Annotated in this window: 38 protein-coding genes (1 of these 38 running past the window's edge); 17 read left to right on the forward strand and 21 right to left on the reverse strand. The window is 66.5% G+C overall.

Annotated features, from left to right (window positions below; translation table 11 throughout):
• Nucleotides 1–137: 137 nt before the first annotated feature.
• From AC1RJ5_RS00005 to AC1RJ5_RS00015, 3 genes are read right to left on the reverse strand one after another with little or no spacing between them, the layout of a single operon-like run.
• On the reverse strand, nucleotides 138–899 hold the full coding sequence (locus tag AC1RJ5_RS00005) for a creatininase family protein (RefSeq protein WP_493110994.1): 762 nt from the start codon (nucleotides 897–899) through the stop codon (nucleotides 138–140).
• The gene (locus tag AC1RJ5_RS00010; protein WP_493110996.1) at nucleotides 896–2,458 is read right to left on the reverse strand and encodes a benzoate-CoA ligase family protein; all 1,563 of its coding nucleotides are present in this window, start codon (nucleotides 2,456–2,458) and stop codon (nucleotides 896–898) included. Before AC1RJ5_RS00010 ends, AC1RJ5_RS00005 begins: the two co-directional genes overlap by 4 nt.
• Nucleotides 2,459–2,514: 56 nt before the next feature.
• Complete coding sequence (locus AC1RJ5_RS00015) at nucleotides 2,515–4,209, reverse strand: DUF885 family protein (protein ID WP_493110998.1); 1,695 nt, start codon at nucleotides 4,207–4,209, stop codon at nucleotides 2,515–2,517.
• A gap of 476 nt (nucleotides 4,210–4,685) precedes the next feature.
• Between AC1RJ5_RS00015 and AC1RJ5_RS00020 the strand changes: the two genes are divergently transcribed.
• The 7 genes from AC1RJ5_RS00020 to AC1RJ5_RS00050 all read left to right on the forward strand — a co-directional run bounded on the left by AC1RJ5_RS00020 (nucleotide 4,686) and on the right by AC1RJ5_RS00050 (nucleotide 16,129).
• On the forward strand, nucleotides 4,686–7,532 hold the full coding sequence (locus AC1RJ5_RS00020) for a TonB-dependent receptor plug domain-containing protein (RefSeq protein ID WP_269575655.1): 2,847 nt from the start codon (nucleotides 4,686–4,688) through the stop codon (nucleotides 7,530–7,532).
• 93 nt (nucleotides 7,533–7,625) lie between these two features.
• A complete protein-coding gene (locus AC1RJ5_RS00025; protein WP_493111000.1) occupies nucleotides 7,626–9,833 on the forward strand; it encodes a S9 family peptidase in 2,208 nt (735 codons plus the stop codon).
• Between the two features lies 1 nt (nucleotide 9,834).
• Nucleotides 9,835–11,520, forward strand: a complete 1,686-nt coding sequence (locus tag AC1RJ5_RS00030) for a DUF885 family protein (RefSeq protein WP_493111002.1) — start codon at nucleotides 9,835–9,837, stop codon at nucleotides 11,518–11,520.
• A 14-nt stretch (nucleotides 11,521–11,534) separates the two neighbouring features.
• Nucleotides 11,535–12,014 (forward strand): DUF3830 family protein, encoded by a 480-nt coding sequence (locus AC1RJ5_RS00035; protein WP_269575652.1) that lies wholly within the window; start codon nucleotides 11,535–11,537, stop codon nucleotides 12,012–12,014.
• Nucleotides 12,015–12,027: 13 nt separating this feature from the next.
• The gene (locus AC1RJ5_RS00040; protein WP_269575651.1) at nucleotides 12,028–12,927 is read left to right on the forward strand and encodes a bile acid:sodium symporter family protein; all 900 of its coding nucleotides are present in this window, start codon (nucleotides 12,028–12,030) and stop codon (nucleotides 12,925–12,927) included.
• A 168-nt stretch (nucleotides 12,928–13,095) separates the two neighbouring features.
• A complete protein-coding gene (locus AC1RJ5_RS00045) occupies nucleotides 13,096–14,397 on the forward strand; it encodes an NAD(P)/FAD-dependent oxidoreductase (RefSeq protein ID WP_493111005.1) in 1,302 nt (433 codons plus the stop codon).
• Nucleotides 14,398–14,413: 16 nt separating this feature from the next.
• Nucleotides 14,414–16,129 carry a DUF885 domain-containing protein gene (locus AC1RJ5_RS00050; RefSeq protein ID WP_493111007.1) on the forward strand — a complete coding sequence of 572 codons (1,716 nt, stop codon included), beginning with the start codon at nucleotides 14,414–14,416 and terminating at the stop codon, nucleotides 16,127–16,129.
• Nucleotides 16,130–16,185: 56 nt separating this feature from the next.
• Here AC1RJ5_RS00050 and AC1RJ5_RS00055 read toward each other — a convergent pair whose 3' ends face one another.
• The 4 genes from AC1RJ5_RS00055 to AC1RJ5_RS00070 are packed head-to-tail and all read right to left on the reverse strand — an operon-like array spanning nucleotide 16,186 to nucleotide 22,384.
• The gene (locus AC1RJ5_RS00055) at nucleotides 16,186–17,616 is read right to left on the reverse strand and encodes an indolepyruvate oxidoreductase subunit beta family protein (protein ID WP_493111009.1); all 1,431 of its coding nucleotides are present in this window, start codon (nucleotides 17,614–17,616) and stop codon (nucleotides 16,186–16,188) included.
• Nucleotides 17,616–19,739, reverse strand: coding sequence for a thiamine pyrophosphate-dependent enzyme (locus AC1RJ5_RS00060; protein WP_493111011.1), 2,124 nt, complete (start codon nucleotides 19,737–19,739; stop codon nucleotides 17,616–17,618). Before AC1RJ5_RS00060 ends, AC1RJ5_RS00055 begins: the two co-directional genes overlap by 1 nt.
• 4 nt (nucleotides 19,740–19,743) lie before the next feature.
• Nucleotides 19,744–20,523, reverse strand: coding sequence for a cyclase family protein (locus AC1RJ5_RS00065; RefSeq protein WP_269575646.1), 780 nt, complete (start codon nucleotides 20,521–20,523; stop codon nucleotides 19,744–19,746).
• A gap of 31 nt (nucleotides 20,524–20,554) precedes the next feature.
• A complete protein-coding gene (locus tag AC1RJ5_RS00070; RefSeq protein ID WP_493111013.1) occupies nucleotides 20,555–22,384 on the reverse strand; it encodes a tetratricopeptide repeat protein in 1,830 nt (609 codons plus the stop codon).
• Between the two features lie 128 nt (nucleotides 22,385–22,512).
• Between AC1RJ5_RS00070 and AC1RJ5_RS00075 the strand changes: the two genes are divergently transcribed.
• Nucleotides 22,513–23,913, forward strand: a complete 1,401-nt coding sequence (locus tag AC1RJ5_RS00075; RefSeq protein WP_493111015.1) for an amidohydrolase family protein — start codon at nucleotides 22,513–22,515, stop codon at nucleotides 23,911–23,913.
• An 87-nt stretch (nucleotides 23,914–24,000) separates the two neighbouring features.
• Here AC1RJ5_RS00075 and AC1RJ5_RS00080 read toward each other — a convergent pair whose 3' ends face one another.
• Complete coding sequence (locus tag AC1RJ5_RS00080; RefSeq protein ID WP_184165226.1) at nucleotides 24,001–24,474, reverse strand: MarR family winged helix-turn-helix transcriptional regulator; 474 nt, start codon at nucleotides 24,472–24,474, stop codon at nucleotides 24,001–24,003.
• Nucleotides 24,475–24,822: 348 nt separating this feature from the next.
• On the opposite strand from AC1RJ5_RS00080, the gene AC1RJ5_RS00085 reads away from it, so the two are divergent.
• Nucleotides 24,823–26,151: a M24 family metallopeptidase gene (locus AC1RJ5_RS00085; protein ID WP_342249630.1), complete on the forward strand. Its 1,329-nt coding sequence runs from the start codon at nucleotides 24,823–24,825 to the stop codon at nucleotides 26,149–26,151.
• Nucleotides 26,152–26,394: 243 nt separating this feature from the next.
• Here the strand turns inward: AC1RJ5_RS00085 and AC1RJ5_RS00090 are convergent, their stop codons facing one another.
• The 8 genes from AC1RJ5_RS00090 to AC1RJ5_RS00125 are packed head-to-tail and all read right to left on the reverse strand — an operon-like array spanning nucleotide 26,395 to nucleotide 33,923.
• Nucleotides 26,395–27,570 carry an acyl-CoA dehydrogenase gene (locus AC1RJ5_RS00090; RefSeq protein WP_493111018.1) on the reverse strand — a complete coding sequence of 392 codons (1,176 nt, stop codon included), beginning with the start codon at nucleotides 27,568–27,570 and terminating at the stop codon, nucleotides 26,395–26,397.
• An 11-nt stretch (nucleotides 27,571–27,581) separates the two neighbouring features.
• On the reverse strand, nucleotides 27,582–27,986 hold the full coding sequence (locus AC1RJ5_RS00095) for a RidA family protein (RefSeq protein ID WP_269575641.1): 405 nt from the start codon (nucleotides 27,984–27,986) through the stop codon (nucleotides 27,582–27,584).
• Complete coding sequence (locus AC1RJ5_RS00100) at nucleotides 27,983–28,387, reverse strand: acyl-CoA thioesterase (protein ID WP_269575640.1); 405 nt, start codon at nucleotides 28,385–28,387, stop codon at nucleotides 27,983–27,985. The genes AC1RJ5_RS00095 and AC1RJ5_RS00100 overlap by 4 nt, the downstream gene beginning before the upstream one ends.
• Complete coding sequence (locus AC1RJ5_RS00105; protein ID WP_493111021.1) at nucleotides 28,387–29,553, reverse strand: acyl-CoA dehydrogenase family protein; 1,167 nt, start codon at nucleotides 29,551–29,553, stop codon at nucleotides 28,387–28,389. Before AC1RJ5_RS00105 ends, AC1RJ5_RS00100 begins: the two co-directional genes overlap by 1 nt.
• Complete coding sequence (locus tag AC1RJ5_RS00110) at nucleotides 29,553–30,368, reverse strand: enoyl-CoA hydratase family protein (protein WP_342249625.1); 816 nt, start codon at nucleotides 30,366–30,368, stop codon at nucleotides 29,553–29,555. Before AC1RJ5_RS00110 ends, AC1RJ5_RS00105 begins: the two co-directional genes overlap by 1 nt.
• Entirely contained in the window at nucleotides 30,365–30,856 is a 492-nt protein-coding gene (locus AC1RJ5_RS00115) for a MarR family winged helix-turn-helix transcriptional regulator (protein ID WP_269575637.1), read from the reverse strand. The genes AC1RJ5_RS00110 and AC1RJ5_RS00115 overlap by 4 nt, the downstream gene beginning before the upstream one ends.
• Nucleotides 30,853–31,614, reverse strand: a complete 762-nt coding sequence (locus AC1RJ5_RS00120) for an SDR family NAD(P)-dependent oxidoreductase (protein WP_269575636.1) — start codon at nucleotides 31,612–31,614, stop codon at nucleotides 30,853–30,855. Before AC1RJ5_RS00120 ends, AC1RJ5_RS00115 begins: the two co-directional genes overlap by 4 nt.
• Before the next feature lie 5 nt (nucleotides 31,615–31,619).
• Nucleotides 31,620–33,923: a bifunctional salicylyl-CoA 5-hydroxylase/oxidoreductase gene (locus AC1RJ5_RS00125; RefSeq protein ID WP_269575635.1), complete on the reverse strand. Its 2,304-nt coding sequence runs from the start codon at nucleotides 33,921–33,923 to the stop codon at nucleotides 31,620–31,622.
• A gap of 140 nt (nucleotides 33,924–34,063) precedes the next feature.
• On the opposite strand from AC1RJ5_RS00125, the gene AC1RJ5_RS00130 reads away from it, so the two are divergent.
• From AC1RJ5_RS00130 to AC1RJ5_RS00155, 6 genes are all read left to right on the forward strand, one after another.
• Entirely contained in the window at nucleotides 34,064–35,233 is a 1,170-nt protein-coding gene (locus AC1RJ5_RS00130) for a pyridoxal phosphate-dependent aminotransferase (protein WP_493111025.1), read from the forward strand.
• A gap of 118 nt (nucleotides 35,234–35,351) precedes the next feature.
• Nucleotides 35,352–37,007, forward strand: coding sequence for a DUF885 family protein (locus AC1RJ5_RS00135; RefSeq protein ID WP_342249622.1), 1,656 nt, complete (start codon nucleotides 35,352–35,354; stop codon nucleotides 37,005–37,007).
• A gap of 138 nt (nucleotides 37,008–37,145) precedes the next feature.
• Nucleotides 37,146–37,886 (forward strand): 2OG-Fe dioxygenase family protein, encoded by a 741-nt coding sequence (locus AC1RJ5_RS00140; protein WP_493111028.1) that lies wholly within the window; start codon nucleotides 37,146–37,148, stop codon nucleotides 37,884–37,886.
• A 55-nt stretch (nucleotides 37,887–37,941) separates the two neighbouring features.
• Nucleotides 37,942–38,445 carry an OsmC family protein gene (locus AC1RJ5_RS00145; RefSeq protein ID WP_269575631.1) on the forward strand — a complete coding sequence of 168 codons (504 nt, stop codon included), beginning with the start codon at nucleotides 37,942–37,944 and terminating at the stop codon, nucleotides 38,443–38,445.
• A 300-nt stretch (nucleotides 38,446–38,745) separates the two neighbouring features.
• Complete coding sequence (locus AC1RJ5_RS00150; RefSeq protein WP_342249620.1) at nucleotides 38,746–38,973, forward strand: hypothetical protein; 228 nt, start codon at nucleotides 38,746–38,748, stop codon at nucleotides 38,971–38,973.
• Nucleotides 38,937–39,326 carry an outer membrane protein gene (locus tag AC1RJ5_RS00155; protein WP_342249619.1) on the forward strand — a complete coding sequence of 130 codons (390 nt, stop codon included), beginning with the start codon at nucleotides 38,937–38,939 and terminating at the stop codon, nucleotides 39,324–39,326. The genes AC1RJ5_RS00150 and AC1RJ5_RS00155 overlap by 37 nt, the downstream gene beginning before the upstream one ends.
• Before the next feature lie 106 nt (nucleotides 39,327–39,432).
• Here AC1RJ5_RS00155 and AC1RJ5_RS00160 read toward each other — a convergent pair whose 3' ends face one another.
• On the reverse strand, nucleotides 39,433–39,882 hold the full coding sequence (locus tag AC1RJ5_RS00160) for a DUF6916 family protein (protein WP_342249618.1): 450 nt from the start codon (nucleotides 39,880–39,882) through the stop codon (nucleotides 39,433–39,435).
• A gap of 198 nt (nucleotides 39,883–40,080) precedes the next feature.
• Between AC1RJ5_RS00160 and AC1RJ5_RS00165 the strand changes: the two genes are divergently transcribed.
• Nucleotides 40,081–40,395 (forward strand): DUF6916 family protein, encoded by a 315-nt coding sequence (locus AC1RJ5_RS00165; RefSeq protein WP_269575628.1) that lies wholly within the window; start codon nucleotides 40,081–40,083, stop codon nucleotides 40,393–40,395.
• Here AC1RJ5_RS00165 and AC1RJ5_RS00170 read toward each other — a convergent pair.
• Genes AC1RJ5_RS00170 through AC1RJ5_RS00185 form a run of 4 tightly spaced genes read right to left on the reverse strand, consistent with a single transcriptional unit; the run spans nucleotide 40,392 to nucleotide 42,478 of the window.
• A complete protein-coding gene (locus AC1RJ5_RS00170) occupies nucleotides 40,392–40,907 on the reverse strand; it encodes a GNAT family N-acetyltransferase (protein WP_269575627.1) in 516 nt (171 codons plus the stop codon). The genes AC1RJ5_RS00165 and AC1RJ5_RS00170 overlap by 4 nt on opposite strands.
• Nucleotides 40,908–40,923: 16 nt before the next feature.
• Nucleotides 40,924–41,451: a phage tail protein gene (locus AC1RJ5_RS00175; protein ID WP_342249617.1), complete on the reverse strand. Its 528-nt coding sequence runs from the start codon at nucleotides 41,449–41,451 to the stop codon at nucleotides 40,924–40,926.
• 12 nt (nucleotides 41,452–41,463) lie between these two features.
• Nucleotides 41,464–41,982 carry a phage tail protein gene (locus AC1RJ5_RS00180; RefSeq protein ID WP_493111033.1) on the reverse strand — a complete coding sequence of 173 codons (519 nt, stop codon included), beginning with the start codon at nucleotides 41,980–41,982 and terminating at the stop codon, nucleotides 41,464–41,466.
• 10 nt (nucleotides 41,983–41,992) lie between these two features.
• Entirely contained in the window at nucleotides 41,993–42,478 is a 486-nt protein-coding gene (locus tag AC1RJ5_RS00185; RefSeq protein ID WP_269575624.1) for a phage tail protein, read from the reverse strand.
• Between the two features lie 272 nt (nucleotides 42,479–42,750).
• Between AC1RJ5_RS00185 and AC1RJ5_RS00190 the strand changes: the two genes are divergently transcribed.
• Nucleotides 42,751–57,671 carry the 5' portion of a beta strand repeat-containing protein gene (locus AC1RJ5_RS00190; RefSeq protein ID WP_493111035.1) on the forward strand. Its footprint extends 1,930 nt past the window's final position, so the window shows 14,921 of its 16,851 coding nt (coding positions 1–14,921); its start codon is at nucleotides 42,751–42,753; the stop codon falls past the right edge of the window.

Genomic DNA, 57,671 nt, shown 5'->3' on the forward strand with positions numbered 1-57,671 from the left:
CGGGATGGAGCAGCCCGGTAGCTCGTCAGGCTCATAACCTGAAGGTCGCAGGTTCAAATCCTGCTCCCGCAACCAACGTGCCAATAACAAAAACCCCGCAAGTCCAGCGACTTGGCGGGGTTTTGTTTTATCTGCTCTCAGCGGCTCGGATCGGATTTTCCGGCGGCGCCTATCGCGCGAACCAGGGCTTCCGCCATGATCGCGGACGTCCGTTCGCCTTCCTCCGCCGTGGCGTGCGCGGGATCGCCGAAATAGGCCTCGGGGCCACCTGCCTCGGCGAAGGTCCGCGCGCCCGCCGCGAAGGCCGTGACCAGGCTGGACGGGTTGTGGCGAAGGTTCCGGCAGGTCGCCGCATCGACCAGGTCGGGCCGGTCGGCGAGCACGAGGCTGGTTTCGAACTGGCCGGCATGGCAGGCACCGGACACGAATTCCGCCGTCAGCTCGGCCGCGAGCGCCCGCCGGGTGAAATCCGGAAAGGCGAGGGCCAGCCCGAGCGCTTCCACCGCGGGGACCAGGTTCCGTAGCATCGCGACATTGGCTGGATCGAAATGGCTGTTCGCCAGCGCGAGACAGGCAAAGCCCTGCGCCTTCAGGCTGGCGGCGATGTCGAGGATGATCGCGCGCGCGGTCGCCTCGCCGATCGAAATCGTGCCGGCGAACTCCTCGGCATAATGCGCCGGGGCATAGGCAAGCGCGGGCAGCACGAAGCCGTGCATGCCCTGTGCCTCGAGCAGCGCCGCGGCGCGCCGGGCCATGCCTTCGGAAATGATCACGTCGGTGCACAGCGGCAGATGCGGCCCATGCGCCTCGACCGCGCCGAGCGGCAGGATCGCGACGACCGGTCGGCCGCTTGCCAGCGCCGCCTGCACCTGCGTCCAGGGCAGATCGCCGAGCATCATCGATAAATCTCCCGCAGCTTCTTGCGATCGATCTTGTCGCGGTCGTTCCGCGGCAGCGGCACGTCGGACAGATAGACCTGGTGCGGCACCTTGTAGCGCGCCAGCCGGCCGCGGGCGAATTCCAGCACCTCCGCGCTCAGTGCGTCCCCGGCGGCCTCGCGCGGGACGATCACCACCACCGGCTTCTCCAGCCCGTTCGCATCGGCCCGGCCGAACACGCAGCATTCGAGCACTGCCGGATGCTCGCTCAGGCATCCCTCGACCTCCAGCGGGCTGACATAGATGCCGCCACTCTTGATCATGTCGTCGCCGCGACCCTCATAATACCAATATCCCCCGGCATCGCGGCGGAACAGGTCGCCGCTGACGATCGCGCCGCCGCCCAGGTGCCGCTTCGATTTGGCATAGTCGCCGTGATAATAGAGCGCGGCGGAATCTCCGCGAATGCGCAGCACGCCGATCTCGCCGCCGGCGATCGGCATGCCGGCATCGTCGAGCAGGTCCGCCTCATAGCCGGGCACCAGCTTGCCCAGGCTCCCTGGCCTTATGTCGCCGGGCCGGTTGCTGATATAGATGTGGAAGCTCTCCGCGCTGCCGATCCCGTCGATGATCGGCACGCCGAAGCGCGCGTTCCAGCGTTCGTGCAGCTCGCGCGGCAGCGCCTCGCCCGCGCTCCACATCATCCGGATGCTCGACAGGTCGGGCGCCTGCGCCTCGGCCTCGAGCATCTTGTTGATCAGCGTCGGCACATTGGTGAGCACGGTCGGCCGATGCCGCGCGACCAGCGCGAACAGATTCTCCGGCGTCGGCTGCTCGCGCGCCAGGATCGCGGTCGCGCCCACCGCGAAGGGGAACATCAGGTTGGTGCCGGTCGCATAGCCGAAATAGAGTCGCGGGCCGGACAGGGTGATGTCGTTCTCCGCCATGCCGATGAAGCGCCTGGCATAGACTTCGGTGTTGTAGGCGAAGTGGAAATGGCAGTGGACCGCGCCCTTGCTCTGCCCGGTGGTACCGCTGGTGAACAGCCACACGGCGGGATCGTCCTTGCGCGTCGGCCAGGGCGGTGGGGCAGCGGGCTCAGTCGCGGCGATCCAGCGGTCGAACCCCGGCAGCCCGGGCGCCTCGCCGACCAGGATGACCGATCCCGGATCCTGGCAATGCCGCGCGCCCTCCCGTGCCGCCTCGAACGCCACCAGGCTGGTCTCGTCGATGAAGGCGAACTGCGGCTTCACATAGCCGAGATAGTAGGCATAGTCGCTCGCCGGCAGCATCGGGTTGATCTGGGTGACCACCGCGCCCGCCTTGATCGCGCCGAACCAGGCATAGACGAACTCGGGGCAGTCGCGCATGCACAGCAGCACCCGCTGCTCGGGCAGCAGGCCGCCGGCGAGCAGCCGCTCGGCGACGCGGGTGACGTTGGCCGCCACCTCGTCATAGCTGATCGCCCGATCCTCGAAGAGCAGCGCGGTCTTCCCCCCGCGCCCGGCCTCCACATTCGCGAACACGAAATAGTCCGCCATGTTGAAGGCATCGGGGAAAGCGGGGAGCGGTTCCGTCATGTCCGGATGATTGGAGAGCCGGGCGCTTTCGTCAATCCGGTAACGAGTGATACGATCTACCGCGCCACCGCCGACAGCGGCACATGGCGCCAGAAATTGCGGACCTCGTCGTCATAGCCGGTCAGGTCGTAGCGCAGCAGCGACACCGGCAGCCGCCCGGTGTTCATCAGATAGTCGTGATAGTCGCGGATCGAGAATTTGTCGCCGAGCTGGCGGCGGCGATCGACCAGCAGCTTCTGCAGCTGCATCGCCCCGATCGTATAGGTCATGCCATAGCCCGGCGGGCGGCGGATATAGATGCCGGCATCGGTGCGCGCGACATTGTCGTCGAGGTACGGCGTCCATTCCTTCCAGAAGGCCATGGTCTGCGGCACGGTCATCTCGTTGCGCTGCATCTTCACGTCGCCGATCGTCCGCGCCGCGCGGAACAGGCCGAAGATGTAGATCAGCTCGCGGGTGCGCGGCCGGTCGTCGAACAGGCCGAGCTGCAGCGCGCTCTCCTCCAGGTAGAAGCCCCAGCCTTCGGTGCGCCCGCTGTCGCTCACCTTGCTGCGGATCGGATCGGTCACCCGCTTGCCGGTCATCCCGTCGAAGCGGTGGCCGGGGAAGGTGGCGTGGAGATGATCGGGGGAGGCGTCGCGGAACTGGATTTGCTCCCAGAACATCGGCCCCGTCGGCCGCACGATCCACGGCGCGTTGAAGCCCACTTCCTGATAGGTGCCCGGGATATAGTCGGGGATCGTCACGATCTCCTCGTCCTTCAGCCACTTCCGGATCTTGGCGTCGGTGCCCGCGAGCTGCGCCTCATATTCCGCGCCCGATCTGGGCAGCGCCAGTTCGGGCAGCTTGCGGTTGCGGTGCCGCTCCGTGGTGTAGTCGGCCCAGAATCGGGTGAGCTCGCGCTCGGCCAGAGTCACCACCTCGTCGGAAGTGTAGGGCATCAGCCGGACATTGGTGAGGAACCAGTCATAGGCCGGCTTGCCGACCCCGGCATGCGCGGTCATCGCCGGGCGCCCGGCCGTCAGCCAGTCGCGGAACCCCCGGATCGCGGTCTCGGCCGCCTTGATGTCGCCGAGCAGCGCGGGCTGCCGCTTCTGCGCCCGCCCGTGCAGGTCCGCGAACCAGCCGATCAGCCCCTCCGGCTCGACCGCGCGATAGGGCATGCCGTGCCCCACGCCGTCGCCGTGCGACAGGCTGTGCAGCGCGAGATCGGCATAGTCGGCGGCAACCGAGTCGAGATTGACCCTGGCCTGCGACAGATAGGCCGGGATCGCCTTCAGCCGCGCCTGGAAGCTCGCCAGCGCCTCCCCCTTGAGCGGCAGCTCGGTATAGGCCAGCCGCTGCAGCTCATCGACATACATGCCGGGATCGCGCGCCCAGGGCTTGAGGATGTTCAGGCTGAAATCCTGCAGGTCCATCTGCGCGCGCACCGCGAGATAATCGACCTGCTGATGCCGGTCCCAGCTCGCCACCGCGAAATCGGGAAGCCTGGCCTGGAAGTCGCGCAGCTCGGCGCGGCGCTTCTCCACCGCGGCGGGGCTGTAGTCGACCACGCCGTTCACCGCCCTGGGCTTGCTCCACGCATCGAAGGCAGTGAACAGCGCGACGAGATCGGCATGGCTGCCCTTGCCCCGGGGCGGGCCGTCGGGCTGCGGCGCTGCCTGCTGCGCGATCGCCGGGGCGATGCCGAGCCCCGCCGGCAGGGCGCTCCCGGCCAGGAGCAGAGCGATCCCCAATGTCCTTGCGCGCATGTCAGCCTCCCTCGCGATGGTTCGCCGCGCGGCGCCCGTTCGGCCGCGCTCCGTTCGTATAAAACGAAAAACACGTGATTTGTAATACGATGCTCGGCGAATGCGCACTGGTCAAGAGGCACCGAATCGGTGTTATCTCCGAGGCATGTGGGGCGCAGTCGACCGGTCCGAAGTGGTGCGAATCGGCAGAAAACTGCGGATTCCTCTCCGGTATCCGCTGCTTTCCGGGCGGTTCGATCGGTGCGGCCGGGCTAGGTCGAGCCGCTTGGATGCCAGGAAAAAACCGTGCGCAATCGCGGGCTTCGCGGCATCTTTGTTACCAGAAAGCGACACTTTTCACATTTTTTCGCTACCCCGAATTGACCCCAATCAATCGATATGCTCAAAATCACGCACTTGTTCACAGAAATGGACGCGGCAAACGACGTCCGGACGTAACGAGGCAGGCGGGCATATCCATTCGGGGAGACACGATCATGGGCAGTAAGCGGGTAGCGGTGATGCGGGCGGGATTGCGGGGCGGTTCCGCGCTGCTCGCCACGATGATGATGATGGGCACGGCGTTCGCGCAGACCGCCGAGCCGGAAGGTGAAACCAGCGAGGCGATCGTCGTCACCGGTTCGCGCATTCCGCGTCCGGACGTGGACTCGAACAGCCCGGTCAACGTCATCGGCAGCGAGGAAATCAAGCAGACCGCCACTGCCGAGACCGAGCAGCTGCTCAACGCGCTGCCCCAGGCGGTCGCCGGCTCGGGTGCCCAGTCGAACGCCGGCAACGGCTCGGCCACGGTCAACCTGCGCAATCTCGGCGCCGCGCGCACCCTGGTGCTGCAGAATGGCCGCCGCATCGTCGGCGCCAGCCAGGACGGCGTCGTCGACATCAACATGATCCCGCCCTCGATGATCGAGCGGATCGAAGTCGTCACCGGCGGCGCCTCGGCCGTGTACGGCTCGGACGCGATGGCCGGCGTGGTCAACTTCGTCACCAAGACGAACTTCGAGGGGCTGGAGGTCAGCGGCCAGTACGGCCTCACCGATCGCGGCGATGCCGATCGCTACAACATCGACTTCACCGTCGGCGGCAATTTCGACGATGGCCGCGGCAACATCGTGTTCAACGGCAGCTATTATGACCGCGGCATCGTCAAGGGTTCGGCCCGCGCGCATGCCTCGCTCTACCTGGTCGATGCGGTGCAGGGCGGGAAGGGCGTGCTCGTCCCCGGCGGCAACGGCGTCACGCCGCAGGGCACGATCTTCACCCCGGCGCTGGTCGGCAAGGTCGATCCGTACGGCAACACGATCGGCACCGCCGGCATCTTCTTCGCGCCGGAGGGCTGGCGCGCCTACAAGACCAGCGACGGTTTCAACGATCGCCCCTACACCAACCTCCAGATGCCGATGAAGCGCTGGTCGGGCGCGCTGACCGGTCACTATGACGTGACCGACAACATCACTGCCTTCTGGGAAGGCAATTACGTCCGCAGCGAGATCAACTCGACGCTGGGCGCGGTGCCGATGAGCAGCTCGGGCTTCCTGCCGAACTTCCAGTTCGACCTGCGCAATCCCTATCTGTCGTCCTCGCTGCGCGAGTTCCTGCGCACCAATCTCGATGCCGATGGCGACAATCTCGTCTCGCTCAACATCAATCGCCGCCTGCTCGATTTCGGCTCGCGTACCGATGACCAGACCCGCGAATTCTCGCGCTATGTCGTCGGCCTGCGCGGGGCACTCACCGACAAGTTGAACTGGGAAGCCTTCTACAATCAGGGCCATGTCCGGATCACCGAAGTCCAAGGCGGCGGCGTCCTGATCGACAATTTCGCCAACGCGTTCCTGACTAACCCCAGCAATCCCTATGATTGCCTCACCACCGACACGCGCTGCGTCACGATCAACCCGTTCGGGCTGATGTCGATGACCAAGCCGATGATCGACTACATCTACACCAACCTCACCAACATCACCGTCCTCGATCAGAAGCAGGCCGGCGCCAGCATCACCGGCACGCTGTTCAAACTGCCGGCGGGCAATGTCGGCATCTCGGTCGGCGCCGAATATCGCAAGGAAAGCTCCACCTTCACGCCCGACCAGCTCTACATCCAGGGCAAGGCGCTCTCGCGCTCGGCGGGCATCCAGGCGACCGGCGGCAGCTTCGACGTCAAGGAAGTCTATGGCGAGCTCGTCGTGCCGATCCTGGCCGACATGCCGCTGGTGCACATGCTCTCGTTCGAAGGCGGCATCCGCTATTCGGACTATTCGACCGCGGGCGGCGTGACTTCGTGGAAGGCGGGTGGCGAGTATTCGCCGGTCAAGGGCCTCAAGATCCGCGGCCTCTATCAGCGTGCCGTGCGTGCGCCGAACGTGGTCGAGCTCTATTCGGGTGCCACCAACACCGCGCCGCAGGCGACCGACTTCTGCAACGCCACCGGTGCCAACCGCACCGCGGCCGAGCGGACCTTCTGCGTCAGTTCGCTGGGCGTGCCGTCGAGCGTGATCGACGTGTTCCAGCAGGAGAATGTCCAGATCCGCGCGATCACCGGCGGCAATCCGAACCTGCAGGAGGAAACCTCGGACACCTGGTCGCTCGGTGCGGTCTTCCGTCCGGACTTCGTGCCTAACCTCCAGCTCACCGTCGACTATTACAACATCAAGATCGACGGTGCGATCGCGGCGTTCGGCGGTGGCCTCCAGTCGGTCATCACCGCCTGCCGTGCCAACCTGTCGATGAGCAACGTCTTCTGCCAGCCGCTCAACCACCGCTCGTCGGACGGCCAGCTCTATGACGTGCCGCTGCTCAACGCGAACATCGCCTCGATGGAGACGTCGGGCGTCGATTTCCGGCTCGACTACAAGTACGACACCGGCTCGTTCGGCAGCCTCAGCTATTATCTGGCCGGCAGCTACCTCATCAAGAGCGTGGTCCAGAGCAGCCCGATCGTCGCGGCGATCGATTGCGCGGGCTATATCGGCGGCGGCAGCTGCGGCAACGCCAACCCCAAGTGGCGCTTCACCCAGCGCCTGACCTGGGACGTGACCGATGCCTTCCAGGTCTCGCTGCGCCACCGCTTCATCGGCTCGGTGAAGGACGGGCGCATCGCGGCGGCCAAGGCTTCGGGCGCGGCGATGCCGCTGCTCGCGGTGCCGGAGACCGGCCAAATCAGCTATTTCGATCTGAGCGCGTCCTACGACATCGACAAGTCGCTCAGCATCTATGGCACGATCGACAATCTCGGCGATCACAACCCGCCGTTCCAGCTCTACGAGCGGGATACCTATGACGCGATCGGCCGCCGCTTCACGGTTGGTTTCCGCAAGCGGTTCTGAGGCCTAGTCCGGCGGCGGCGGGCGGGCCGTCGTCGCCGGCAACCGGCTCTTCGGGGCCGGACGCGACGACAAGTGAGTGAAGGTGCTGGGAAGATGATGAAGTTCCGCGTTTCCGTCCGTGCGATGTCGGTGGCCCTGGCGATCGCATCGCTGAGTGCGGCGCCTTCCGCATCGGCCCAGCAGTCCCAGTTCGCCGGCACCAGTCTCTCGCTCGACGAGCTGTATCGCTACAAGAGCCTCGTCGGCCTTGAGCCGCTGGGCTATAGCTGGGCAGCGGACAGCAGCGCGGTGCTCTTCCTGTGGAACGATGAAGGCTATTCGTTCCGCGACATCTGGTCCTACTCGCCCAAGACCGGCCAGAAGACCCGCCTGACCTTCCTCGGCAAGGACTCCAAGCCCGAGGCCGAGGCGAAGGGCATCGCCCAGGCGGTGTTCCTCTCGAACGGCCGCATCGCCTTCACGCTCGGCGGCCAGCTCCATATCCGCGAGGCCGACGGCACGGTGGTGAAGGCCGAAGCCGACAAGCGCGGCATCCGCAAGCTCACCGTTTCGCCCGACGGTTCCAAACTCGCCTTCCTCGCCGCGGCACCCGCCGGCACGCCCGTCGCGGGCGGCGGCCAGCTCTGGGTCCGCGACGCCGCGGCAGGCGAGGGCGCCACCGCCACGCGCCTCGCCGGCAGCGACGATCCCAAGCTCTATATCGAGGACTTCAAATGGGCCGATAGCGGCAAGGCGATCGCCTTCCAGCAGGCCGACGACCGCGCCATGCCCGAGCGCGACATCTATTACGACGCCAAGGGCAAGCTCCAGAACAACCGCGTGATCCGCGCCTTCCCGGGCGAGGAGACCAGCAAGACGACGATCGGCCTCGTCAGCCTCGCCGGCGGCCAGCCCCGCCTGTTCGAGCGCCCCGACGCCAAGCATGATGTCTGGGGCTATGGCCTGTCGCATGACGGCAAGCGGCTGTTCGTCAGCAGCGCCGACATGGAGGCCAAGGAACACACCATCTATCTCTACGACGCCGCCACCGGCGCCCGCGAGACCTTCTACCAGCTGCGCGAGCCGAAGCATCTCCGCCCCGACTGGAAGGTCGCCTGGGCGCCGGGCGATGATGGCCTGATCATCCTCACCGATCGCGACGGCTGGCTCCAGCTCTACCACCAGCGCAAGGCCGGCGAGGCCCCGCGCCAGATCACCAGCGGCAAATGGGAAATCGCGTCGTTCGAAGTCGATGACAAGAACAAGCAGCTCTATTTCACCGCCAACAAGTCCGCGCTGCAGGACCGACAGCTCTACCGCGTGGCCGTAGCGGGCGGAAAGATCGAGCAGCTCAGCGGCCCGGCGGGCGGTACCCATGAGCCGGTCTATTCCCCCGATTTCAGCCGCATCGCCGACTGGTACAGCAATGACGACCTGCCGCCCGAGCTGTTCGTCATCGACACCGCGAAGCCCGGCAAGGCAGCGCAGGTCACCAAATCGCCTCAGCCCGATTTCTACGGCCAGACCTGGGCGAAGACGCGCTACGTCCAGTTCCCCAGCCATGTCGACGGGATGAACCTGCTCGGCCGGGTGAGTGTCCCCGCCAATTTCGACCCCGCCAGGAAATACCCGGTCATCGTCGGCTCGGTCTATTCGGACGCGGTCCACAACCAGTGGGGCGGCCGCCGCGCCCACCCGACCTGGGGGCTCGACCAGTATTTCGTCGCGCAGGGCTATATCGTCCTGACCGTCAACATCCGCGGCTCCTGGGGGCAGGGGCGCGACCATAACCAGACGCAGTACGAGAGCTATGGCGAGACCGACATCAACGATCTCGAGAGCGGCGTCCGCTATCTGATCGCCCAGGGCTATGCCGATCCCAGGCGCATCGGCATCTGGGGCTCGAGCTATGGCGGGCTGATGACGATCATGTCGCTGTCGAAGAAGCCCGGCCTCTATGCCGCGGGCATCGCCGGCGCGCCGGCCACCAATGTCTGGCACGCCTTCCCGGCGCAGATGTGGATCATGGGGCCGCCCGACGGCCCGGACATGCCCAAGCGCTACGAGGCGCAGTCGGCGCTCTATCAGGCCAAGGGGATCAGGGACCCGCTGATGATCATCCACGGCACCCGCGATTCCGTCGTGCTCTATTCGGACACGATGGCGCTGGCCGAGCAGATGATCCAGCGCGAGCAGATGTTCGAACTGGTGACGCTGCCCGGCGCCAACCATCCCTGGGACGCCGAGAACATTCCGCAGACCCGCTTCTCGTTCAAGAAGATGGTCGAGTTCTTCGATCGCAACGTGAAGAACCGGAAATAACATGCTGCGTCGGGGCATCGCGGTTCTGATCGGAGGCGCCACCCTGCTGGTTGCCCCAGTGGCTGCCGTGCCGGCGGCTGCCCAGCCGGCCGTCCAGCAGCTCGGCGCCGATTTCTGGGCGTGGCGCGGCACCACCCAGCCCGCGAGCAGCGACGACATCCCGCGCATCGTCCGCCCCGCCGGCTGGCTGCCCGACTGGTCGCCCGCTGCTATTGCCGCCCAGCGCAAGCAACTCGCCGCGTTCGAGGCGCGCTGGAAGGCGCTGGAGACCGCCCCCCAAAGCATCAGCGAGAAGGTCGATTACCGGCTGGTCGGCTCGGCGCTGGCCCGGGTCCACTGGGAAATGGACCATATCGCCGCCTGGCGCCGCCAGCCGCATTTCTACACCGCGCAGGCGCTCAACCCGGTGTTCGAGCTGCTGCTGCCCAAACCACCGGTCTCGCATGCACGGCTGGACGAAGTGATCCATCTGCTCGGCAACGCCCCGGCGATCGTCGCTGCCGGCCGCGCCAATCTGGACGACATGCGCGGACCCTTCGTCGATGTCGCGCTCAGCCAGATCGCCGAAGTGCCGGAGAGCCTGCGCGGCATGGCCGCCGGCCTCGCCCCCTATGCCGATGCCGCGCAGAAGAAGCGGCTCAATGCCGTGGTCGAGAAGGCGATCACTGCCTTTGCGGGCTATGCCGAGTTCCTGAAATCCAAGCGCGCCGGCCTGCCCGAGCAGACCGCGGTGGGCCGCGAGTCCTATCTCTATTTCCTCGGCAATGTCGGCATCTATCCCTATTCGCCCGAGCAGCTGGTCGCGATGGGCCGCCAGGAATGGGCGCGCTCGGTGCTGTTCGAAACGCTCGAGCGCAACCGCAATGCCGGGCTCCCCGAGCTGCCGATCGGCGCCTCGATCGGTGCGGTCACCGCGCAGCTCGACGCGGACGAACTCAAGGTCCGCAAGTTCCTCACCGACAAGAACCTCCTGACCGTCCCCGACTGGGTGGGGCATTACAAGGCCCAGCCTTTCCCCGCCTATCTCGCGCCGATCGGCTGGCTGGGCCGCACCTTCGATTTCACCAGCATCGATCGGACAGGGGATGACGCGACCGTCTATCTCCCCGATCCCTCGCCCAAGCTCGGCTATTTCAACCTCTCGATCGCGCGCGATCCACGGCCGATCATCGTCCATGAAGGCGTGCCCGGCCATTTCTTCCAGCTCAGCCTCAGCTGGCGGAACCCCGATCCGCTGCGCCGCCGCTATTATGACAGTGGCGCCAATGAGGGCACCGGCTTCTATGCCGAAGAGATGATGCTCCAGGCCGGCTTCTGGGCCGATGCGCCCAAGACGCGTGAGATCATCTACAATTTCGCGCGATTGCGTGCCCTTCGGGTCGAAGTGGACGTGAAGCTGGCGCTAGGTGAATTCACCATCGCCCAGGCTGCCGAGTATCTGGAGAAGATGATCCCGATGGATCCGGCCACCGCGCACGAGGAAGCGACCTTCTTCGCCGCCGCGCCGGGCCAGGCGATCAGCTACCAGATCGGCAAGATGCAGACGACCGAGTTCCTTGCGGAAGCCCGGGTGCGCGAAGGCAAGTCCTTCGATCTCAAGCGCTTCCACGATTATCTCTGGACCAACGGCAATGTGCCGATCGCACTCCAGAAGGAAGAATATCTGTCGATGGCGACGGGCGAATAGGGGGCATGCTTTCGATGGATCTGGTAAAGTTCACGGAGCCGAAATCGGGGCTGTCGGCGCGCTGCCGTCTGCTTCCGCAAGCGGCGCCTTTATCCTGTGAGTTCCTGCGCGATCTCGCCAATCGCCGCGCCTCGTTCGAGGCGATGCACGCGATCTGGACCGGCCCGGAGATCTCGATCCCGATGCCCTCGGCATCGCTGCCGGAAGGGATGGCCCAGCCGCCGATCCCGGCCGAGAACGCCACTTCCTATCCCGGCGCGGGCGACATCGTGCTCGCTTATCTCGCTGCCGGCAGCACCCAGGGCCTGCCGCCCGGCCCGTTCTACGACATCGGCATCTTCTATGGTGCCGGGGGCCGGCTGCTGATGCCGTTCGGCTGGATCCAGGCCAATGTCTGCGCCCGCATCCTCGACGAGGATCTGGAGAAGGCCGTCGCGGATTGCCGCACGATCCGCCGGAACGGCGCCTGCACCATCACTGTCGAACCGGCCTGAGGGGGAGCGGGACATGACCTATGCCGATCTGATGTCCTTCCTCGGGCACTGGGTGCTTCCCGGCTCGCTGATCGCGATCATGGCCTCGATGGGCCTGTCGCTCACCGCCGAGGATTTCCGCCAGGTGTTCCGCAACAAGCGCGCGCTGATTTTCGGCGTCTGCTCGATGCTGATCGTCCCGCCGGCGATCGGGCTCACCCTCGCGCTAACCGTTGCGCCCACGCCGGCGCTGGCGGTCGGCTTCGTGCTGCTCGCCACCACGCCTGGCGGCATGCTCTCCAATTTGTTCACCGACATGGCCAAGGGCGATCTCGCCCTCTCGATGTCGATGACGCTGCTGCTCAGCATGATCTACATCTTCGCCGTGCCCTTCTACGCGCATTTCGCGCTGGCCCATTTCATGGGGCTCGAAGCCGATGTGAAGGTGCCGCTGGCGTCCTTCTTCTGGGATATCTTCTCGATCACCGTGCTGCCCGCCGCCGCCGGCTTCACGCTGCGGGCGCTGCGCCCGGCCTTCGCGATCGCCTTCAAGAAATATCTCAAGAACATCGCGATGGTCGTGCTGTTCAGCGCCTTCGGCCTGATCCTGTTCGATCAGGTGCCGGTGCTGCGCGAAAATCTCGGCGCGCTGTTCTGGATCACCGTCGCGCTCAACCTGATCATGGTCTGCGTGGTGATGACTATCGTGCGCTTCGCCGGCTTCACCCGGCGGGAGAATATCGCGATCGGGATCGAGCATCTGATGCGCCAGGAGGGCACTGCGATCTTCATCGCGGTCAGCATCGTCGGCAACAACCAGATGTCGCTCCCGATGATCATGAACACGCCGGTCGCGCTCTGCTTCGTGCTGGCCTTCGTCGCCATCGCCCGCCGCACCGAGCGGGCGGGGAGGGCCGAGCCCGCCATCGCCTGACCCGCATCCAACCAACACCGCCCCTTTGAGGGGCAGAGAGACACCGCTCCCTTGCCGGAGCGAACAGAGAGTTCAGGATTACATGCAAACGTCCCGTATCACGGACGTCGCGGGGGAGCTTTTGCCCTTCGCGCCGGCCTCCGGCTTCGCCCCTGGAAAGGCGTGGTGATGGAGCATCAGCCCATTTCCCGTCGCGAAGGCGATGGGCCGTCGCTGGCGCCGGTCTGGGTCGCCACCGCGGCGCCGGGCCCCGATCTCGCGCCGCTGGCAACCGAGGTCGAGGCCGAGGTGCTGGTCATCGGCGGCGGCATCGCCGGCATGACCACCGCGCTCCACCTGGCCGAGGCAGGCGTCGACACGGTGCTGGTCGAAGCCGGCCAGCCCGGCGACCAGGCGACCGGCTGGAGCGGTGGCCTCGTCGCCCCCGATTATATCCGCCACACCCCCGAGACGATCGGCCCGGTGCTCGGCCGGCTGCGCGGCGAGCGGCTTACCCGGATGATCGGTGGCTCGGCCCGCGCGGTGTTCGATCTGATCGCCCGCCACGGCATCGACTGCGACGCCCGGCAGGACGGCTTCTACACGCCCGCCCATACCGAGCATCTCGCCCAGAACCAGCGCAGCTATGCCAATCAGTGGCAGTCGCGCGGCTATGACGTCAGCTTTGTCGAGGCGCGCGAGGCCCGGCATCGCTTCGGCGTCGATCGTTATTGCGGCGCGCTGCGCTTCGGCGAGGGCGGCAGCATCAATCCGCTCGGCTATGTCCGCGGCATCGCCCGTGCCGCGCTCAAACAGGGCGCCCGCCTGTTCGCCCAGAGCCCGGTCGAGGCGTTGGCGTTCGAGGGTGGCCGCTGGATCGCCCGCACGCCCGGCGGCGCGGTCTCGGCCCGGCGCGTCGTGCTGGCGGCCAATGGCGGCAATGCGGCACTGCATCCCGCGCTCAAGCGCACGGTATTGCCGCTCAACGTCATCCAGTTCGCCACCGCGCCGCTCAGCGCCAGCCAGCGCGAGACGATCCTGCCCGAAGGCGGCGCCTTTACCGACAAGGTGCCCTATCTCTTCACCGCCCGGCTCGATGCGCAGGGGCACCTGATCTCGGCCTTCCCGATGTCGTTCCTCGTCACCGGCGGCAAGGCGCATCTGCGCGAGGCGGAGCGCCGGCTGAAGCAGCATTTCGCCGCGATGCCCGATCCGCGGATCGACTATATCTGGCACGGCCTGGCGCAGGTGAACTCGTCCTTCCTGCCCGAGCTCTATGATCTCGGCGACGGTGCGCTGGCGATCCAGGCCGACAATGGCCGTGGCATCGGCATCAACACCCAGCTCGGCATCGAAGTCGCCACCGCGATCGCCACCAACAGCCGCGAGCAGCTCTCGGTCGTGCCGCGCACGCCGCATCCGATCCGGCTCCATGCCGGGGCGACGCTGCTGCCCAAGCTGCTGATGTCGATGGCCCGGATGTCCAACTGAACGAGGGGATTTGCAGATGATCCGGCGCGCGCTCCGACTGTTGCTCCTGCCCGTCGGCGCGATGCTGCTGATCGGCGCGGGTTCTCCCGATCTCGATGCGCTGATCGCCCGGTACGAGGCGTTCACCGCGCGCTTCCCGATGGAGGCGGGGCGCTCCGATCCCTCGCATTCGCCCGAGGGCTGGCCGGACGAGACGCCCGCCGCCATGGCCGCGCGCAAGGCGGAGCTGCTGGCGATCGACAAGGCGCTCGCCGCGCTGCCGGGGGATGTGCGCGCTTCGGAGGACGGAAGGAACCGCGATTTCCTCCGCCAGATCATCGCCTGGCGCGTGGAGGGCATCGATTTCGACGAGCGCCGCTTCGCGTTCGTCGCGCATGAGGGCTTTTACAACACGCCTTACTATACCGCTCGAGGCGTCGAAGTGCGCAGCGAGGCCGATGGCCGGGCCTGGATCGCCCGGCTGCGCGGGGTGCCGGCTTATTTCGAGCAGCAGCGTGCCAATCTCGAACGCGGTATCGCCGCGGGCTGGACCCAGCCTGAGCGGGTGGTCGACGTCGCGGTGGCGGTGCTGCGCAAGCAGGTCGAGCGGCCGGTCGCCGAGGATCCGCTGCTTGCGCCTCTGGACGGAAGAGACGCACTGGTCGCCGAAGCGCGCACCGTCCTGGAACGCGAAATCCGCCCAGCGCAGCGCGCAATTCTGGCCTATATCGACGGCCGCTACCGCGCGCATGCCCGCAAGGGCCTGGGCATCGCAAACATCCGCGGCGGAAGGGACTATTACAGCTTCCTTCTGCGCTATTACACGACCACGGACCTCACCGCCGAACAGGTCCATGCCCTTGGCCTCTCGGAGGTAAAGCGCATCCGGGCCGAGATGGACCGGGTGATCGCCGAATCCGGCTTCAAGGGCAGCTTCACGGCGTGGCTGCGCTACCTTCGCAATGATCCGCGCTTCTATGCGACCAGTCGCGAGCAGCTGATCGAGAAGTACGCCGCCGCCGCCAAGCGCATCGACGGCGTGCTTCCCCGCTGGTTCGGCACCCTGCCGCGCCAGCCCTTCACCGTGGAGCCGGTCCCCCTCGACCTAGAAGAGGGCTACACCACCGCCCGCTCGGGCGGCGGCGACTTCTCCAGGGGCTTCCCCGGCCGCTTCATCGTCAACACCTCGCACCTCGACCAGCGCCCCCTCTACGAGGTGCCCGCGCTCACCCTGCACGAGGCGGCGCCGGGCCATCACACCCATGCCGCGATCGCCCAGGAACATCCCGAATGGCCGAGCTTCCGCCGGCAGCGCGACCTGCTCGCCTTTCGCGAGGGCTGGGCGCTCTATGCCGAGCGGCTGGGGCACGAGATGGGGGTGTACCGCGATCCCTATGAGAAGTTCGGCAGCCTTTCCAACGAGATGTGGCGCGCCTGCCGGATGGTCGTGGACACCGGAATCCATGTCATGGGCTGGAGCTGGGAACAGGCCCGGGCCTGCTTCACCGAGAATACCGCGCTGGCCGACATCAATATCGACACCGAGCTCGCCCGCTATATCGGCGCGCCCGGCGGGGCGGTGGCCTACAAGGTCGGCGAGCTCAGGATCCTCGAGTTGCGCCACCGCGCCGAAAAGGCCCTGGGCGACCGCTTCGACATCCGCGCCTTCCACGACCTGATCCTCGCCCAGGGCCAGCTGCCGATGACGCTGCTGGAGGCGGTGGTAAACGACTGGATTGCATCGAGAGAATAATGCTTATTACCGTCATCCCCGCCTTCGCGGGGATGACGAGGTAGGTGGACAAGCGCCTACGAAGCCAGAGCCTCGCCCAGCGCCACCCCATCCTCATCCGCCAGCGCCGCCTCGCGCAGCCGCCGGATACCGCCCGCATCGAGCCCACCAGCCCGATACCGATCGACGATCCGCTGATAATTGCCGAGCCCCCGCTCGAACGTCTCGCCATAGCCCTTGATCAGCCGCTGGCATCGCACCAGCTCGACCGCGGCATTGGTGTCGCTGGTGCGTACCAAAGTCAGCCATTCCTCGATCCGCGCCTGCTCGATCTGGTAGCGCAGCGTCCCCCGCCGCCAGCGCCGCCATCCGGCCAGCACCGACAGCATGAGGAACCAGCGCAGGCTGGTGGTCTCGACATGTCTTCCCTTGGCAAACAAGGGCTTGAGCCGCCGCGACCAGTCCTCGCTCGCCAGGATGCGCCGTCCGATACCAGCCGGCAGCGTCTCGCAGACTTCCTCCAGCCGCGGGTGCATATATTCGGTCAGCCGGACGATCTGGTCGTCCTTGGCCTTCACCTCGCCCCGCACCCGGGCGAAGCGGGTGGCGCGCACCTTCAGGTCGGCCACGCGGATCGTATCCTCATACGACATCCACAGCGCCAGATGCCGCGCCGCCTCGGTCAGCAGTTCCGGGTTGCCGCCCAGGCTATCGAGCCGGTCGAGATAGAGGCCGGCATAGGCAGCGTCCTGATAGTCCATCAGGCGCCGCACGCCTTCCAGCGCGAAGAACTGTGCCGCATGGGGCAGGTCCGCCTCGATCCGCGCGGCCAGGGCACGCCCGGCCTCGGTGGTGGGCACAACGGCCTGGAATTCCTCCGCCTTCGCCTCCGCGCCACTTCGAGCGGCATCGAATCCGGCCGCAAAGCCCCGCAAATTCGCCTCCACCGCCTTGCCTCCGGCGCGGATCGCGTCTTCGAAGGCGGAGCGCGGGAAGGGCAGGGAACCGCTGCCCGCCAGCGCCCCGAACAGCACCGAGCTGATCACGCTGCCGGTGCGCTCGGCAACGTCCTCCATGTCGAAGCCGATGAAGCGCTTCGACCGTTCTCCGGCGGCAGCCAGGATCCGCTCCGTGCTCGCCCGGCCATCGCCCATCGCCGACTTCTCGGAGATCGCATAGACGCGGTGGGTGGAGCCGATCAGCTCTGTCCGCCTGGTCACGAACCCGCGCAGGATTGCCCGCCCGGCCTCCATCAGTTCGGAAGCGACGACTACATCGACATCTCCCGGCACCGGCGTCAGCGCCAGCACCGGCGCGGTAGTGCCCGCCGGAATCATCTCGATATAATAGATGGTTGCGCCCGTCCGCTGGGCCACGCCGGGCACCGAAGTCCCCTGTGCGACAAAGCCGTTCCGCTCGCCCAGCTGGACGATCCAGTCGGCCAGCACGCCGCCGCCCTGGCCGCCAAGGCCCAGCACCGCGATGGTGATCCGCTTGCGATCGGGCATCAGAAGGCCCTCGCCGCGATGGCGCGGGCGCCGCGCCTTTGCAGGGCAGTGATCATCCAGCCGCGCAGGCGCTGGCGGAGGCGGTCGCGGCGGTCGGGATTGGCAATGACATGGGCCTTGTAGAAGGAAGGGCAGAGCACCGCGGCATGGCTCACCTCGCCGCACACACCGCAGCCGACACAGCTGTTCTCGACATGGGCGACGGGATCCTGGCGCAGCGGATCGGGATTGGGCTTGATCGTCAGCGAAGGGCAACCGGAGAGCCGGATGCAGCTATGGTCACCGGTGCAGGTATCGGGATCGACCCCGAAGCGCTCGCGCACCACGCGCTGGCCCGCCTTCATCGCCTTGGCCAGCTGCGGCTTCACCCTGCGCTGGCGGTTGAGCTGGCATTCGGACTGGGCGACGAGGACCTTGGGTCCCTTCTCCTTGCTCGCCAGCGCCTCGCGGATCGCATCGCGCATGCCGGCGACGTCATAGGTCCGCGTCATCGTCCGCGCCCAGCCGATGCCGACCCCGCGCACCGCCTTCTCGATCGGGTTGTTGGTCTTGCGGCCCGGCGGCTTGGCGCGCGAGGAGAGGATGTCCTGGCCTCCGGTCGCGGCCGAATAGCCATTGTCGACGATGATCGTCAGATTGTCGTCCTGGTTGAAGACGGCATTGCCGATCCCCGAGGTCAGCCCGTTATGCCAGAAGCCGCCATCGCCCATGATCGCGATCGCCCGCTTGTCGCGTGGCTTGAAGGCGGATGCGCCCGCGGTGCCCAGGCCATAGCCCATCGTCGTGTTGCCGATATGGAAGGGCGGCAGGATCGAGAAGAGATGGCAGCCGATATCGGCGGAGACGTGGAAGGCGCCCATCTCCTTCTGCACCAGCTTCATCGCCGAGAAGATCGGCCGCTCCGGGCAGCCGGTGCAGAAGCCCGCGGGCCGCTGCGGCACCGCGCTGGGCGGCAGGGCAGGGGCAGGCTTCTCCACCTCGGCCGGTGCACGCTCCGGCGCGTGCTCGCGCAGGAACTTGGCCACTCCGTCGCGGATCACTGCCCCGCCATATTCGCCGGCGCGCGGCAGCACGTCCTTGCCGATGATCCTTGTATCGAGCCGGGCGCGGCGGACCAGCGTGTTCAGTTCATGCTCGATGAATTCGGGCTGGCCTTCCTCAACCACCAGCACCGCATGTTTCCCTGCACAAAAGTCGCGGACCTCGTCGGGAATCAGCGGATAGGTGACGTTGAGTACATAGACCGGGATCGCGGCATTGCCGTACGCGTCCGACAGGCCGAGCAGCTCGAGCGCGCGGTTAAGCGAGTTGAACAGCCCGCCCTGCACGATGATGCCGATCTCGTCGCTCTCGGGGCCGAAATGCTCGTTGAGCTTGCGCTCCTGAACGAAGCGGATCGCGGCGGGCCAGCGCTGTTCGATCTTCTCGACTTCGTGGAGGAAATTGGCCGGCGGCAGCACGATCCGGTCGGTATCGCGCCTCGGCGCCTCGGCGGCTTCCGAGACGGTCAATGGCGGTCGCTTGTTGTCCTTCGCAACGAAGCTGCCCGTCACATGGCAGGCCCGCACCCGCAGCTCGAGCATCACCGGCGTGTTCGAGGCCTCGGACAGCTCGAAGCCCTTCTCGACCATGTCGACGATCACGGGCAGGCTCGGCCGTGGGTCGAGCAGCCACATCTGCGATTTCATAGCAAAGGCATGGGTGCGCTCCTGCATGATCGAGGAGCCTTCGCCATAATCCTCGCCCAGGATCACCAGCGCCCCACCGGTCACCCCACCCGAAGCGACGTTGGACAGCGCGTCCGAGGCGACATTGGTGCCGACCACCGATTTCCACGCCACCGCGCCGCGCAGCGGATAGTTGACCGAAGCGGCCAGCATCGCCGCCGCCGTCGCCTCGCTTGCAGAACTTTCGAAATGGACGCCGAGCTCGCCCATCAGCTCGTTGGCATCGGCGAACACGTCCATCAAATGGCTGATCGGCGATCCCTGATAGCCGCCGACATAGGCCACCCCAGCCTGGAGCAGCGCCTTGGTGACGGCGAGGATGCCTTCGCCATGGAAGGTCTCGCCGTCTCCCAGCCGCAGTTGCTCCACTTCCGCCTTGAACGAACGCTCGGCCATCCGTTCAGCCCGCGACCAGCGCGAGGACGCGAAGTGGACTGCCCGAGCCGCCCTTGATCTTGAGCGGGGTGGCGAGGATCACAGTCCCGGTCGGCGGCAGCAGGTCGAGATTCTCGAGGCACTGCAGCCCATAGCGGCCCGCCGCATGGAACAGCGTGTGCGCCGGATAGGCGGGGCTGAGCAGATGCGCCTGGCCGGCATCGGTGCCGATCGTCTCGACGCCAAGCCCATGCGCATCGCGCGCGTCGATCAGGAACTGCACCGCCTCTGCGGACGGCCCCGGCGTATGGGCGCCATCCTCGCGGCGATTGGTGTAGGCGTCGACGTCGCGCTTCGACCAGTCGGTGCGCAGCATGATCCAGCTGCGCGGCGGGATGCGGCCATGCTCGGCCTCCCATGCCTCGATATCCGCGACGGTGAGGAGATAGTCCGGGTTCTCCGCCGACTTGGCCGAGATGTCGATCACGACGGCGGTGGCGATGAAGTCGGCCGGCGGCACGGTATCGACGGCGTTGTTGGGCAGGTCCTTGCCGGTGATCCAGTGGATCGGCGCGTCAAAATGCGTGCCGGTATGTTCGCTCACGGTGAAGTTGTTCCAGTACCAGGCGACGCCGCGTTCATCGTAGCGGGATATCTCTTCCTGGCTGAACCCGGCGCACTGGCCGAACTCGGGCGGCAGGACGAGCGTGGGGGTGTCGGGCGACAGCGTCTGGGTCAGGTCGATCGTGCGGATCTCCCCCGATGCGATGCCCGCGGCGAAGATCTCGAGCGTCTGGCTGGTCATGGTCTGTCCTCCCTGTGGTGGGCGTGCGCGGTCATGCCGGCACGATGTCGAAGGCGATGGTGGTGCGGTGGCCGGTGTCCTCGAACGGCACCGTCCCATGGTAGAAATAGGAGGGGAACAGCACGAGCAGCCCCGGCTCGGGCCGGATCATCCGGGTGATCCGCTCGCGTTCCCCCAGGCGCAGCCCGGTTTCGCCGAACTTCAGCCAGCCCTGGTGGCCGCGGGCCACCACGTCGGGCAGGGCGACATAATAGCAGGCGCTGATCCAGCCCTCGGGATGGATATGGTTCTCATGGAACCCGGCGCTGCGCAGCCGCACCGACCAGGAGCCCGAAAAGGCGAAGCGCCCGGTGTTGCGGCTGAGGAACGGGTGACTGGCATCCATGGGTAGCCCGGCGATCCATGCTTGCACCCGCGCCTCGATCATCCCGCGCACGGCGGCGATCATCGGGTCGGGCAGGGCGAACAGGTCGTCGCTGGTCTGGGTGCCGCCGCGCAGCGTCTGGTCGAGCGGGTGCTGCTGGTCTCGGTGAAGGGCGGAGAGCGCGGTATCGAGCCGGACGTTGAAGTCCGCATCGGGTGGCGTCAGCAGGCTGGCCGAGACCAGCTGCTCGGCATCATTCAGCCATGCCTCACGCGGATCGCCGGTGAAGCGCCAGCCCAGCCCCTGCAGCGCCAGCCCCTGCTGGTCGAAAGGATCGGCGGCGAGCAGCGGCTCGAGGCGCTCCAGCGCCTCGGTCGGGCGATCGAGAATGATGCAGGCCCGCGCCGCTTCGCGTATCGCCGGGGCGAAATCGCCGGCCGCGTCGAACCGCGCCAGCGCGGCGTCGGCTTCTCCGAGCGACCAGCGTGCCCGGCCCAGCTGATGCTGCAGTTCCGGTCCGGCCCGGTCGGCATGGGGGGCGAGCAATGCCGCGGCACCGGCCGCATCCCCGGCCAGCAACAGGCGATCGGCAAGGTCGCAGAGCAGTCCCTCGTCGTCCGGATGCATCGCTAATGCTAGTCGATAGCTGTTTAGCCAGGCATCGCCGCGCCCCTGCCGCCAGAGCAATCCGTTGAGCGATTCATGCGCCGCGCGGTCTGTGGGACGCAGCGTGATCGCGCGCTCATAGGCGACGATCGCCGCATCGATCCGCCCGAGATCCTGCAGGCAATGGCCGAGATTATAGGCGATCTCCGGGCTTGTCGGATCGTGCTCCGCCGCGCGCGCGAGCAGGATCAGTGCCTCGTCCCGCCAGCCGGCAATCCGCAGTGCGACGCCCAGATTGTGCAGCGTCCGCACATGGTCCGGCCGCAACGCGAGCGAGGTGCGGAAGGCGGTGATCGCATGGTCGAGCTCGCCAGCCGCGCGTCGTGCCTGGCCCAGCGTCGCCCAGGCGCGGGCGTTGCGCGGATCGCGGCGGAGCAGGGGGGCGAGCGTGTCGCAGGCACCTGCCGCGTCGTCCGATCCGAGCAGCGCGATCGCGAGGTTCACCCGCGCTTCGTCATAGCCCGGCGCCAGCCGCAGCGCCTCGCGATAGGCGAGGGCTGCGCCCGCCGGATCGGCCAGGTCGAGCAGGCAGTTGCCGAGATTGTTGTGCACGTGCGGCTGGGCGGGATTGGCGGCGAGCGAACGGCGGAACAGCGTAGCGGCATCCGCATTCCGCCCGGCCTGTCGTGCGATCATGCCGAGCAATTGGAGCGCGTCGGGGTTCTCGGGCGCGAGGTCGAGCACGCGCAGCAATATCGCCTCGGCTGGCCCGGGCTGCCCGCCGCGTGCCAGTCCCATCGCATGCTGCAGCGCTTCGCCCAGCGTGCCTGCCCCAAGGCCGTGCTGCCCTGTCGGCGATGCCGGGCCTCCCTCCAGCCTTGTCTGCTTCATCCGCGCGATTCCCAGCCACGGCCCCTCCCAAGTGGGGCCGCTGAGAAGCAAGCTTGCAAATGACCCTTGCCTCGTCAAGAGAATCACGCTTTAAATCATGTGTAATTGGGAATAATAGGGGTCGCGCCATGGTTGAGACGGGGACGCTGCGGGTCACGCGCAAGCATTTGCTGCAGGGAGCGGCGCTCTCCGCCGCTTTCCTGATCGGGGCGATCGCCCCGCATGTCGCACATGCCCAGCAGCGCCCGATCCCCGAGACCAGCGACGATGTCCGCCGCGTGCCGATCCCGCCGATCGACCGCAGCAAGGAGCCGGTGGTCGTGCTCACCGGCGGCACGCTGCTCGATGGGCGGGGCGGGGCGCCGATCGCCAATGCCGTGGTGGTGCTGCAGGGCGACCGGATCGTCGCCGCCGGCTCCGCCGGCACTCCGGTGCCCGCCAATGCGGCGCGCACGATCGATGCCACGGGCCTGTGGATCCTGCCCGGCCTGATCGACCTGCACATCCACTTCACCCAGCAGCGCGGCACCGATATGGGCCGCTATTCGGACAGCACGGCGGCCGCCGCGATCCGCGGCACGATCCTGGCGGACCAGATGGTCACTGCCGGCATCACCGCCGCGCGCGATGTCGGCACGATGGATGACGTCGCGCTGCGCATCAAGGAGGCGGTCGATCGCGGCATGATCCGCGGCCCCCGCGTGATGTGGAGCGGCAAGCTGATCGCCAGCACCGGCGGGCATGGCGACGAAGTCACCTCCACCGCCACCGGCCGCGAAAAGCCCAATCTTGGTGGTGACCCGCACGGTGTCGACGGTCCCTGGGAATGGCGCAAGGCCGTGCGCGAGCAGGTTCGCCGCCTGTCGGACTGGATCAAGATCAGCGCTCCCGCCGACAAGGAAGAACTCGCCGCCGCGATCGAGGAGGCTCATTCGCTGGGCGTCCCGGTCGCGATTGATAGCTATGGCCAGTACACCGATTGGGCGATCGAGGCGGGCGTCGACACGCTCGAACATCCGCTGCTGCTCAGCGACAAGGCCGTGCCGCTGATGAAGAAGCACGGCACTGCCTTCGTTCCCACGATCGGCGCCTTCGACAATCTGCTGGACGGCGGATATCCGACCGCCGGCATTCCCAGCGGCGGCTTCTACTACACCCATTCGCGCCGCTTCGTGATCAACCAGCAGGATCACCTCAAGCGAGTGAACGAGGCGTATCGCGCCGGCGTGCCGATCGGCGTGGGCACCGACATCCCGTTCGAGAATGAATGGCGCTATCCGGACGCCTATTTCCGCGAGCTCGATTATCTCCACCAGGCGGGCATGACCAATGCCGATGTCCTGGCTTCGGCCACCAGCGTCGGCGCGAAGATCCTACGCATGGGCGACAAGCTCGGCACGATCGAGCCTGGCAAGATCGCCGATATCCTGATCGTCGGCGCCAACCCGCTCGATTCGCTGAAGAACCTCCGCGACGTCCGCTATGTCATCGCGGACGGCAAGCTGGTGGTGGAGGGCAGGCCGCGATAATCAGTTACCTCTCTTCCGTCACCCCGGCTCAGGGCGGGGTGACGATGGAAAGACCTCATGACCTGGCTCCGGCCAAGGGTGACGGGATTATTCGATCGGCAGCTTGCTCAAATTCGCGCTGATCTTCTGCAGCGTGCGGAGCAGATGGGCGATGTCGCGGTCGCTCACCCCGTCCATCGCGCGGGTGAACTGGCGGCCGACGATCGGGGTCAGCTTGCGCAGGGTCTGCTGGCCGGCCGGGGTCAGCGTCACTTCGGTGATGCGGTTGTCCTCGGGGTTCGGCTCGGTGGTGACGAGGCCCTGCTCGACCATCCGGTCGATGATCCGGCTGATCGTCGAGCGCTTGGTCAGCGCCGCCTCGGCAATCGCGCCGATGCTGGCCGGCTGGCGCTCGCGCAGCACGGTCATCACCCGGTAGATCGGCTTGGACACGCCATGCTTGTGCAGCACGATGTCCATGTCCTCGTGATATTTGAAGTCGGCGTGCGCCATCAGGTAGAATGGCGAGTTTTCCAGGCGAAAATTGGGACTGCTCGGGTCGTAGACGGTGCGATTGTCCATCAGGTCCTCTGCCGCTTTTGTGGTTCTCTTAAGCGCACTCGTGGCCATGTTTCCCTCAATCTTTCCGCAGGATCAAGACGTTGCGCCGGGCCGGACGGTGCATGCAGACGGGTTAGTCGAAAACATATGCATTTGCACCTATCAATATGCATTCCCGCCCGAACGGGCCGCTAGCGGCTTGCCCGCCCGGCCTTGCAGGCGGGACGGCGGCAGGATTCGGTCCTGATCCTTTTCGGAGCGCCCCATGCCGATCGATCGGCAAAATATCAACGATAATCGCGTGATTATTGTTCCATTTCCGTTGTGGTCCTGTCACGTTCCCCATGAGGAAATCATGGGAGAACCACCTTGTCGTTCAAGCCTTTGCGCCGGCTGGCCCTGCCGCTCGCGATCCTGCCGCTGCTCGCCGCGCTGCCCGCACAGGGCCAGGAGGCCAAGCGCCGCTGGGATCAGATGTGCCAGATCCGCAAGGACAAGCTCGACCTGATCCTGCCCGAGGTGATGCGCGAGAACCGCATCGATATGTGGATCGTCGCCTCGCGCGAAGGGCATGACGATCCCAATGCCGGGCTGCTCGGCGGCGGCTATGTCGGCGATATCGGCTATTATGTCTTCACCGATCGCACCGGCAGCGGCCGGATCGAGCGCGCCGCGATGGGGATCGGCGGGGCAGGGTTCGATCAATGCCCGATCTATGACCTGAAAGTCTCGCCCGCCGAGCTGCGCAAGTTCGTCGAGGCGCGCGATCCGAAGCGGATCGGCATCAATGTCGCCTCCGAGATCGGCACCGCCGACGGGCTCAGCCATTCGCTGCATGGAAAGCTGGTCGAGACGCTCGGCCCGCTGCTGGCCGGGCGGCTGGTCCCGGCCGAGAAGCTGGTTTCCGACTTCCGCGCCCGTCACTCCGTCAATGAGATCGCTGCCTTCACCAGGACCGGGGAATATTCGCGCACCATCCTGGAGCGCGCGCTTTCCAACGAAGTGATCCTGCCCGGTCACACTACCACCGGCGATGTCGCCTGGTGGATGATGGAGCAACTCCACAAGGAGGGGCTGGGCAGCAGCTTCGGCTTGCCGAGCATCTATATCCTCGGCCCCGGCGAACGCGGGCCGGTCTCGGGCGATCATGTCATCCAGCCGGGCGACCTGATCACCGTCGACTGGGGCGTGAATTACCTGTTCTACTACACCGACATGAAGCGCATGGCCTATGTACTCAAGCCCGGCGAGAACGCGGCGCCGGCCGGCGTGCAGCGTGCCTATGACAAGGCGCAGGACATCCGCCGGATGATCCTCGACGTGATCCGCCCTGGCGTCACCGCGGGCGATGCGCTGGCCGCGGTCAACAAGCGGGTGGCGGAAACGCCGGGGCTGGTGCTTGGTCGCTATGATGATCCCAGCAAGGACATGAAGGTCTCCGACGTGGTGATCGGCAGCCACTCGGTGGGCGATTGGGGTCACGGCTCGGGCCCGTCGATCGCCGACTTCAACCCGCTGCGCATGACCTATCAGCTGCGGTCGAGCAATTTCCTGTCGATCGAGCTGTTCCTCTACACGCAGGTGCCCGAATGGGGCCCGCGCAAGATCAAGATCCCGCTCGAGGACAATGGCGTGGTCACCGATCGCGGCTTCGAATGGGCCTATCCGCCCAACAGCCGCATCCTGCTGGTGAAGTGAAGGGCAGGCCCGCTTGCAATGTAGGATTTCGCATGCTTGCCTTGGGCGGCTGGGCCTCTGGTCCGGCCGCTCCTTGAGGCTGCTGGCGAAATAGGATTACGCGCACGCAACATTGTTGCGAGTTGCGGCGCGCTTGCGGGAACTATGTCAACTTGAGGTGCCGAAAAACCCGCTCTTGGCCTGTACTTCGTGTACTTTGGCGAGTCAGCCGCCGGCCCGCTGTAGGAAGCGGGCCGGGCAAGATCAGAAGGCGGCGATCCCGGTGATAGCACGGCCGAGGATCAGCGCATGCACGTCGTGCGTGCCTTCATAGGTGTTGACCGTTTCCAGGTTCATCGCGTGGCGCATCACCTGGAACTCGCCCGAAATGCCGTTGCCGCCATGCATGTCGCGCGCGGCGCGGGCGATGTCGAGCGCCTTGCCGACATTGTTGCGCTTGACGATCGAGATCATCTCCGGCGCGAACCGGCCCGCGTCGATCAGCCGCCCGACGCGCAGCGAGGCCTGCAGGCCGAGGGCGATCTCGGTCTCCATGTCGGCCAGCTTCTTCTGGAAGAGCTGGGTCGCGGCAAGCGGGCGGCCGAACTGGTGGCGGTCCAGCCCATATTGGCGGGCGGCGTGGAAGCAGAACTCGGCGGCGCCAAGAGCACCCCAGCTGATCCCGTAGCGGGCGCGGTTCAGGCAGGAGAAGGGGCCCTTGAGCCCCTCGGCCTCGGGCAGCAGTGCGTCTTCCGGCACTTCGACATCGTCGAGCTGGATCATGCCGGTGATCGAGGCGCGCAGGCTCAATTTGCCTTCGATCTTCGGTGCCGAGAGGCCCTTGAGCCCCTTGTCGAGCACGAAGCCACGGATCGCCCCGCCATGTGCATCGGACTTGGCCCAGACGACGAAGACGTCGGCGATCGGGGCGTTCGAAATCCAGGTCTTGGCGCCGTTCAGCCGGTAGCCGCCGTCGATCTTCGTGGCGCGGGTGCGCATGCCGCCGGGGTCGGAGCCGGCATCGGGTTCGGTCAGGCCGAAGCAGCCGATCCACTCGCCGCTGGCGAGCTTCGGCAGGTACTTCTGCTTCTGGGCCTCGGAGCCGAAGGCGTGGATCGGGTACATGACCAGGCTCGACTGCACGCTCATCATCGAGCGGTAACCCGAGTCCACCCGCTCGACCTCGCGGGCGATCAGGCCATAGGCGACATAGGATGCGCCGACGCCGCCATAGGCCTCGGGCACCGTTGGCCCCAACAGCCCCAGCGCGCCCATCTCTCGGAAGATCTCGGGATCGGTCGTTTCCTTGTCGAAGGCCTCGATGACCCGCGGCGCCAGCTGCGCCTGCGCATAGTCGCGCGCGGTGTCGCGGATCATGCGCTCCTCGTCCTCCAGCTGCGCGTCGAGCAGCAGGGGATCGGCCCAGTCGAATTTCTGCATTTTGGGGTTCCTCAGGCGGTGGGGACGACCGCGATCGTCTCGATCTCGATCTTGGCTTCGGCCTCGACCAGTGCCGCGACCTGAACCACGGCCATCGCCGGATAGTTGCGGCCGATCAGTTCGCGATAGGCGGCGCCGATCTCGGCGATCTGCGCGAGATATTCGTCGCGGCTGGTGACGTACCAAGTCATCCGGACGATATGCTCGGGGCCGGCTCCACCCTCGGCAAGGATCGCCAGCGTGTTGATCAGCACCTGGCGGAACTGCCCGGCGAGATCCGCCGAGACGAAGCGCTCTTCTTCGTCCCAGCCGACCACGCCGGCGGTGAACACCATCCTGCCACTGGCCGCGATGCCGTTGGCATAGCCGCGCGGGCGCTTCCAGCCGGGAGGGAGCAGGCTTTGATGGGCGGTCATTGGCATTCCGTTTCAAGGCGTTGGCGATATTCGGGAGGCCAGGGCTGCGAGGTGCCGCCGGCGAGCGCGATCAGCACCTGGGTAAGGCGGACGCTGAAGCGCGGCGCACCTTCGCAGGTCACTTCGACTTCGAGATCGATCGAGCTACGCCCGACCCGGGTGAGCTGCACGGTGAAGTCGAGCCGGTCGCCCAGTCTGCTCGGCGCGGTGAAGGTGGAGGTGAGGCTGACGGTGGGCAGGCCGAGCCCGCGGCCCATGTGCATAGCACGCCTGTCATCACCCAGCACGGCCGGGGTCCAGTCTTCCACCGCGGCGTCGCACAGCTCGAGGCAGCGTGGGTAGAAGGCGATGCCCGCCGGGTCGCAGTGCGCGAAGCGCAGGGGGTAGGAGACGCGGAACATCAGCCCGCGCTCTGGGCGAGATGCTGGCGGGCGATGACGATCTTCTGCACCTCGGAGGCGCCCTCATAGATGCGCAGCGCCCGTACCTCCCGGTACAGCGCCTCGACGGGCGCGCCGACGGTGACGCCGAGGCCGCCGAAGATCTGCACGGCCTTGTCGATCACCTGCTGTGCGCTGTCGGTAGCGTGGAGCTTGGCCAGCGCCGCCTCGCGGGTGTTGCGTTGGCCCCGTACGTCGCGCAGCCAGCCGGCGCGGTAGATCAGCAGTGCGGCGGTATCGATGTCGAGCACCATCTCGGCGAGCTTCGACTGGGTCACCGGATTGTCGGCCAGCGTGCCATCGCCCAGCTTGCGGGTGCGGGCCCGCGCTGTCGCTTCGTCGAGCGCGCGGCGGGCAAAGCCCAGCGCCGCCGCGCCCACGGTGGTGCGGAAGATGTCGAGCGTCGCCATCGCCGCCGCGAAACCCCGCCCGGCTTCACCGAGCAGCGCGTCGGCGGGGAGCGCCATGTCGGTGAACTCCAGCGTGGCGAGCGGGTGCGGCGCGATCACTTCGATCCGCTCGGTGACGCGCAGGCCGGCCGTATCCGCATCGACGACAAAGGCGGAAATGCCCTTGGCGCCGGGTGCCTCGCCGGTGCGGGCGAAGAGGACGTAATAGTCCGCGATGCCGCCATTCGAGATATAGGTCTTTGCGCCGTTGACCCGCCAACCGTTGCCATGGCGCTCGGCCAGCGTCTCCATCGAGGCGACGTCGGAGCCCGAGCCCGGCTCGGTCAGCGCGAAGGCCGCGATCTTCTCGCCCCGCGCCACGGCGGGGAGATAGGCGGCCTTCTGCGCCTCGGTGCCGAACAGCGAGATCGTGCCCGATCCCAGCCCCTGCATCGCAAAGGCGAAGTCGGCCAGCCCCGAATGCCGCGCCAGCGTCTCGCGGATCAGTGCCAGCGAGCGGATGTCGATCGTGTCGTGCACGCCGCCCCAGGCAGCCGGCACGCAGTAGCGCAGCCAGCCGCCGTCGCCGAGCGCGCGGACCAGCCGGCGGCATTCGGCGTCCACCTCCGCGCCGTGATGATCGGAGAGGTTGGCGATGCACCAGGTCTCCAGCGCATCGGCCAGCTGGCGGTGCCTGTCGTCGAGGAAGGGCCAGTCGAGGAAGCTGCGGTCGGCCATCAGTCGCCCTCGAACACGGGCGTACGCTTCTCGGCAAAAGCCTCGAAAGCGCGGCGGAAGTCCTTTGTTGCCATGCAGATTGCCTGGGCTTGCGCTTCCATTTCGATCGCTGTTTCGACGCTCACGGCCCATTCGGTGTTGAGCTGGGTCTTGGTGATACCGTGCGCGAAGGTCGGGCCGGCGGCAATGCCGCGCGCCAGTGCCTGCGCTTCGTCGAGCAGGCTCTCGGCCGGTACCAGCCGGTTGTGGAAGCCCCAGCGCTCGCCTTCCTCGGCGGACATCATCCGGCCGGTGTAGAGCAGGTCGGAGGCGCGGCCCTGGCCGATGATCCGCGGCAGGATCGCGCAGGCGCCCATGTCGCAGCCTGCGAGGCCGACGCGGGTGAACAAGAAGGCAGTCTTCGCCGCCGGCGTGGCGAGGCGCAGGTCCGATGCCATCGCCATGATCGCCCCGGCCCCCACGCAGATGCCGTCGATCGCCGCGACGATCGGCTGCGGGCAGGCACGCATCGCCTTGACCAGGTCGCCGGTCATCCGGGTGAAGGCGAGCAGCTCGGGCATCGCCATTTCGGTCAGCGGACCGATGATCTCATGGACGTCCCCGCCCGAGGAGAAATTGCCGCCGGCACCGGTGACCACCACTGCCTTGACCTGCGGCGTGTAGACGAGGTCGCGGAAGGTATCGCGCAGCTCGGCATAGCTTTCGAAGGTCAGCGGGTTCTTCCGTTCGGGCCGGTTGAGCGTGACCGTCGCCACACCCTCGCTAAAGGCCCATCCGAAATGCTCCGGTGCGAAGCTGGTCGGATCCATGGTCATTCCTCTCCTTCCTCGGCGGCGAGCGAGTCCTTGAGCACGCCCAGAAGCTGGTGGAGCTGGCCGCGTTCCTCGCGGCCCAGTCCAGCCAGCATCGCTTCGATCCATTCGTGATGCGCCTCGGCCAGCCCGGCGAAGCATTCGCGCCCGAGCTGGGTCAGCCGCGCCACCGAGGAGCGGCCGTCGGTGGGCGAGGGGGCCAGGCTCACATAGCGATCGCGCACCAGCACCTGGACGACGCCGGTGACGTTGCCGTTCGAGACGAGCAGCGCCTGGGAAAGCTGGCCCATCGTCATCCCTTCCGGATGCCGGTCGAGCGCGGCCATCACGTCGAAGCGGGGCAGGGTGACGCCATATTGGTCGGCGAAGCGGCGCTTGAGGCGCTTTTCGATCACCGTGGTGCAGGTGAGCAGCCGCAGCCACAGCCGCACGCTGCCGCGATCGTCGAGCGCGCCGTCATGCTTCTCGCGGAGCGATGTGGCGCGGGTCACATCACTTCTCCGCCGGCGATCGGGATCGCCTGACCAGTCACCGATCCGCTGGCCGGCAGGCAGAGCCACACCGCCGCCGCGGCGACTTCCTCCGGCGTGATCAGCCGCTTCTGCGGATTGTGCCTGGTGAGCTCGGCAAGCGCCTCGGCTTCGCTGCGGCCGGTGCGGCTGGTGATCGTCGCGACCGCCTTCGCCACGATATCGGTATCGGTGAAGCCGGGGCAGAGCGCGTTGGCGGTGAGCGGGGTCGCGGCGAATTCGGCGGCGAGCGCGCGCATCAGCCCAATCGCGCCATGCTTCGAGGCGACATAGGGCGCGGTATAGCCATAGCCCTTGAGCCCCGCAGTCGAGGCCACGGTGACGATCCGCCCGGCAGGCGCCGCGAGCAGGTCGGGCAGGGCCGCCTGGCAGCAATCGAACAGCGCATCGAGATTGGTCGCCATCGTCTTGCGCCACGCCTCGGCACTGACCTTGGCGAAGGGCGCGCTGGGCGCGATGCCGGCATTGTTGACCAGGATGCCGATCGGGCCATGCGCCGCCCGGGCGGCCTCGAACGCGACATCGATCGATGCGCGGTCGGTCACGTCGGCGGAGACTGCGATCGCGCCGGGGATAGTCGCGGCCACGGCTTCGAGCGCGTCGAGCCGGCGACCCAGCAACGTCAGCCGGGCGCCCTCTTCGGCGAATGCGCGCGCAATCGCGGCACCGATCCCCGATCCGCCGCCGGTGACGACTGCATGAATGTCCTTGAGGCGCATCGGCGTCAGCTCCGGAGTGCCGCGCCGGTCTCGGCGGCACGTTGCAGGTTGCGGGCGAGCTGGCTCATCCCGCCAAGATATTGGGGCGGCACGCGCACCCCGCGATAGCCGTGCTGGGCGGCGGCGCGCAGCGTCCACATCGGATCGACCATATGCGGCCGCCCGATCGCCACCAGGTCGGCGCGGCCGGCGGCGAGGATCGAGTTGGCGTGGTCGGTCTCGAATATATTGCCTACCGCCATGGTCGAGACGCGCGCCTCGTTGCGGATCTTGTCGGCAAAGGGCGTCTGGAACATGCGGCCATAGACCGGCTTGCACTCGGCCCAAGTCTGGCCGGCCGAGACGTCGATCAGATCGGCACCGGCTTCGCTGAAGGCGCGGGCGATCTCCACGGCCTCCTCGGGCGTGACGCCCTGGTCGCCCATCCAGTCGGTTGCCGAGATGCGGACCGACATCGGCCGTTCGGCGGGCCAGGCGGCGCGCATCGCCGCGAACACCTCGAGTGGATAGCGCAGCCGGTTCTCCAGGCTGCCGCCATAGTCGTCGGTGCGGGTGTTCTGCAGCGGCGTTATGAAGCTCGAGAGCAGGTATCCGTGGGCGGCGTGCAGCTCGATCATGTCGAAGCCGGCATCGACTGCCATCCGCGCCGCCGCGACGAACTGGTCGCGCACCGCGTCCATGTCGGCGCGGGTCATCGGTCGGGGCGTCGCGTTGCCCGCGCTCCACGGCACGTCCGAGGCGGCGATCAGCGGCCAGTTTCCGCTGTCGAGCGGCTGGTCCATGCCTTCCCAGCCGATCTTCGTCGAGCCCTTGGCACCCGAATGGCCGAGCTGGAGGCAGATCTTCGCACCGCTGTTCGCATGGACGAAATCGGTGACCCGCCGCCACGCCGCGACATGCTCGGGCGCGTACATGCCCGGGCAGCCCGGCGTGATCCGCCCCTCGGGCGAGACGCAGGTCATCTCGGTATAGACGAGGCCGGCACCGCCCTGGGCGCGGGTGCCGTAATGGACGAGGTGGAAGTCGTTCGGCGTACCGTCCACCGCCGAGTACATCGCCATGGGCGAGACGACGACGCGGTTGTCCAGCGCCATCTCGCGCAGCCTGTAGGGCGCGAACATCGGCGGGACCGGCTTGTCGCCCTTGCCGCCCGGCGCCTGGGCCTGGAACCAGCGCTCCACGCCTTCCAGCCATTCCGGGTCGCGCAGGCGGAGGTTCTCATGGCTCACGCGCTGCGATCGGGTGAGCAGCGAATAGGCGAACTGGATCGGCGCGAAGGGCAGATAGCGGTCGAGCGTCTCGAACCATTCGGTCGAGTTACGCGCGCTGTTCTGCAGCTTGAGCACTTCGACGCTGCGCTCGGCCTGGTATTCGGCCAGCGCCTGTTCGCGGCCGAGCCCGGGGCGGTTGAGCACTTCGGCGAGCTTGATCGCGTCCTCCAGCGCCAGCTTGGTGCCCGATCCGATCGAGAAATGCGCGGTGTGCGCCGCGTCGCCGAGCAGGATCAGCTTGTCGTACGACCAGCGCCCGGTGACGATCCGGCGGAAGTTGAGCCAGGCCGCCGAGCCGCGCAGATGCCCGGCGTTCGACATCAGCGCGTTGCCGTCGAGATACTTGCCGAACACCCGCTCGCTGAAGGCGATGGCGTCGTCCTGGCCCGCCTGGTCGAGGCCGAGCGCGTGCCAGGTCTCCGGCGCCATCTCGACGATGAAGGTCGATAGGCTGTCGTCGAAGCGATAGGCGTGCGCCCAGACCCATCCTTCCGGGAGCTGTTCGAAGGCGAAGGTGAAGGCGTCGAACACCTTGTGCGTGCCGAGCCAGATATATTTGTTGCGGCGCGGCTGGATGTCGATGTCGAAATGCTCGGCATAGCGGTCGCGGATGCGGCTGTTGGCGCCGTCGGCGACGATGACCAGGTCATAATCCGCCCAGTCGGCCAGGTCGTCGCTTGCCTCATGCTCGAAATGGAGCTGCACCCCAAGGTCGCGGGCGCGCTGCTGCAGGATCGCCAGCAGCCGCTTGCGGCCGATGCCGATGAAGCCGTGGCCGGAGGAGCGGATGCACTCGCCATGGATATGGACGTCGATATCGTCCCAATGCGCGAACTCGCCGCGGATCGTCTCGCCGCTGACGGGATCGTTGGCCATCAGGTTCTCGACCGTCTGGTCGGAGAAGACCACGCCCCAGCCGAACGTGTCGTCGGCGCGGTTGCGCTCGAAGACGTGGATGTCGTGGCTGCTGTCGCGCACCTTCATCGAGATGGCGAAATAGAGCCCCGCCGGCCCGCCGCCCACGCATGCGATCTTCATCGAGCAGTACTCCCTCGCGGCGACTCCGTCCGTGTCACCTAACGCTCGCAGCGTAGATATTTCAAGCCTGAAATTTCAAGCTTGAAATATCATATATCACGCAATTATTCACGGGTAATGGAGTCGAAAAGGGGTCGAGAATGAAGTGGCCGGCACAGCGCCTCACGGGCGGATCGAAGAAGAGCTTCGGCATGTATGACGAAGCGTCCAAGCTGGATGCGGCGGGGGTGGACCTGATCCATCTCGAGTTCGGCCGGCCGCATGCGGATACGCCGCTCCACATCAAGGAGGCCGCCAAGGCTGCGCTCGATGCTGGTATCGTCCATTACGGCGATTTCCGCGGCACGCTCTCCTTCCGCCAGGCGCTGGTGAAGAAGCTTACCGAGTTCAACAGGCTCGACTACGGCGTCGACGAGGTGCTCGTGTGCAACGGGCTTACCCATGCCTCGTTCGCCGCCTTCATGGCCGCGATCGATCCGGGCGACGAAGTGATCCTGCTTGATCCCTATTACCCCCAGCATATCGGCAAGACCGAGCTGGCGGGCGGCAAGGTGGTGATCGCCGGGCTCGACAAGGCCGACAATTTCGCGATCTCGAAGGAAAAGATCGAAGCGAAGATCACCGATCGCACCCGGATGATCGTGCTGGTCAACCCGGCCAATCCGACCGGCCGCGTCTATAGTCGCGAGGAGCTGCAGCAGGTCGCCGACCTGGCGATCGCGCATGACCTGCTGGTGCTGTCGGACGAAGTCTATGAGTACATCACCTATGGCAAGGCGGAGCATGTCAGCATCGCCAGCCTGCCGGGCATGCGGGAGCGGACGATCACCTGCTTCGCCTTCACCAAGGCCTATTCGATGGACGGCTGGCGGATCGGTTACCTGACCGCGGATGCGAAGCTGATGCCCGCGATCATGCGCATCACCATGACCGACGTGACCCACGTCAACGTCTTCATCCAGGAGGGCGCGCGTGCGGCGGTCGAGGGACCGCAGGATGCGATGCTGGCGATGGTCGAGGCCGATCGCCGCAAGCGCGACATCGTCGTCCAGGCGCTGAACCAGATGCCCGGGGTCACCTGCGCTGAGCCCGAAGGTACGATCTATGCCTTTCCGGACATCAGCGGCACCGGCCGTTCCTCGCAGGATCTCGCCATGGCGATCCTCAAGGAAGCGCATGTCGTGGTCGAATCCGGCAGCTTCTACGGGCCGGGCGGGGAAGGGCATCTGCGCGTCTGCTTCGGATCGGAGTCCGAGGCGCGGGTGACCGAAGCGATGGAGCGGCTGGCGCGGTTCTTCAACACGTTGTGATGGCACTCTCGTCATCCCGGCCTTGAGCCGGGATCCCGCTTGTTTCCGCAGCCAGAGGGAGCGGGATCCCGGCTCAAGGCCGGGGTGACGACAGGTTTCAATTCGAGGAGAAATGGGGATGAAGAAGCGTCTGGGTCTTGCCGCCGCCTTGCTGGCCTTGCCGGCGCTTCCGATCCCCCTTGCACCGCCCGCTTCTGCTCAGGCGGAAGCTCCAGCGGCACAGGGCTATGACGCCCTGCTCGCGCTCTACAAGGAATTCCGCGCCTTCGTGCCGCCGCCGATGGTCAAGGGCGTGCCCGACTATTCGCCAGCGACGATGGCGCGCCACTATGCCGAGCTCCAGCGCTTCGAGGCGCGGCTGGCGGCGATCGACGACAGCAAATGGCCGGTCCCGCAGCGCGTCGATTACATGGTCGTCCTCGCCGAGATGCGCGGGCTCGAGTTCCAGCACCGGGTGATGCAGCCATGGAAGCGTGATCCGGCCTTCTACAGCACCACCAATCTCGGCTTCGGGCCGAAGATGCACGGCGCCATAGCCATCCCGAAGCTGCCGATCGCCAGGGACAAGGCCGAGGTGCTGGCGGCGAAGCTCAACGCGGTGCCGGAAGCCCTGCGCCAGGCGCGGGCGAACCTCACCGATGCGCGGGGCGATCTCGCAAGGTTGGCGATCGTGCAGAAGCAGGTCGAGGTGAACGTCTATGGCGAGCTGGCCGCCCAGGCGGCGAAGCTTCAGCCTTCGCTCGTCGCGCCGGCGAAGCGCGCCCAGGCCGCGGCGGCCGAGTTCAAGGCCTGGCTCGAAAGCATCGAGGCCACCTTGCCTGCATATGGCGGTGTGGGGGCCGAGAACTATGCCTGGTATCTCAAGCACGTCCTCCTGCTGCCCTATACGCCTGAAGAGGTCCGGGTGATCGGCGAGCGCGAATATCAACGCCAGCTCGCCTTCCTGAAGATCGAGGAGCATCGCAACCGCGCCATCCCGATGCCCGAGCCGGTCAAGACCCGCGCCGAGTTCGATGCCAAGCGCAAGGTAGAGGACGAGGACCTGCTCCGGTTCCTCCGCGACGGCGATTGGGTGACCATCCCGGACTATGTGAAGCATGACCCGGAGGAGGGGCCGTACCAGTTCCCCTTCGAGAAGGATCCGTCAAAGCCGGGCCTGTTCGATCCGCCCCAGCACCTCCACTTCTTCTTTCAGGCAGAGTTCCGCGATGGCCGCCCGCTGCGCGCGCACAACCTGCCCGGCCATGCCTTTGATGCACTGCAGGCGGCGCGCGACACGCGACCGGTGCGCGGCCAGCCGCGGCTGTTCTTCGTCAACGGCCTGCGCAACGAGGGCTGGGCCTTCTATCTCGAGGAGTTCCTGATCCAGTCGGGCATGCTCGAGGGCCGCCCCAAGGCGCGCGAGATCGACTATATCCTCGGCGCGAAGCGCGCCGCGCGCATCCTGCCCGAGCTGAAGATGCAGGCGAACGAATGGACCTGGCGGCAAGCCAATGCCTCGCTGGTCTCTCGCACGCCCAAATGGATGGCTCCTGGGGATGCGGTCGCCCAGTTCGATATCGAACTCTACCTGCGCCAGCCGGGCTATGGCATCGGCTATTACATGGGCAAGGTCGAGCTGGAGAAGCTGCTCGCCGATGTCGCGATGCAGGAAGGCGACAAGTTCGACATCAAGTCGTTCCATGATCGCTTCCGTGCTGCCGGTTCGATCCCGATCTCGCTGATCCGCTGGGAAATGACGGGCAAGGACGATGAGGTCCGCGCCTTGCGATGACCAGCGAATGTGCTGCCGGGATGCGGCCCGGGCGGCATTTTCGCGGCGCTGGCCCGGCGGGAGCGATTTTTGCGACCGAAGTCTGTCTTGCCGTGCGCCGGGCATCGGCGCATGGAAGCCGCACGAACGGGACGAGGCATGGATTTCAGCGCAATTGCGGGACCAGGCGCCGGGCTGGCGCAGCAGCTTGCCGACAAGGGCTATGTGCATGTCGATGCCGCGGATTTCCGCGCGATGGCGCATGCCGCCGACCCGGCGGAATTCGCGCGCTTCGCGGCGAGCTGGGATGATCTCGCCCAGGACGAGTACATGGCGGATGGCGGCCGCTATCGCCGCCGGCGCTATGCCGCGTTCACCTTCCAGGGCGCACAGGCGCTGCGCAAGGCGCACCAGCCGCATTTCCAGAGCATCGACTATAACCCGCTGAACGGCGACACCCAGCGCTGGTTCGCGCCGGCTACCGATGCGCTGGTTGACCTTCCGATCACGCGCAACCTGTTTGCGCTGTGCACGCCGCTATTCTCGGCGCTCGATGGCGATCCCGAACAGCGCTGGGACGGTGAATTCCATCAGTTCCGGATCGAAGCGCTGGGCGGAGAGGCGGGCCAGCCCACGCCCGAGGGCATGCACCGCGACGGGGTGGACTGGGTGCTCGTCATGCTGGTCGACCGGCGCAACGTCGAAGCCGGCACCACGCACATCATCGACGAGGCAGGCCGTCGCGACAGCTTTACGCTGGTTACCCCGGGCGAGGCAGTATTGCTTGATGATCGCCGGATCCGGCACGGCGTTACCGCGATCCACGCGCTGGACCCGGCCCTTTCCGCTTGCCGGGATGTGCTGGTGGTTACCTGGCGTCGGGCCCGGCGCCGGGATTAGCCGCGCCTGTCGGAAGGAATGCCCGCTGCCGGGCCGCAACAACGAGGTGAAGTGGATGCAGACGAACGATACGCTCGATGAAGCTGTCGCCACCAAGAGCGGGACGGGGCGGTTCCAGCTGGAAATATCGGCCGGTGGTGCGCATTTCATGGCGGACGAACCAGTCGAGGTTGGCGGCCTCGGCGCCGGTCCCACCCCCTACCAACTGCTCGCCGCCGCGCTTGCTGCCTGCACGACAATGACGCTCCAGCTCTACGCCGATCGCAAGGGCTGGCCGGTGCGCGTGCATTGCACTGCGGTCGGGCATCGGCGCGAGGAGGGGCAGAACCCGCCGGACGTGTTCTCTCGCCGGATCAAGTTCGAAGGCGAGATCACGCCTGAGCAGCGTAGCCGGCTGCTGGAGATCGCCGATCGCTGTCCCGTGCACCGTACGCTCACCGAAGGCGTGCGGGTGCGTACTGCCGAGGCGCTGCCCGAGGCCGCGCCCGCCATTGCCCATATGGCGGACATGGAGGCGCTGATTGCCGTCGGTCGAGGGTCGTTCGACTTCACTGAATGACCCGCGCAAAAGAAGGGCGGCCCCAATGGAGCCGCCCGCAAGTTCAGGAGAGGATGCCCGGGGGAGGGCAAGGGAGAGCTTCGCCCGGAATCATGTGCTCCCGCCATTATACGATGATATGCATCTGCCCATGTCAGGCTCGCCGCGCTGTGTAACTTGGTTGACCATCTGGATAATACCTTGGGATAATCTGAGTGTTACTCAGGGTGTCTAATACTTTTGTAGCCTGATGCTCCCGGGATTTCGTCCCTAGCTCGCCTCCATCGATCACTGGCTGATCGGATTGAAAAGGAGGCTCATATGTTCAAGAAGTTCATCGCTCCCGCCATTGTGCTGGCATCCGTCGCAGTCGCGGCGCCCGCAATGGCGCAGGAAAGCGCTCCGTTCACCGGCGCCCGCGTTGCCGTCACCGGTGGCTGGACCGCGTCGATCACCGCGGCGAGGATGGTTCGGGTTTTGTCTATGGCGGCACTGCCGGCTACGACGTGGCGGTGGGTGATCTGCGCCTGGCGCCCGAAGCCGAAGTGACCGGCACCACCCAGAAGTCGTGCTTCACCCAGGCCAATGGCCGGCTGTGCGAGCGTGGCGACCGCGATTTCTATGTAGGCGGCCGCATCGGCTATGTCGCGGCGCCGCGGGTGCTGGTCTATGGCAAGGCGGGCTACACCAATGCCCGTTTCGGCGATCGTCTCACCAGCACCAACGCGGGTGCCGTCACTACGATCGAAAGCCATGACGATCGCTCGGGCTTCCGCCTCGGCGCCGGTGTCGAATATGATGTTACCCGGCAATTCTTCCTGACCAGCGAGTATCGCTACTCAAACTATTCCGGCGGCTTCTCGCGCAATCAGGTCCTGGGTGGCGTCGGGTTCCGTTTCTGACCCGCCGTTATCGAGGAAAGAAAAAGGGCGCGTCCGCAACCGGTCGCGCCCATCTTTTCGCTGGCCGGCGATCGCCCATGCGGGCGAAGCCGATAGTTTCTCTTGGCTAGTTGAGCAGGGCGGTGATGACGCCCTGGCCATTGCTCTGTCCGGGCATGCCGAGGAACAGATCGAAACTGCCCTTGGTCGCGTGCGACAGCTGGTAGGTCTTCTGGCCGGCGGGTATCTGGCCAAGCGCCATCTGGAAGGTCGCGAAGAAGCCCAAGTGCCGTGCCAGATTGGTGGGACGCGAGGCATCCACGATCTGCTCCAGGCTGGCGAGCGTGGCGGTAACCTTGCCGCTGGGCGTGGTGATCACGAAGGAGGAGCCGAGCAGTTTCTGCCAGTCGCTCATCTCGGATGCGGTCAGCACCGGCCCGCTCGGCGTTGCCTCCGCGACAGGCGTGACGACGCTGCCAGTGCTGGAACTGCCACCGCCACCGCTGCATCCGGCGACTCCGGCCCCGGCTGCAATCACACCCCCAACCACGAAGCTTCGACGCGAGCTGTAAGTCATTGTTTCCGCTTTTCTTGCGGCCAGGCCCGAGTGCGACGCTTTGCACGGACCTTTCCCCCGAGCGGCCTTCCTACCATTTCGGTGCGGATACTGCACTCGTGAATTATGGGGCACCGGCCCAACGCGGGATTGGCCAGACCGGCATGGCCTGCCTATAGCGGGAATGTCGCGCGCATGCGGCCTGGGAGGATTGACGACATGACGTTCGATGCCGCTTCGCCGGGGACCTCCGCGCCGCTCACGCTGGCTGATTTCGCGGACCGGGTCGGCGAGGCTTTCGTCATCGAAACCGAAGTCGGTGCGCAGCGGCTCGCACTCGCAAAGGTGCAGGAACTGCCCCAGGCGGCGCGCGAAGAGGGCGGTTTCCGTCTGGAGTTCCTCGGACCGTCCGAACCGCGACTCCCCCAGGCGATCTACGCCTTCCCGGTCGGGGATGCGATGCACGACATCTTCATCGTGCCGATCGGGTTCGATCCGGCGGGCGGCATCCGGTACGAGGCAGTCTTCTTCTAAGCCGGTTCGGAGGCACGCGGCGTGCCGAGCTCCATCAGCTCGTAAATGCCCTTGTCCTCGGTGACGACGAAGCCGAGACGCTGATAGAGGCGCCGCGCGGGATTGAATTTCTCGACATGGATCGAGACGCCCTTGCCCTGGCCGGCGGCCCATTCGATCAGGTCGCGCAATATCGCCTCGCCCAGGCCCTGACCGCGCGCCGCGGGCATCAGCGAAATGTCGACGATGCGCAGTTCGTGTGTCCACGCATCGACATAGAGCCTGCCGATCGCCGCACCATTCCGCTCGAGGATCAGCCGCTCGGCGTTGGGATAATAGGTAACGTAATGATGGTGCTGGGCGCTGTGCTGCTGGGTCAGGAACGCGCGCTTCTGTTCCGCCGGCCAGTCGCTCAGCGCCAGCTCTTCTTCCCGCGTGGAGAAGTAGAGTGCTTCGACAAAGCCGAAATCGCCCTCCACGAACGGCCGATACGACAGGTCGAAGCGCGCGGCGGCGTGGAGGGGCGGGGGCATGATCGCGCGTATACGGTCAGGAGCGGGGCGGGAACACGCCCTGCATCGCAATGCAGAAATAGAAGGTCAGATAGGGCTGCATATTGTTGTGCGGAGCGCTGCCACCGGCCGACGAGAGCGCCTGCGGCGACATGGTGACCAGGTTGGTGTTGGTCGTGGTCTGGTAGAGCGAACCGCCGGTGCTGGTGGAAAGCGAAACGCCGTTCGCAAGCGTCCCCTGGGTGGCATCCTCAACCGAAGCGCGCAGCGTATGCGTATGGTTCGGGATTTCCGACTCGAGCAGGGTCACCGTTTCGGTGCCGCTGATCTCGCCCAGATCGTGCAAGGACAGGCCGGGGCCTTGTCCCGGATGCATCGGCGCGCGGCCCTGCATGTCCGGAAGCGCGAAAGTGCTCTTGCCGTTGCCGCCATAGGTGGTGCCCAGCAGCGAGAAAAGTGCGGTGTTCTGTGAGAGCGGCAGCAACTGCCCGTCGCACCACGCCCAACCCCTGGGCGCGAAGTTGAACGGGAAGATACGGATCTCGGCGACAAAGGGATCGGCCATGGTGCGTTCCTCTCAGTTCTGGCTCGGGAAGATGCCGAACAGCGAGATGATGTAGTTCAGGCAGAGATACGGCTGGAAATTGGTGTGCGGCTGGCTGCTGCCGATCGAGGTGATCGAAGTGGCGGACATCGCCGTGTCCGCAGCCTCACCCGAATAAAGCTTCACCAGCGTCGAGCTGGCGAGGACGTTATTCTTCGGATTGGCCTGCGTGCCGTTGCCGGATGCACCCAGCAAAGGATGGCTGTGCGCGGGAATCTGGTTGATCGATAGCGTCACTTCCTCGGCGCCGCCCGTCTCGGCCAGCGTGTAATTCGTGCCGCTGCTGCCGGTGCCCTGGTGGATCGCCAGGCGTCCGCGCAGGTCGGGCAGGGCGAAGGTGCTCTGGCCATCGCCGCCATAGGTGGTGCCGATAAGGTTGAACAGCGTCTCGTTCTCGGAGATCGGGATGAGCTGTCCTTCGCAGAACATCCATCCCGCGGGGGCGAAGTTTCCGGCGAAGATGCGAAGCTCGCCGACATAAGGCTGTGCCATGGAGCTTTCCTCAGTTCGGGGACGGGAAGATGCCCGCAAGGGCGATGCAGTAGCTCAGCGTCAGGAACGGCTGCATGTTCAGGTGCGCTTGGCTGCCGCCGTTATTGGCGACTGTGGCGGCGTTCAGCGCGACCGCACTCGGCGTGAAGCCCGTCGAATAGGCGTTGCCCGGCTCGGCCGAGAGCACATAGCCGGTGCCGCCGAAATTGGGGTTCACCGCATTGCCGTTGGCGTTCGACGCCTGGAGAAAGTGCACGTGGGTGGGTATCTCGCTGATGCTCAGCGTGTGCGCCTCCTCACCGGCGCGATCGCCCAGGAAGTGGCCGTTGCCGACATGGATCGGCACGCGCCCGCGCAGGTCGGGCAGGGCGAAGGTGGTCTGGCCGTTGCCGCCATAGGTGGTGCCGAGCAGCGAGAACAGCGCCTGGTTCTGGTTGATCGGCAGGAACTGGCCATTGCACAGCGCCCAGTTCTTGGGCGCGAAGACAAATGACATCAGCCGGATTTCCGACAAAAATGGTTCTGCCAACGCTAGTCTCCCCCGAACATCCCGGATCAAGACCTAACCGAAACGAAAGAGCCTGACCATAGGGCTTGGTGCGGCACTGCCCCGCAATGACGCGATGTCTTCCGGAACACTACGTATTAGATAGCTTGAGACCTGAAGCCTGGGGTGGTAGCCGTTAACCAGGCGTCACAATCCATCCGTCGAGTCATTGGCACGAACGCCGATGTCAGGGTTTGCACGCCGATCGGGGGAGATTGTCCGTGCAGAAGCTGAACCGTGGCCGCCTGCTGCTGTCCACTTGCCTTAGTGGTGTAGCGCTGGCCTGGGCACCTGGCGCGCAAGCGCAGGCGCAGGACAAGACCCCCAATTGGCAGCCGCGGGCGGAAGTCGATGCCCGTGCCGCTGATGGCAGCAGCCAGGTCTCGTTCGAGCTCTTCACGCCGGTTGCGCAGAACGACTCGAACCTGCTGTTCGTCGCCGGCCGGATCGGCACCGACGAGCGCTATGACCGCAACGGATCGGTCACGATCGGCGGGCGCGGCAAGATCGGCGAGGATGTGGCGATCGGCGTCAATGCCGGCGTCGACTTCTACAAGACCGACATCACTTCGCGTGACCAGACCGCGGTGTCGTTCGGGCTCGAGGGCTTCACCTCGGTGTTCGACCTGCACGTCAATTATCGCCTGCCGGTCAATCGTCGCCGTACGATCGGCTATGTCGATCCGAATGCCAGTCCGGCCGGCGTGCTCTCGATCGAGAACAATCGTCTGATCGAGCGCAAGAGCGGGTGGCGGCTCGAGGAAGTGCCGCTTGCCGGCGCCAATGCCGAGATCGGCGCGACGCTGCCGCTCGGCAAGCAGCTCAGCGTGCGCGCTTCCGGCGCCGGCTTCGACTATCGCGCCGACGCGGCGAGCAAGGCCTATCGTGGCATCCGCGGCGGGCTCGAGCTCGGCATCGAGGATCCGCTGGGTACCGGCGGCCGCTTCTCGCTGGGCGCCGAGCTGCAGAACGACAATCGCTGGGGCACCCAGGCGCGCGGCACCGTGCGGCTGTCGATTCCGCTCGGGCGCGGTTCGCGTGACCGCAGCGCTGGCAACAGCGGCCTCGATCGCCAGATGGGCGAGCGGCTGCGTCGCGACTATGTGACGCCGTCGGGTACGCGCTACACCGATCTCACCAGCACCAACTTCGCAGTCGATGCGCGCACGGGCGTGGCGTTCGGCGGCGTCTATTTCACCAGCGGCTCGGGCACGGCCGGTGCAGCGGGCACCAGCGCCGCCACCACCACGCTGAGCGACGCGGTAACGCGGGCGGGCGCGAACGGCATCGTCGTCGCGCTCGGCAATGCCGGCACGATCGCCAGCACCGGCGTCACGCTCGCGACCAACCAGTATCTCGTCGGCGGCGCCAGCAGCGTCAGCGTGCGCCATTCGGACGGCTCGGTCAGCGCCTTCAACTTCGGCGGCACCAACGGCGTGATCGTCGGCAGCAACGCCGGCGGCGCGGCGGTGACGCTCGGCCAGGGCTCGGTGGTGCGCGACGTCACCGTCCGCGGCAGCGGCTCGGGCATCCTCGCGAACGGCGTGGGCGGCTTCGCGCTCGAGCGCGTGACCATCGAGAATACCGGCGCGGCCGGCCTCACGCTCAACAACACCACCGGCGCGGTGGTGATCGACGGCATCACCATCCGTGGCGGGGCCGGGGCGGGCGTGGTCGTCAACGGCGGCAGCAACGTCACCCTGCGCAACTCGACCATCGGCGGCGGCGCGGGCGCGATCGACATCAACGACGCCGGCGGCAACCTGACGACCACCCTGTCGAGCCTGACCCTGTCCGCGACCGGCGGCACGGTGCTCGACATCGACGGCTCGGGGGCGGGCACCGTCACGGTGGCCGGGCTCTCCGGCATCAACATCGCCGGCGGCAATGGCGAGACCGGCGGCTTCGCGGCGCGCTATGTCACGTTCGATTCCAGCACCGCGGCGGGCGTCCAGGCAGTCAATGCCGGTGCCATGCAGGTGGGCACCACCACCGCGCGCGTCGGCGGCGCCGGCGTCACGCTGACCGAAGTCGATGGCGCGCTCAGCTTCACCAGCCTCAACATCGCCAACAATGGCGGGACCGGCCTGACGGTTGCCAACACCAAGTCCGGCACCTTCACGCTGACCAACGCCGCGGGCACGGTCGACACCACGGCCGGCACCGCACTCAACCTCGACCCGCTGTTCATCGACCTGACCTTCTCGTCCGTGCGCTCGATCGGCGCGGCGGGCGCGGGCATCATCCTGAGCAACGTCCAGGGCTCGGGCACCGGCGGCAACGCGCTGACCATCGGCACGCTGACCATCACCAACAGCGGCCAGCAGGGCCTCTACATCACCGGCGGCTCGACCGGCCTGGTGACGATCGGCGGCGGCACGATCACCAACAGCGGCGGCGCCTCGGTGCAGGTCGGCCAGTCCGGCGTGGCCGGCAGCGGCGGCACGATCGGGCTCAACTTCGGCGCGGCCATCACCGATGCGGGCGCAGGCCCGCTCGTCTCGCTGTTCAACGTCGGCGGCGCGATTCGCTTCACCGGCGCGATCAGCGGCGCCGGACCGATCACGATCAACGGCTCGCTCGCCGGCTCCAGCGTGACCTTCACCGGCGCGACCACCATCACCGGTTCGGCTTCGCCCGCGCTTTCGCTGAACAACCTGGCCGGCAGCACGACCTTCTCGGGCCTGCTCACCATCGCCAATCCGACGGGCACCGGCATCGTGATCGGCAGCGTGCCGGGCGGGGTGACCTTCGGCGATGTCGACATCACCGGCCTCGGCGCCGCCACCGGCCTGAACCTGACCGGCACGCAGGGCAACGTCACTTTCGGCACGCTCGACATCACGGGAACCGGCGCCGCCGGCTCGACCGGCATCGACTTGACCGGCGCGACCAATGCCGGCGCGGTAACCATCACCAATCCGAGCGTGATCCAGGGCGTCGATATCGGCGTGAACCTGACCAACGCGAACATCACCGGCAGCTTCCGCTTCGGCGACGCCAATGCCGCCGATGGCCTGGAAAGCCGGATCACCGCCAACACCGTGATCGTCGTCGCGGGCATGAACGCGACGCACGGCATCTATGATTTCGCCGACGTCCAGCTCGACGGCAACACCAACAACATCACCGGCGGCAGCTTCACCGCCTATTACGTCCTCGCCGGCGCGACCGGCGCGGGCACGGCGAACGATCCGGGCAGCATTGCCGGCGCCGCGGCTTCGGGCGCGCAGTATATCGTGCTGCTCAACAACCCGAATGGCGGGCAGGACGTCATCGACACCTCGGTCCTGGTCGGTGGCGCGCTGAACCTGACGGCCGGCCAGTCGCTGGTCAGCTTCCTCAATACCGATTTCTTCGCGGTGACCGGCGCCACCGTGCCGGCGAACCTGATCGTCTCGAACCTCGGGCCGACGGGCATCGCGAACACCTATGCCGGCTCGGGCGCGGCGATCCTGACCAGCACCACCGGCACTTCGACGCTCAACCTGGCGAACGACAGCCGTCTCGACGGCGTGATCATCCATAATGACGGGCTCGGCGTGGGCATCGTCGGTTCGGGCGTTTCCAATGTCATCATCCGCAATTCGACCGTTTCGGGCAATGGCGGCGCGATCAGCCTGATCGACGGCGGTACCGCCGCCTCGGCCACGCTCACCAACCTCAACCTGTCGGCAAGCGGCGGCACGGTGCTGAACCTGAGCGGCGCGGGGGCGGGGACGCTCAACGTGTCGGGTACCGGCATCAACATCGCCGGCACGGGCTCGGCGCAGGGTCTCGTCGCCAATGACGTGACGGTCGGCACGCTCAGCATCGGCTCGGTGAGCACCGGGGCGGCCGGCGGTCTCGCTGCAGTGCAGGTCACGCAGGTGGCTGGCGGCACTCTGAGCATCGGCAACGTTGCCGTGAGCGGCGCCACCGCGGGTGTCGGCCTTGGTGTCGCGAACAACGCGGCGACGGTGAACATCGGTGCGGTGACCGCGACGAACACCGCCGGCATCGGCGTCGTCGTGTCGGGCAACACCGGCAACGTCACGCTCGGTGCGGTCTCGGTGTCTAACACCGGCTCCGATGGCGTGCGCGTCACCGGCAACAGCGGCAATGTCTCGATCGGCGCGGTGGCGTCCAACAACGCCGGTGGTTCGGGCATCCGTGTCTCGAACACCACCGGCAACGTCAATATTGCCAGCGCGTCGATCACCGGCGCCGCTGACGGCTTCGAAGTCTCCAACCTCTCGGGCAGTCTGACGGTCGGCGCGACGAGCATCGCGAACAGCACCGGCGTCGGCATCCTGGTCAACGGGGTGGGTGGCACGCTGAACTTCGGCGCCACCACCATCGCGAACAGCACGGGCGTCGAGCTGGGTGCGGGCAGCACCGGCACGATCAGCTTCGGCGACACCGACATTACCGGGCTGGGTGCGAACCAGACCGGCGTCGACGCGCGCAGCAGCGGCGGTACCGTAACCTTCGCCACGCTCGACATCACCGGTGCGTCCACCACCGGCACGCGCGGCATCGACCTGACCGGCGCGACCTTCGCCGGAAGCTTCACCGTTACCAACAGCAGCACGATCACCGGCGTCGGCACCGGCGTGGACCTTACCAATGCCGCGATCACCGGCAGCTTCCGCTATGGCGACGGCTCCAACACCGACGCGGACGGCGCTGCCTCGACGATCAACGCGATCACGCCGATCGCGATCGGCGGCCTCAACCAGACCGTCGGCAGCTACAATTTCTCCGACGTCAATCTGGTCGGCGACATCACCAACCTGGCGATCAACCCGGTCACCGTCTTCTTCGTCGAGCAGGGCCGCACCGGCGCGGGCACCAAGACCGATCCGGGCAGCCTGGCGGCGGCGGCAGCTTCGGGCGCGAACTATATCGTGCTGCTCAACAACCCGACGGGCGGGCAGGATGTGCTCGACGTCGCCGGCCTCGGCACGCTGACGCTCGGCGCCAACCAGCACCTGGTCGGCTTCCTCAACGGCGATACCCAGGCGGTGGGCGGCGGCACGCCGGCGAACCTGTTCCTCTACGGCATCACGCCGGGCATCGTCACCAATCCCTATCTGGGCTCGGGCGCAGCGCTGCTCACCAATACCGGCGCGGGCGCGACGGTCACGCTGTCCAGCGGCTCGGCGCTCGATGGCCTGCGCATTGGCGGCATGGGCATCGGCGTGTCGGGTATCGGCGCATCGAACGTCTCGATCACCAACTCGATCATTTCAGGCAACGGCGGTGCGATCAGCCTGCTTTCGGGCGGTGTTGCCGCCTCGGCAACGCTGAGCAACCTGACGCTTTCCTCGACCTCCACGACGGGCGCGGCGGTGCTCAACCTGTCCGGTGTCGGCGGCGGATCGCTGACGCTGGGGGGCTCGGGGCTGAACCTTGCCGCGACCGGCGATGCGCGCGCCCTGGCGATCGATACCGCCACGCTTGGCAGCAACCTCAGCTTCGGCACCGTCAGCGTGCAGAATTCGGATGGCTCGGGCGTCGCGCTCGCCAATATCGACGGCACCGGCAATCTGGGCTTCTCGAGCATCAACATCGGCGGCACCACTGCCGGCGCGGGCGTCTCGGTGAGCGGCAACACCGCGCAGATCAGCCTGGGCTCGGTCACCACGACCAGCACCGCAGGCGACGGCATCGAGATCCTCAGCAATGCCGGCATTGTCCTTCTCGCCAACTTCAACATCACCGGCGCGACCGGTGCGGGCCTGCGCATCAATGGCCTGACGGGCGGGTTCGCGACGCTTGGCGGCACGATCGCCAACAGTGCCACGGGCATCGAACTGACCGACATCGACGGTCAGGTGATCTTCATGAACACCGCGACGATCGCCAACCCGACAGGCACCGGCATCCTGCTCGGTGCGGGCAGCAGCGGCACCATCGAGTTCGCCAATGTCGACATCACCGGCCTTGGCGCGGGCACCGGCCTCGACGCGCGCAATGTCCTGGGCGATGTCCGCTTCACCACGCTCGACATCGCGGGCACCGGTGACTCCGCATCGATCGGCATCGATCTGGCTGGCGCGACCTTCGCCAGCAACCTGCTCGTCACCGATAGCAGCGCGATCACCGGCGTCGGCACCGGCGTCAACCTGACCAACGCTGCGATTACCGGCACCTTCCGCTTCGGCGACGGCTCGAACACCGACGCGAACGGCGCGGGCTCGACGATCAGCCTCAGCAGCACCGGCGTGCCTATCGCGATCACCGGCCTGAACGCGGCGATCGGCACCTATAATTTCGCCGATGTGAACCTGACGGGCGACACCAGCACGCTCTCGACCTCGGCTACGGTCTATTGGGTTGTGGAGAATGGCACCGGCGACGGCTCGCGCAACAACCCGGGCAGCCTGCAGGGCGCAGTGACCGCGAACCGCGATGTCATCATCCTGCTCAACAACCCGAACGGCGGCAACGACGTCATCGATGCGATCGGCGTAACCGACGGCGACAATCCGGGCTATACCGGTACGCTCGTCCTCGACGCCAACCAGCAGCTGCTCGGCTTCCTCAATGGCGACACGATCTCGCTGCCGGGCGGCGCGCCGGCCAATGTCGTCCTCTACAACATTGCACAGGGCGTTGTGACCAATCCCTTCGCGGGATCGGGCGCGCCGACGTTGACCACTACCCAGGGCGGTGGCGCGGATACGGTGCGTGTCCTGGGCAACAATCTGGTCGACGGGGTACGGATCACCGGCGCGGGCACCGGCATCTATGGTACGGGCGCGGCGAACGTCACGATCCGCAACAGCATCATCTCCGGTGGTGACAGCGCGATCGAGCTGGCCGCCGGCGGCAGCGCTGCCAGCGCGGCGCTGAGCAACCTCGTGCTGACCACCACCGGCAATTCGATCCCGCTGGCGCTGTACGCCGTGGGTGGCGGCAGCATGACCATTACCCAGCTTGCGAACATCACGATCACCCAGGGTGTCGGTTCGCAGGGCGCCTATCTGGACGGGGCCACGTTCGACGCCGATCTCGCGACGGCGGGCTATCAGACCGTCGATGCTTCGCTGTTCATCGGCACTGCCGGTCAGCGGCTCACCGGCAACGCAGTCAATCTATCGAACGCGCTGGGCGCGCTCAACTTCACCGATCTGGCGATCTACAACCAGAGCGGCACCGGGATTCTTACCAACGGCACCGGCCTGACGCTGACGAGCGCAGCCGGCACGATCGATACGCTCAACGGCGCAGCGCTCTCGCTGACCGGCACGAGCATCGATCTGGTGCTGGACGGCGTGACGCATGCGGGCACCGGCAACGGCATCACCGCGCTCAATGTGACCGGCGCCGGCATCGGCGGCCGCGCGCTGGATGTGGCCAACCTCACCATCACCGGCGCTGGCAACGGCATATCCATCGGCGGAACGACGACCGGCAGCTTCTCTTTCGGTGCGGCTTCGAGCATCAGCGGCACGACTGGCGCGGCGATCGCGATCGGCACCACCACCGGCCCGCTCGACTTCACCTATGCCGGCAGCGTCAGCGTCACGGGTGCGTCTGCGCTGCTCGACGTGAGCGGCCATGCCGCGGGTACGGTGACCTTCACCGGCACCAGCAATCTCAGTGCTACCAACGGCACTGGGCTGAACTTCAGCAACGCCGACGGCACCTATGCCTTCAACGGCACCACGACGCTGAACGGCGGCGACGCCGGGATCGACATCCTGGGCGGCTCGGCCGGCAGCTTCACCTTCGGCGCTGGCACCACGATCACCAACCCGACTGGTGCCGCGATCAACGTCGCCAGCTCGACGGCGGGCGTGACCTATCTCGGCACGGTCAACCAGTCGGTGGGCGCGGCGCTGAAGGTTGCGGCACATGCGACCGGCACGCTGAACTTCAGCGGCGCCACGCTCAATGTCAGCGGCGGCGACGGCATCCTGTTCGACAATGCCGACGGCACGTATACCTTCGGCAGCGCAACGCTGACCGGCGGCGCACAGATCGGCATCACCAACGGCTCGGCGGGCACCTTCACCTTCGGGTCGGGCACCAGCGTCACCAACGCGGCGGGGGCGGGGCTGTTCGTCAGCAATTCGACCGCCAACCTCACCTATTCGGGCCAGATCAGCCAGTCGCTTGCCGCCCTTGCCGCAGTCGACATCGGGACGCATTCCGGCGGGACGATCGACTTCACTGGCGCGACGTTCAACATCACCGGCGGCACCGGCATCTCCTTCTTCGATGCGGACGGCACCTACAGCTTCGGCGACCTGATCCTCTCCGGCGGTGCGCGCCTGGCGATCCTGGGCGGCTCGGCCGGCACCTTCACCTTCGGCAATGTCGACATCACCGGCCTCGCGGCGAACACCACGGCGGTGAACCTGACCGGCGCGACCGGCAACGTCACCTTCGCCACGCTCGACATCACCGGTGCCTCGAACACCGGCACCCGCGGCATCGACATGACCGGCAGCACGACTGCCAGCAACGTCATCATCAGCGGCAGCAGCACGATCACCGGCGTGAACATCGGCGTCGATCTCACCAATGCGGCGATCACCGGCACCTTCCGCTACGGCGACGGCTCGAACACCGACGCCAATGGCGCGGCTTCGGCGATCACCGCGGTCACCCCGCTCGTCATTGCCGGCCTCAACGGCGGCACCGGCACCTACAATTTCGCCGACGTCAAGCTGACCGGCGACACCACGAATCTGTCCGTCTCGGCCTATTTCGTGCTCGAGGGCGCGACCGGCATCGGCACCTTGACCGACCCGGGCTCGCTGGCGGGCGCGGAGGCGTCGGGCGCGACCTATATCGTGCTGCTCAACGACCCGACCGGCGGCGGCGATATGCTCGACGCCACGGCGGGCGCAGGCGGTTCGCTCGATCTCGCGGGTGGCCAGTCGCTGCTCAGCTTCCGCGACACCGACAGCTTCATGGTTGACGGCGGCGCACCGGGCAATGTGCTGCTGTTCGACGTGCAGGCCGGCCTGATCTCGAATCCCTTCGCCGGCTCCGGCGCCCCCACGCTCACGGCGAGCGGCGCCAACGCCACCGTCACGCTGGGTGGCGGCAACACGATCGATGGCGTCATCATTACCAATTCGGGCACTGGCGCGGGCGTGCTCGGCAACGGTGCTGCGGCGCCCATTGTCATCCGCAACAGCACCATCTCGGGTGGCGCGGCGGGCGCGCTGCGCATCTACGACAACACCGCGAATGTCACGCTGGCGCTGAGCAACCTCACGCTTGCCGCGAACGGCGGCAACATCCTGAACCTTGACGGCAGCGGCACCGGTACCTTCACGGTTACCGAGCTGGCCAATCTCAATGTCGTGCACACGACGGAGACCGGCGGCTTCATCTTCAACGACCTGACCTTCGATTCCAACACGGTTGCCGCCGGCCTCCAGGCCGTGTCCGCCGGCGCCCTGACGCTCGGCACCACGGCTTCGCGCATCACCGGCGATGGCCTCAGCCTGACCAACGTCACCGGCACGCTGAACTTCACCGATCTCAACATCGCCAACAATGCCGGCACCGGCCTGACCGTTGCCAATTCCAAGGCGAACGACTTCCTCCTCGGCACCACCGGCGGGGCGATCGACACCACCAACGGCACCGCGATCAACCTCGATCCGCTGAAGATCAACATGGTGCTCGGCTCGGTCGGCTCGACCGGCGGCGCCTATGGCATCCTGCTCGATCAGGTCGAGGGCAGCTTCACCGTCACCGGTGCGGTCAATATCAGCGGCGCGACCAACACCGCGATCGCGATCCGCGACAACACCGGCCAGACCGATCCGATGCACGCCCTTTTCCAGGGCGCGGTCACGGTCAACAACACCACCGGCGCAGGCGTCGCACTCACCAACAACACCGGCGCGACGATCGACTTCACCGGTGGCCTGGGGATCACGACCACCACCGGCAGGGGCTTCTTTGCCACGGGTGGTGGCACGCTCAGCATCACTGGCACCGGCAACACCATCACCACCGGCGACGCCACGGCGCTGGCGCTGGGCAACGTGACGGTCGCCAATGCAGGTGTTTCGTTCAGCAATATCACTGCTGCGCCCGCTGCTGTGCAAGCCGTGCTGGCGAGCGGGACCGCGCTCAACGGCGCGCTCAACATCGGCGGGCTCAACATTGGCGGCGGTAGCACCGGCGTTCTGTTGCAAAGCCTGAGCGGGACCGGCGGCGTCAACTTCACGGGCACGCTCGATCTCGATACCACGGGAGTCGGCTTCGACCTGAACGGTGCGGTCGGCACGGTCAACATCGCCAATGTGGCGGGCTCCACGCTGACGATCGACGGCGCCTCGAACGGCATCCGCCTCAACGGCATGACCAGTGGCACGGTCAACGTCGCGACCAGCGCGAGCGGCGGGACCGCTTCGATCGGTGCCAGCACCAGCTCGACCGTGGCGGCGATCGGTATCACTGGCAGCTCCGGCGGCACGCTGAACTACGGCGGGACGATCAATGCGGGCGCCGGCTCGGTGCTGTCCGTGTTCAGCAGCAGCATGCTGGCCACGCTATCGGGTGCGATCACCTCGACCACGGCCGGGACCGCGTTCAGCTTCTCCGGCGCCGGCGGCATCTACACCATCTCCGGCGCCGTGAGCCACAATGGCGGCGCGGGCGTGAACATCAACGCGACGAGCACCGGCAATGTCAGCTTCCTGAACGCGAGCAAGACGTTCAGCACGGGCGCCAACACCGCGTTCAGCATGGTCGGCACCGGCACGCTGTCGCTGCTCGGCGGCGGGCTCGGCATCACCACCACCAGCGGCACCGGCTTCAGCGCGACCGCCGGCACGGTTTCCGTCCTCGGTTCGGGCAACACGATCACCACCGCCACGGGCCAGATCCTTGGCCTGAGCGGTGTGACCAGCGGCTCGGGCGGCATCACCTTCGATGCGCTCACCGCCACCGGCACGGTCGCCAACAACGGCATCCTGCTGAGCGGACTCAGCGGCGCGGCCTTCAACGGCGGCACGGTCAGCATCGCCAATGGCACCAGCGGCGCCGCCAATGACGGCATCAAGGTGAGCACCGGCACCGCGGCGATCACCTTCGGCAACACCACGATCGGCCTGGCGGGCAGCAACGCCATCGAACTGCTCAACAGCAATTCGGCGGTGACCTTCGGCACGATGAATCTGGCCGGTGCGAATGGCAGCACCATAGTCATCGCCGGCTCGACCGGCCCGGTCACCCTGGGCACCGGCTCGATCACCGCCACCGGCGCGGCCAATTATGCGGTTTCGCTCACTGGCGGCACCGCCGACGTTTCGGTGGGCTCGACGCTTGTCGGCACCAATATGGTCCAGATCGTCGATCATGAGATCGGCACCGTCACCTTCAGTGGCGACATGGCATCGACCGTGGGCGGCATCTCGGTCACCAACGTCAATTCGGGCCTGATCACCTTCACCGGGCAGACGCTCGCGCTGAACGCCACCGCCTTCGGCGTCTCGATGGCCGGCAACAGCGGCGGCACGATCGACTTCAATCCGACGGCGGGCGGCAACGGCCTCGACATCGTCAGCACGGGTACGGGCTTCACCGCCGGCTCGGGTGGCACGGTCATCGTGCGTGGCGTCGGCAACTCGATCAGCACCACCGGCACCGGCACGGCGCTCAGCTTGCAGAACGTGACCATCGGTACCAATGGCTTCACCTTCGGCAGCGTCAGCGCCAATGGCGCGACGACCGGCATCCTGCTCAACGGCGTCAGCACGGTCGCGCCGGCGATCAGCCTCGGCACGGTCAACCTGCAGGGCATCACTTCGCGCGGCATCGACGTCACCGGCATCCTCGGGACCGGTCTGTCGATCACCGATCTCGATATCGGCCTGAACAGCAACAGCGCGGTGGCGCTCGACCTCAACGGCGCCACGCTCTCGGCGCCGATCATCATCGGCGACTTCGACGTCACCAATTCCGGCGGCGCGGGCACCAGCATCGGTGTCGATCTGCGCGGCGCGCTCGGTGGCGCGAGCATCCTGCTGGGCGGCCAGATGGGCGCCTCCAGCTCGATCGCGGGCGTCGGCACGGGCATCTATCTCGATGCCTCGACCAACGCGCTGCTCACCTATGGCGACGGCGAGTCGGGCATCGACACGGGCTCGACCATCTCGGCGACCACCGCGATCGACGCGACCAACGCACCGACCGTCGGCACCTACGACTTCCGCGACGTTGCCTTCTCGGGCAGCCCGGGCGCCGGTTTCGGCCTCAACAAGATCTATTTCGTCGATGCGGACGGCGCGACCGGCGGCGGCAATGGCAGCGGTGCGGACGGCAACAATCCGATGACGCTGGCTGCGGCGGAACTGATCGCGGCGGCGCAGGACATGATCGTCCTGATCAACAATGGCAGCGCGATCAGCGCGGCGGGCTCGAACGGCAATGACTCGCTCGTCCTGGCATCCAACCTCCAGGTCCGCGGCTTCGGAGACGGCGTCGGCGGGGGTGCCGGCACCGGCAGCGCGCCGATCAACATCACGCTCACCGTGCCTTCGACGATCCTGCTGTCGGGCGGCACCAGCTTCAACATTGCCGATCCCACCGGCAATGGCGCAGCGACGCTCACCAGCGCGGCGGGCAGCAACGTGCTCACCCTGGGTGCCTCGAACAACCACCTGTCGGGCTTCATCCTCGACGGCCTTTCGACCGCGAACCGCGGCATCAAGGACAATGGCGCGGGTGCGACCAATACGCTGATCGACTATATGACGATCCGCAACTTCGTGACGCGCGGCATCGAGATCACGCCGTCGACCAACACCACGGTCGACCATGTCAACTTCGCGAACAATCCGTCGGATCTGTTCTTCAACGCCGCCGGCACGGTAATTACCAACGTTACCAGCAACGGTGCCACCGGCACCGCGATGACCCTGGTCAACACCACCGGCACGACGACGCTCACCAACGTGAACATCAACAGCGCTTCGGCGGGCATTCTGTTCAGTGCTTCGGGTGGCACGATCAACGCGACCAATGTCGATATCGGTGTCGCAAACGGTGCGGGCCTGACCATCGCCGGCGGTACGGGCTCGTTCAACTTCGACTCCACCAGTTCGATCAGCCAGGCAGGCGCGGACGCGGCGCTCAGCGTCAGCGGCGGCCACGCCACTGGCACGCTGGCCTATGCCGGCACGATCGTCGCTTCGAACGGCACCGGCCTGCAGTTCGACAATGCCGACGGCACCTACAACTTCACCGGCACCACGACGCTGGCCGGCGGCGATGCGGGCATCGACATCCTCAACGGCTCGGGCGGCACCTTCAGCTTCGGCGCGGGAACGTCGATCCTCAGCCCGTCGGGCACGGCGTTCAATGTCTCGGGCAGCACCGCGGCGATCACCTATAGCGGCAGCATCATCCAGACGAACAACGCGGCGCTGGTCTCGTTCCTCAATCATTCGGGCGGCACGGTTACCTTCCAGACCGGCGCGCTGGATGCCAACAACGGCATCGGCCTGCAGTTCGACAATGCCGATGCTACCTACAACTTCACCGGCACGACGACGCTGCACGGCGGCGATGCCGGGGTCGACATCCTCAACGGGTCGGGCGGCACCTTCAACTTCGGCACCGGCACCTCGATCACCAGCCCGACGGGCACGGCGTTCAACGTCTCGGGAAGCACCGCCGCCGTCACCTACAACGGCGACATCACCCAGGCGAACAACGCCGCACTGGTCAATGTGCTCAACCATTCGAGCGGCACGCTGACCTTCCAGACGGGCACGCTGAGCGCCACCAACGGCACCGGCCTGCAGTTCAACAATGCCGATGGCACCTACAACTTCACCGGCACGACGACGCTGAACGGTGGCGATGCCGGCATCGACATCGTCAACGGCGCGGACGGCACCTTCAGCTTCGGCAGCGGCACGGCGATTACCCATGCCGCTGCGGGCGACGCCTTCGTTCTCACCAGCAGCAACAGCGGCCTGACCTATGCGGGCAGCATCGATGACAGCAACGGCTATGCCGTCCGCATCGACAACCACGCTGCCGGTACGGTGACCTTCGGTAGCACCAGCACGATCGCCTCGAGCGGCGCCAATGCGCTGGGCCTGAGCGTGACCAACAATGGTGGCGGCACGGTCAGCTTCAACGGCACGACCACGCTGTCGACCCAGGCCAACAACGCGATCACGCTGACCAACAATGCGGGTAGCACCGTCGGGTTCAGCTCGGTCGGCAGCAGCCTGGGCGTCACCACGACCAGCGGCACCGCCTTCACCATCGCGAACGGCGGCACGATCAACGTGCAGGGTCCGAACAGCACCATCACCACCGGCTCGGGCACGATCCTCGACATCAGCAACACTGCGGGCGTGACGTCGACGCTGAACCTGAACTTTGCGAACGCCAGCAACACGCTGGGCACCAACGGCATCCTGGTCACCCGGACGGCGGGCACGCTCACCGGTAGCGTCACCATCAACAGCGGCGCGATCACGGCCAGCAGCCGCGGCATCGACTTCAGCGGCGGCACGCTGTCGCTCGACTATGCCGGCAGCGTCGCCACCAGCGGCACCACCGCCCGCTCGGTCGAAGTGACCAACATCACCGGCGGCGCCATCACTGTGTCGGGTAATCTCACCGACAATTCGCAGGGCATCAACATCGCCAACAATAGCGGCGGCTCGATCAACTTCTACGGCCAGAGCATCACGCTCAACACCGTGGCGAACGTCAATGCGGTCACGCTGGCCAGCAACACTGGCACCAACATCACCTTCTCCTCGGCGGCGGGCGGCAATGGCGTCGACATCACCGCGTCGGGCACCGGCAACGGTATCGACTTCACCGGCGGTGGCAGCCTGATCGTCTACAGCACCGGCAACTCGATCCAGACCGCGACCGGCCAGATCCTCAACCTGGTCAACGGCAGCGTCGGCTCGCTCGGCCTCGTCTTCGACTCGCTGACCAGCACCGGTTCGACCAACGGCAGCGCGATCAACATCAGCAATGTCGATGGCACCGGCACGCTGAACGCCACCACCGTCTCGATCGCCGGCACCACCGGCGTGACGGCCGACGGCATCTTCTACGGCGGCGGATCGACGATGAACGTCAATCTCGGCACCGTGACGATCGCCAATACCGGCGACGAAGGCATCGAGATCAACGGTGCGGGCAA

The organism is Sphingomonas sp. GW822-FHT03G08 (assembly GCF_058801135.1).

Coding starts and splice junctions, on each gene's coding strand:
- AC1RJ5_RS00095 (WP_269575641.1), bottom strand. CDS start 27,986: ATGACCGCCCATCAAAGCCTGCTCCCTCCCGGCTGGAAGCGCCCGCGC.
- AC1RJ5_RS00130 (WP_493111025.1), top strand. CDS start 34,064: ATGAAGTGGCCGGCACAGCGCCTCACGGGCGGATCGAAGAAGAGCTTC.
- AC1RJ5_RS00035 (WP_269575652.1), top strand. CDS start 11,535: ATGGATCTGGTAAAGTTCACGGAGCCGAAATCGGGGCTGTCGGCGCGC.
- AC1RJ5_RS00015 (WP_493110998.1), bottom strand. CDS start 4,209: ATGCGCGCAAGGACATTGGGGATCGCTCTGCTCCTGGCCGGGAGCGCC.
- AC1RJ5_RS00175 (WP_342249617.1), bottom strand. CDS start 41,451: ATGGCCGATCCCTTTGTCGCCGAGATCCGTATCTTCCCGTTCAACTTC.
- AC1RJ5_RS00110 (WP_342249625.1), bottom strand. CDS start 30,368: ATGACCATGGATCCGACCAGCTTCGCACCGGAGCATTTCGGATGGGCC.
- AC1RJ5_RS00075 (WP_493111015.1), top strand. CDS start 22,513: ATGGTTGAGACGGGGACGCTGCGGGTCACGCGCAAGCATTTGCTGCAG.
- AC1RJ5_RS00165 (WP_269575628.1), top strand. CDS start 40,081: ATGACGTTCGATGCCGCTTCGCCGGGGACCTCCGCGCCGCTCACGCTG.
- AC1RJ5_RS00160 (WP_342249618.1), bottom strand. CDS start 39,882: ATGACTTACAGCTCGCGTCGAAGCTTCGTGGTTGGGGGTGTGATTGCA.
- AC1RJ5_RS00140 (WP_493111028.1), top strand. CDS start 37,146: ATGGATTTCAGCGCAATTGCGGGACCAGGCGCCGGGCTGGCGCAGCAG.
- AC1RJ5_RS00125 (WP_269575635.1), bottom strand. CDS start 33,923: ATGAAGATCGCATGCGTGGGCGGCGGGCCGGCGGGGCTCTATTTCGCC.
- AC1RJ5_RS00025 (WP_493111000.1), top strand. CDS start 7,626: ATGATGAAGTTCCGCGTTTCCGTCCGTGCGATGTCGGTGGCCCTGGCG.
- AC1RJ5_RS00090 (WP_493111018.1), bottom strand. CDS start 27,570: ATGCAGAAATTCGACTGGGCCGATCCCCTGCTGCTCGACGCGCAGCTG.
- AC1RJ5_RS00100 (WP_269575640.1), bottom strand. CDS start 28,387: ATGTTCCGCGTCTCCTACCCCCTGCGCTTCGCGCACTGCGACCCGGCG.
- AC1RJ5_RS00105 (WP_493111021.1), bottom strand. CDS start 29,553: ATGGCCGACCGCAGCTTCCTCGACTGGCCCTTCCTCGACGACAGGCAC.
- AC1RJ5_RS00170 (WP_269575627.1), bottom strand. CDS start 40,907: ATGCCCCCGCCCCTCCACGCCGCCGCGCGCTTCGACCTGTCGTATCGG.
- AC1RJ5_RS00005 (WP_493110994.1), bottom strand. CDS start 899: ATGATGCTCGGCGATCTGCCCTGGACGCAGGTGCAGGCGGCGCTGGCA.
- AC1RJ5_RS00135 (WP_342249622.1), top strand. CDS start 35,352: ATGAAGAAGCGTCTGGGTCTTGCCGCCGCCTTGCTGGCCTTGCCGGCG.
- AC1RJ5_RS00055 (WP_493111009.1), bottom strand. CDS start 17,616: ATGCCCGATCGCAAGCGGATCACCATCGCGGTGCTGGGCCTTGGCGGC.
- AC1RJ5_RS00030 (WP_493111002.1), top strand. CDS start 9,835: ATGCTGCGTCGGGGCATCGCGGTTCTGATCGGAGGCGCCACCCTGCTG.
- AC1RJ5_RS00045 (WP_493111005.1), top strand. CDS start 13,096: ATGGAGCATCAGCCCATTTCCCGTCGCGAAGGCGATGGGCCGTCGCTG.
- AC1RJ5_RS00145 (WP_269575631.1), top strand. CDS start 37,942: ATGCAGACGAACGATACGCTCGATGAAGCTGTCGCCACCAAGAGCGGG.
- AC1RJ5_RS00060 (WP_493111011.1), bottom strand. CDS start 19,739: ATGGCCGAGCGTTCGTTCAAGGCGGAAGTGGAGCAACTGCGGCTGGGA.
- AC1RJ5_RS00180 (WP_493111033.1), bottom strand. CDS start 41,982: ATGGCACAGCCTTATGTCGGCGAGCTTCGCATCTTCGCCGGAAACTTC.
- AC1RJ5_RS00070 (WP_493111013.1), bottom strand. CDS start 22,384: ATGAAGCAGACAAGGCTGGAGGGAGGCCCGGCATCGCCGACAGGGCAG.
- AC1RJ5_RS00150 (WP_342249620.1), top strand. CDS start 38,746: ATGTTCAAGAAGTTCATCGCTCCCGCCATTGTGCTGGCATCCGTCGCA.
- AC1RJ5_RS00185 (WP_269575624.1), bottom strand. CDS start 42,478: ATGTCATTTGTCTTCGCGCCCAAGAACTGGGCGCTGTGCAATGGCCAG.
- AC1RJ5_RS00080 (WP_184165226.1), bottom strand. CDS start 24,474: ATGGACAATCGCACCGTCTACGACCCGAGCAGTCCCAATTTTCGCCTG.
- AC1RJ5_RS00040 (WP_269575651.1), top strand. CDS start 12,028: ATGACCTATGCCGATCTGATGTCCTTCCTCGGGCACTGGGTGCTTCCC.
- AC1RJ5_RS00120 (WP_269575636.1), bottom strand. CDS start 31,614: ATGCGCCTCAAGGACATTCATGCAGTCGTCACCGGCGGCGGATCGGGG.
- AC1RJ5_RS00050 (WP_493111007.1), top strand. CDS start 14,414: ATGATCCGGCGCGCGCTCCGACTGTTGCTCCTGCCCGTCGGCGCGATG.
- AC1RJ5_RS00065 (WP_269575646.1), bottom strand. CDS start 20,523: ATGACCAGCCAGACGCTCGAGATCTTCGCCGCGGGCATCGCATCGGGG.
- AC1RJ5_RS00010 (WP_493110996.1), bottom strand. CDS start 2,458: ATGACGGAACCGCTCCCCGCTTTCCCCGATGCCTTCAACATGGCGGAC.
- AC1RJ5_RS00020 (WP_269575655.1), top strand. CDS start 4,686: ATGGGCAGTAAGCGGGTAGCGGTGATGCGGGCGGGATTGCGGGGCGGT.